The organism is Amycolatopsis rubida, assembly GCF_900115345.1.
GTDB lineage: Bacteria > Actinomycetota > Actinomycetes > Mycobacteriales > Pseudonocardiaceae > Amycolatopsis > Amycolatopsis rubida.
Window position 1 is genome coordinate 511684 of the sequence record NZ_FOWC01000005.1, and the last position, 56584, is coordinate 568267.

The 56584-nt window shown below is 70.7% G+C and carries 53 protein-coding genes and 1 pseudogene (2 of these 54 running past the window's edge); 20 read left to right on the forward strand and 34 right to left on the reverse strand.

The features are described 5' to 3' along the window. On the forward strand, positions 1 to 106 hold the 3' end of the coding sequence (locus tag BM362_RS22870; RefSeq protein WP_067579607.1) for a fatty acid desaturase family protein. 929 nt of this gene lie to the left of the window's left edge; 106 of the gene's 1035 nt are visible here — the last part of the coding sequence; the start codon falls outside the window, past its left edge; it ends in the stop codon at positions 104 to 106. Between the two features lie 10 nt (positions 107 to 116). After that, positions 117 to 1166 carry an MBL fold metallo-hydrolase gene (locus BM362_RS22875; protein ID WP_093574446.1) on the forward strand — a complete coding sequence of 350 codons (1050 nt, stop codon included), beginning with the start codon at positions 117 to 119 and terminating at the stop codon, positions 1164 to 1166. A 138-nt stretch (positions 1167 to 1304) separates the two neighbouring features. Here BM362_RS22875 and BM362_RS22880 read toward each other — a convergent pair whose 3' ends face one another. Further along, positions 1305 to 2483, reverse strand: coding sequence for an FAD-dependent oxidoreductase (locus BM362_RS22880; RefSeq protein WP_067579613.1), 1179 nt, complete (start codon positions 2481 to 2483; stop codon positions 1305 to 1307). Then, positions 2480 to 3073: a PadR family transcriptional regulator gene (locus BM362_RS22885; protein WP_232791586.1), complete on the reverse strand. Its 594-nt coding sequence runs from the start codon at positions 3071 to 3073 to the stop codon at positions 2480 to 2482. The genes BM362_RS22880 and BM362_RS22885 overlap by 4 nt, the downstream gene beginning before the upstream one ends. A gap of 79 nt (positions 3074 to 3152) precedes the next feature. Between BM362_RS22885 and BM362_RS22890 the strand changes: the two genes are divergently transcribed. Continuing rightward, complete coding sequence (locus tag BM362_RS22890; protein WP_009075408.1) at positions 3153 to 3407, forward strand: Smr/MutS family protein; 255 nt, start codon at positions 3153 to 3155, stop codon at positions 3405 to 3407. A 16-nt stretch (positions 3408 to 3423) separates the two neighbouring features. Here the strand turns inward: BM362_RS22890 and hsaB are convergent, their stop codons facing one another. From hsaB to BM362_RS22915, 5 genes are read right to left on the reverse strand one after another with little or no spacing between them, the layout of a single operon-like run. Beyond that, positions 3424 to 3990: a 3-hydroxy-9,10-secoandrosta-1,3,5(10)-triene-9,17-dione monooxygenase reductase subunit gene (gene hsaB, locus BM362_RS22895; RefSeq protein WP_093574448.1), complete on the reverse strand. Its 567-nt coding sequence runs from the start codon at positions 3988 to 3990 to the stop codon at positions 3424 to 3426. Continuing rightward, positions 3987 to 4886: an iron-dependent extradiol dioxygenase HsaC gene (gene hsaC, locus BM362_RS22900; RefSeq protein ID WP_067579622.1), complete on the reverse strand. Its 900-nt coding sequence runs from the start codon at positions 4884 to 4886 to the stop codon at positions 3987 to 3989. Before hsaC ends, hsaB begins: the two co-directional genes overlap by 4 nt. Then, entirely contained in the window at positions 4886 to 5731 is an 846-nt protein-coding gene (hsaD, locus tag BM362_RS22905; protein WP_208865295.1) for a 4,5:9,10-diseco-3-hydroxy-5,9,17-trioxoandrosta-1(10),2-diene-4-oate hydrolase, read from the reverse strand. The genes hsaC and hsaD overlap by 1 nt, the downstream gene beginning before the upstream one ends. Then, positions 5731 to 6900, reverse strand: coding sequence for a 3-hydroxy-9,10-secoandrosta-1,3,5(10)-triene-9,17-dione monooxygenase oxygenase subunit (hsaA, locus tag BM362_RS22910; protein ID WP_093574449.1), 1170 nt, complete (start codon positions 6898 to 6900; stop codon positions 5731 to 5733). Before hsaA ends, hsaD begins: the two co-directional genes overlap by 1 nt. A 32-nt stretch (positions 6901 to 6932) precedes the next feature. Beyond that, positions 6933 to 8519, reverse strand: coding sequence for an FAD-binding protein (locus BM362_RS22915; RefSeq protein ID WP_093574450.1), 1587 nt, complete (start codon positions 8517 to 8519; stop codon positions 6933 to 6935). Positions 8520 to 8619: 100 nt separating this feature from the next. On the opposite strand from BM362_RS22915, the gene kstD reads away from it, so the two are divergent. From kstD to BM362_RS22945, 6 genes are read left to right on the forward strand one after another with little or no spacing between them, the layout of a single operon-like run. Further along, positions 8620 to 10296, forward strand: a complete 1677-nt coding sequence (gene kstD / locus BM362_RS22920; protein ID WP_093574451.1) for a 3-oxosteroid 1-dehydrogenase — start codon at positions 8620 to 8622, stop codon at positions 10294 to 10296. Further along, complete coding sequence (locus BM362_RS22925; protein WP_067579633.1) at positions 10293 to 11456, forward strand: 3-ketosteroid-9-alpha-monooxygenase, oxygenase component; 1164 nt, start codon at positions 10293 to 10295, stop codon at positions 11454 to 11456. Before kstD ends, BM362_RS22925 begins: the two co-directional genes overlap by 4 nt. Then, positions 11453 to 11719 carry a hypothetical protein gene (locus BM362_RS22930; RefSeq protein WP_093574452.1) on the forward strand — a complete coding sequence of 89 codons (267 nt, stop codon included), beginning with the start codon at positions 11453 to 11455 and terminating at the stop codon, positions 11717 to 11719. The genes BM362_RS22925 and BM362_RS22930 overlap by 4 nt, the downstream gene beginning before the upstream one ends. Further along, positions 11712 to 12737, forward strand: coding sequence for a ferredoxin--NADP reductase (locus BM362_RS22935; RefSeq protein WP_067579637.1), 1026 nt, complete (start codon positions 11712 to 11714; stop codon positions 12735 to 12737). Before BM362_RS22930 ends, BM362_RS22935 begins: the two co-directional genes overlap by 8 nt. Before the next feature lie 11 nt (positions 12738 to 12748). After that, positions 12749 to 13609, forward strand: a complete 861-nt coding sequence (locus BM362_RS22940; protein ID WP_067579639.1) for a MaoC/PaaZ C-terminal domain-containing protein — start codon at positions 12749 to 12751, stop codon at positions 13607 to 13609. Positions 13610 to 13636: 27 nt separating this feature from the next. Then, on the forward strand, positions 13637 to 14104 hold the full coding sequence (locus BM362_RS22945; RefSeq protein WP_067579641.1) for a riboflavin kinase: 468 nt from the start codon (positions 13637 to 13639) through the stop codon (positions 14102 to 14104). A 1-nt stretch (position 14105) separates the two neighbouring features. Here the strand turns inward: BM362_RS22945 and BM362_RS22950 are convergent, their stop codons facing one another. The 6 genes from BM362_RS22950 to BM362_RS22975 form a co-directional block, all read right to left on the reverse strand. Next, on the reverse strand, positions 14106 to 14663 hold the full coding sequence (locus tag BM362_RS22950) for a DUF5134 domain-containing protein (RefSeq protein ID WP_093574453.1): 558 nt from the start codon (positions 14661 to 14663) through the stop codon (positions 14106 to 14108). 308 nt (positions 14664 to 14971) lie between these two features. Continuing rightward, positions 14972 to 16144 (reverse strand): lipid-transfer protein, encoded by a 1173-nt coding sequence (locus tag BM362_RS22955; protein ID WP_093574454.1) that lies wholly within the window; start codon positions 16142 to 16144, stop codon positions 14972 to 14974. Continuing rightward, entirely contained in the window at positions 16141 to 16539 is a 399-nt protein-coding gene (locus BM362_RS22960) for a MaoC family dehydratase (RefSeq protein WP_067579646.1), read from the reverse strand. Before BM362_RS22960 ends, BM362_RS22955 begins: the two co-directional genes overlap by 4 nt. Beyond that, entirely contained in the window at positions 16536 to 17444 is a 909-nt protein-coding gene (locus BM362_RS22965; protein WP_067579648.1) for a bifunctional MaoC family dehydratase N-terminal/OB-fold nucleic acid binding domain-containing protein, read from the reverse strand. Before BM362_RS22965 ends, BM362_RS22960 begins: the two co-directional genes overlap by 4 nt. Further along, positions 17441 to 18613, reverse strand: coding sequence for an acyl-CoA dehydrogenase family protein (locus tag BM362_RS22970; RefSeq protein ID WP_093574455.1), 1173 nt, complete (start codon positions 18611 to 18613; stop codon positions 17441 to 17443). The genes BM362_RS22965 and BM362_RS22970 overlap by 4 nt, the downstream gene beginning before the upstream one ends. Before the next feature lie 2 nt (positions 18614 to 18615). Beyond that, complete coding sequence (locus BM362_RS22975; protein WP_093574456.1) at positions 18616 to 19683, reverse strand: acyl-CoA dehydrogenase family protein; 1068 nt, start codon at positions 19681 to 19683, stop codon at positions 18616 to 18618. 126 nt (positions 19684 to 19809) lie between these two features. On the opposite strand from BM362_RS22975, the gene BM362_RS22980 reads away from it, so the two are divergent. After that, positions 19810 to 20748 (forward strand): alpha/beta fold hydrolase, encoded by a 939-nt coding sequence (locus BM362_RS22980; protein ID WP_093574457.1) that lies wholly within the window; start codon positions 19810 to 19812, stop codon positions 20746 to 20748. Between the two features lie 3 nt (positions 20749 to 20751). Here the strand turns inward: BM362_RS22980 and BM362_RS22985 are convergent, their stop codons facing one another. Both BM362_RS22985 and BM362_RS22990 read right to left on the reverse strand, forming a co-directional pair. Next, on the reverse strand, positions 20752 to 21501 hold the full coding sequence (locus BM362_RS22985) for an HAD-IIB family hydrolase (RefSeq protein WP_167545392.1): 750 nt from the start codon (positions 21499 to 21501) through the stop codon (positions 20752 to 20754). Positions 21502 to 21550: 49 nt separating this feature from the next. Continuing rightward, entirely contained in the window at positions 21551 to 22945 is a 1395-nt protein-coding gene (locus tag BM362_RS22990; protein ID WP_067579660.1) for a WS/DGAT/MGAT family O-acyltransferase, read from the reverse strand. Positions 22946 to 23004: 59 nt separating this feature from the next. Between BM362_RS22990 and BM362_RS22995 the strand changes: the two genes are divergently transcribed. Further along, complete coding sequence (locus BM362_RS22995) at positions 23005 to 24243, forward strand: alpha/beta hydrolase (RefSeq protein ID WP_093574459.1); 1239 nt, start codon at positions 23005 to 23007, stop codon at positions 24241 to 24243. Here BM362_RS22995 and folE read toward each other — a convergent pair. Beyond that, complete coding sequence (gene folE, locus BM362_RS23000) at positions 24207 to 24809, reverse strand: GTP cyclohydrolase I FolE (RefSeq protein ID WP_067579662.1); 603 nt, start codon at positions 24807 to 24809, stop codon at positions 24207 to 24209. The genes BM362_RS22995 and folE overlap by 37 nt on opposite strands. A gap of 141 nt (positions 24810 to 24950) precedes the next feature. On the opposite strand from folE, the gene BM362_RS23005 reads away from it, so the two are divergent. After that, positions 24951 to 25661, forward strand: a complete 711-nt coding sequence (locus BM362_RS23005) for a helix-turn-helix transcriptional regulator (protein WP_067579664.1) — start codon at positions 24951 to 24953, stop codon at positions 25659 to 25661. Between the two features lie 224 nt (positions 25662 to 25885). Here the strand turns inward: BM362_RS23005 and BM362_RS23010 are convergent, their stop codons facing one another. From BM362_RS23010 to kstR, 5 genes are all read right to left on the reverse strand, one after another. Further along, complete coding sequence (locus BM362_RS23010) at positions 25886 to 26437, reverse strand: TetR/AcrR family transcriptional regulator (protein WP_093574460.1); 552 nt, start codon at positions 26435 to 26437, stop codon at positions 25886 to 25888. A 1-nt stretch (position 26438) separates the two neighbouring features. Then, complete coding sequence (locus BM362_RS23015) at positions 26439 to 27260, reverse strand: SDR family NAD(P)-dependent oxidoreductase (RefSeq protein WP_093574461.1); 822 nt, start codon at positions 27258 to 27260, stop codon at positions 26439 to 26441. Positions 27261 to 27300: 40 nt separating this feature from the next. Then, entirely contained in the window at positions 27301 to 28473 is a 1173-nt protein-coding gene (locus BM362_RS23020) for an SWIM zinc finger family protein (protein ID WP_093574462.1), read from the reverse strand. Then, entirely contained in the window at positions 28473 to 31208 is a 2736-nt protein-coding gene (locus BM362_RS23025) for a DEAD/DEAH box helicase (RefSeq protein ID WP_093574463.1), read from the reverse strand. Before BM362_RS23025 ends, BM362_RS23020 begins: the two co-directional genes overlap by 1 nt. Before the next feature lie 294 nt (positions 31209 to 31502). Further along, positions 31503 to 32132, reverse strand: a complete 630-nt coding sequence (gene kstR, locus BM362_RS23030; RefSeq protein ID WP_093574464.1) for a cholesterol catabolism transcriptional regulator KstR — start codon at positions 32130 to 32132, stop codon at positions 31503 to 31505. 164 nt (positions 32133 to 32296) lie between these two features. Here kstR and BM362_RS23035 point away from each other — a divergent pair, with 164 nt between their 5' ends. Beyond that, entirely contained in the window at positions 32297 to 34297 is a 2001-nt protein-coding gene (locus tag BM362_RS23035) for an acyl-CoA dehydrogenase family protein (RefSeq protein ID WP_093574465.1), read from the forward strand. A gap of 59 nt (positions 34298 to 34356) precedes the next feature. On the opposite strand, the gene BM362_RS23040 is transcribed toward BM362_RS23035, so the two are convergent. Then, complete coding sequence (locus BM362_RS23040) at positions 34357 to 35193, reverse strand: LLM class F420-dependent oxidoreductase (protein ID WP_093574466.1); 837 nt, start codon at positions 35191 to 35193, stop codon at positions 34357 to 34359. Positions 35194 to 35300: 107 nt separating this feature from the next. On the opposite strand from BM362_RS23040, the gene BM362_RS23045 reads away from it, so the two are divergent. Next, the gene (locus BM362_RS23045) at positions 35301 to 36005 is read left to right on the forward strand and encodes a class I SAM-dependent methyltransferase (RefSeq protein WP_093574467.1); all 705 of its coding nucleotides are present in this window, start codon (positions 35301 to 35303) and stop codon (positions 36003 to 36005) included. A gap of 4 nt (positions 36006 to 36009) precedes the next feature. Here BM362_RS23045 and icmF read toward each other — a convergent pair whose 3' ends face one another. Then, positions 36010 to 39249 (reverse strand): fused isobutyryl-CoA mutase/GTPase IcmF, encoded by a 3240-nt coding sequence (gene icmF / locus BM362_RS23050; RefSeq protein WP_093574468.1) that lies wholly within the window; start codon positions 39247 to 39249, stop codon positions 36010 to 36012. A gap of 380 nt (positions 39250 to 39629) precedes the next feature. On the opposite strand from icmF, the pseudogene BM362_RS50320 reads away from it, so the two are divergent. Further along, a pseudogene (locus BM362_RS50320) lies at positions 39630 to 39905 on the forward strand (dihydrofolate reductase family protein); the annotation flags it as partial. A 164-nt stretch (positions 39906 to 40069) separates the two neighbouring features. Here BM362_RS50320 and BM362_RS23060 read toward each other — a convergent pair. Genes BM362_RS23060 through BM362_RS23075 form a run of 4 tightly spaced genes read right to left on the reverse strand, consistent with a single transcriptional unit; the run spans position 40070 to position 46160 of the window. After that, on the reverse strand, positions 40070 to 40684 hold the full coding sequence (locus BM362_RS23060; protein ID WP_093574469.1) for a GTP-binding protein: 615 nt from the start codon (positions 40682 to 40684) through the stop codon (positions 40070 to 40072). After that, complete coding sequence (locus BM362_RS48315) at positions 40665 to 41435, reverse strand: DUF742 domain-containing protein (protein WP_198545266.1); 771 nt, start codon at positions 41433 to 41435, stop codon at positions 40665 to 40667. Before BM362_RS48315 ends, BM362_RS23060 begins: the two co-directional genes overlap by 20 nt. Before the next feature lie 7 nt (positions 41436 to 41442). After that, positions 41443 to 41895: a roadblock/LC7 domain-containing protein gene (locus tag BM362_RS23070; RefSeq protein ID WP_037809909.1), complete on the reverse strand. Its 453-nt coding sequence runs from the start codon at positions 41893 to 41895 to the stop codon at positions 41443 to 41445. After that, positions 41892 to 46160: a sensor histidine kinase gene (locus BM362_RS23075; RefSeq protein ID WP_425285723.1), complete on the reverse strand. Its 4269-nt coding sequence runs from the start codon at positions 46158 to 46160 to the stop codon at positions 41892 to 41894. Before BM362_RS23075 ends, BM362_RS23070 begins: the two co-directional genes overlap by 4 nt. A 968-nt stretch (positions 46161 to 47128) precedes the next feature. Between BM362_RS23075 and BM362_RS23080 the strand changes: the two genes are divergently transcribed. Continuing rightward, positions 47129 to 47569 (forward strand): DUF485 domain-containing protein, encoded by a 441-nt coding sequence (locus tag BM362_RS23080; RefSeq protein ID WP_067595781.1) that lies wholly within the window; start codon positions 47129 to 47131, stop codon positions 47567 to 47569. Next, complete coding sequence (locus BM362_RS23085; RefSeq protein ID WP_067595783.1) at positions 47566 to 49167, forward strand: solute symporter family protein; 1602 nt, start codon at positions 47566 to 47568, stop codon at positions 49165 to 49167. The genes BM362_RS23080 and BM362_RS23085 overlap by 4 nt, the downstream gene beginning before the upstream one ends. Positions 49168 to 49225: 58 nt before the next feature. On the opposite strand, the gene BM362_RS23090 is transcribed toward BM362_RS23085, so the two are convergent. From BM362_RS23090 to BM362_RS47570, 5 genes are all read right to left on the reverse strand, one after another. Next, complete coding sequence (locus BM362_RS23090) at positions 49226 to 49576, reverse strand: DUF3817 domain-containing protein (protein WP_067595785.1); 351 nt, start codon at positions 49574 to 49576, stop codon at positions 49226 to 49228. 26 nt (positions 49577 to 49602) lie between these two features. Further along, the gene (locus BM362_RS23095) at positions 49603 to 49944 is read right to left on the reverse strand and encodes a hypothetical protein (protein WP_208865306.1); all 342 of its coding nucleotides are present in this window, start codon (positions 49942 to 49944) and stop codon (positions 49603 to 49605) included. A 230-nt stretch (positions 49945 to 50174) separates the two neighbouring features. Further along, positions 50175 to 51107 (reverse strand): lytic transglycosylase domain-containing protein, encoded by a 933-nt coding sequence (locus tag BM362_RS23100; RefSeq protein ID WP_067595097.1) that lies wholly within the window; start codon positions 51105 to 51107, stop codon positions 50175 to 50177. Positions 51108 to 51507: 400 nt separating this feature from the next. Then, positions 51508 to 51990 carry a hypothetical protein gene (locus BM362_RS23105; protein WP_067595099.1) on the reverse strand — a complete coding sequence of 161 codons (483 nt, stop codon included), beginning with the start codon at positions 51988 to 51990 and terminating at the stop codon, positions 51508 to 51510. A 337-nt stretch (positions 51991 to 52327) separates the two neighbouring features. Continuing rightward, positions 52328 to 52495: a hypothetical protein gene (locus BM362_RS47570; RefSeq protein ID WP_162836029.1), complete on the reverse strand. Its 168-nt coding sequence runs from the start codon at positions 52493 to 52495 to the stop codon at positions 52328 to 52330. 196 nt (positions 52496 to 52691) lie between these two features. Here BM362_RS47570 and BM362_RS23110 point away from each other — a divergent pair, with 196 nt between their 5' ends. Further along, a complete protein-coding gene (locus BM362_RS23110) occupies positions 52692 to 53213 on the forward strand; it encodes a GNAT family N-acetyltransferase (protein ID WP_067595102.1) in 522 nt (173 codons plus the stop codon). 15 nt (positions 53214 to 53228) lie between these two features. Here BM362_RS23110 and BM362_RS23115 read toward each other — a convergent pair whose 3' ends face one another. Beyond that, on the reverse strand, positions 53229 to 54383 hold the full coding sequence (locus BM362_RS23115; protein WP_093574471.1) for a CaiB/BaiF CoA transferase family protein: 1155 nt from the start codon (positions 54381 to 54383) through the stop codon (positions 53229 to 53231). Between the two features lie 25 nt (positions 54384 to 54408). Further along, positions 54409 to 55560, reverse strand: coding sequence for an acyl-CoA dehydrogenase family protein (locus tag BM362_RS23120; RefSeq protein ID WP_093574472.1), 1152 nt, complete (start codon positions 55558 to 55560; stop codon positions 54409 to 54411). 98 nt (positions 55561 to 55658) lie between these two features. Between BM362_RS23120 and BM362_RS23125 the strand changes: the two genes are divergently transcribed. Further along, complete coding sequence (locus BM362_RS23125) at positions 55659 to 56267, forward strand: TetR/AcrR family transcriptional regulator (protein ID WP_067595111.1); 609 nt, start codon at positions 55659 to 55661, stop codon at positions 56265 to 56267. 67 nt (positions 56268 to 56334) lie between these two features. Then, positions 56335 to 56584, forward strand: partial view of a succinic semialdehyde dehydrogenase gene (locus BM362_RS23130; RefSeq protein WP_093574473.1) — the beginning only. Its footprint extends 1361 nt past the window's final position; 250 of the gene's 1611 nt are visible here — the first part of the coding sequence; it begins with the start codon at positions 56335 to 56337; its stop codon lies beyond the right edge, outside the window.

Genomic DNA, 56584 nt, shown 5'->3' on the forward strand with positions numbered 1-56584 from the left:
CGCCGAGATCGGCATCCCGTACCTGCGCACCGGGCTGGTGTCCTCGTACCGGCAGACGCTGCGGCACCTGCACGAAGCTGGGGCTCCTCTCAGGAACGCTTCCTAGACTCGGTGGCATGAGCTTCCCAGCATTGATTCCGGCGGCCTTCGGCGCGAAGGCCGCCGGAGCTCGTGCTGAGCGGATGCGCCAGTCTCCGCAGTACGCCGACGGCGTATTCCACAACGCCGCCGCCACTCGTGCGACGCCCTCCTCCCCCGGCGGGCTCGTGCGCGAATTCCTGTTCGGCGAGGACCGCGCCCGCCGGCGGCCGGGCGGCGCGATCCCGCTGGTCTCCTCGCCCGCCGCCTCCTCCGCCGACGGTCTTTTCCTTACCTGGTACGGACATGCGTCCACGTTGGTGGAGATCGACGGCACCCGCGTGCTGTGCGATCCGGTGTGGGGCGACCGGGTTTCGCCCGCCGCGTTCGCCGGGCCGCGGCGGCTGCACGCTCCCCCGGTTTCGCTGCGGGAGCTGGGCAGGCTGGACGCGATCGTGATCTCCCACGACCATTACGACCACCTGGACCTGCCCACCGTCCATACGTTGATTTCGCTGACCGACGCACCCTTCCTCGTCCCGCTCGGCGTCGGCGCGCATCTCGAACGGTGGCACGTCCCGGCCGCGCGGATCATCGAACTCGACTGGCACGAGGACGCTCTCGTGGCCGGGATCCGCTTCGTCGCCACGCCCGCGCAGCACTTCTCCGGCCGCGGCCTCGCGAACGACAGCACGCTGTGGGCGTCGTGGGTGATCGCCGGTCCGGAGCATCGCGTGTACTACAGCGGCGACACCGGATATTTCGCCGGTTTCGCCGAGATCGGCGCGAAGCACGGCCCGTTCGACGCGACGCTGATCCAGGTCGGCGCGTACGCCCCGCAGTGGCCGGACATCCACATGACGCCGGAGGAAGGCGTCGCCGCCCATCTGGACGTGCGCGGCGGACTGTTGATCCCGGTGCACTGGGCGACGTTCACGCTGGCCATGCACGCCTGGTCGGATCCCGCGGACAAGGTGTGGCGGGAGGCCAGGGCCAACGACCTCCCGCTCGCGATCCCGAAACCCGGGCAGCGGATCGACGCGGCCGCCGCGGCGCCGGTGGACGGCTGGTGGCAGACCCTGGGCTGACGGACGGCCGCACCGTCCGCCAGCGCCCGCACCCCGCCGCGCCGGCCCGAGCGGACCCGGCCGGCGCGCTGCTGCGGGCGTCCGAACGGACCCCGCTCCGCGTGACCCGGGCCAGCGGTCCGCGCTCGTGTGGCTCCGCTAGACCGAGGCGCGAGAAGACCCGAACTCGATCCGGTGCCGATGCACGTCCCCGAACATCTTGTCCGGAGTCAGCACCGTCTTCATCATCAGGGGCATCAGCAGATCCCGCATAATTCGCGCCACCGGCCCCGCCGCCTTGTCGTTGTTGATCTTCGCCGCCCGCGCGATGATCCGCTCGACCCATTCCCGCCGGGCCGCCTCGTACTGGGCGAAAGCCGTTGCCGCGTCAGGAGCGTCCCGCAACGCACGAGCCAGTTCGAGAGAGCTCTCGATCGCCTGCGACGCTCCCTGCCCGGAACTCGGCGACGTCGGATGCGCGGCGTCGCCGACCAGGACGATCCGGCCGCGATGCCACGTCCGCACCGTCGGGATGTCCTCCAGGATCCCCGGCTGGGCGACGTCCGCCGGCTTCAGCAGGGAGATGATGTCGCGCGCCGGGACGTCGTCGGCGTGCCGTTCGCGCAGCACCGAGAGCCAGTGCTCCGGCGACGCGGTCTTCGCCTCCGCCGGGTCGGCGGCGGGGACGTTGCTGAACCAGAGAATCTCGTCCGCGTCGACGAAGTAGCCGAAGAACGCCCGTTTGCCGAAGGCGAAATGCTGGTAGTTCCCGGTGACCGGCAGGCCGGGGTTGCGGATCCAGCCGCCGAGGCCGAGCAATCCGGCGTAGCGCGGAGCAGGCGCCGCCGGGTCCACAGCGGACCGGACCGCCGACCGGATGCCGTCCGCGCCGATCAGCACGTCGCCGGTCGCGGAGGAACCGTCGGCGAAATGCGCGACCACCTGGTCCGGCTTGTTCTCGACAGACTTCAGGCGCTTGCCGAATTCGACCGCGATCCCCCGGCTCAGCGCTTCGTCCATCAGCGCGCGGTACAGCCGGTCCCGGCGCAGCAGCAGGCTCGACGGCAGGCCCGGCAGCCCGTCGAATCTGCCGGCTACCCGGCCGTTGTGGTTCTGCATCACCATTCCGGGCACCTCGATGCCGACCGCGGCCACCGCGTCGTCGGCGTCGATCTGCCGCAAAGCGTTGCGGCCGTTGGGAGACAGCGTCAGCGCGCTGCCGACTCCGTCCGCGGCCTTCGGGTAAGCCTCGTAGACAGCGGCTTCGATTCCCGCCCGCTGCAACGCCATCGCGGTCGTCGCGCCGGCGATGCCGCCGCCGATCACCACTACGTTCATGTTCTCCCCTTGAAATAGGTTTCCCACGCCTGCCGGTAGTCCTCCCCGGCGACCGACTCGGCGAGCCGTTCGACGAAGCCGCGCTCCGCCTCGGCCTTCGTCAGCCGGTAGTCCTCCTCGACCAGGAACCACCAGGCGAGCCCCTGCTCCCGCGCGGCGTCGATCGTCGCGCGGATTTCGCCGGCGATCGCGGCGAGCGCGGCCAGCCGCTGCCGCAGCAGCTCGCGCACCTCGTCCGCCGGCAGCACCATGAACAGCGACAACGCCGCCCCGAACAGCGGATACTCGGTGGCCGGCTCGGCGACGAGCTCGCGCATCCAGTCGAACAGCTCAAGCCGTCCGGTGGGGGTGATGGCGTAGACCGTCCGCTCCGGGCGCGCCGAATCGCGCAGCGTCTCCCGCGCCGCGATGAACCCGGCCTTCTCCAGCTGCCCGACCACCATGTACAGCGAGCTGCGGGTGTACTTGAAGTCCCGCTCCTTGCCGTACTCCACGAACCGCCGTGCCATCTCGTAGGGATGCATCGGCTCCTCGAGCAAGCCCGCCAGCACGGCCAGCCCGAGCGGGTTCCCCACCACGCGTCGCTTCACCACAGCTCCTTAGTCAGGATCGACTATACGCATAAGAATGGTCGATGTCGACTATCAGTGCGTGGGGTAGGAAGGACCGATGAAGCTCAAGCTCGATCTTCACGACATCTACAACCGCGGCGGGGAGATCGACCGGGCGCTGCGCGCGGTCATCGACGAGGCGGTCGCGAAGAAGGCGCCGCTCGTGGAGATCATCCCGGGCAAAGGGTCCGGGCAGCTGAAGAAGCACGTGCTGCGGTTCCTGGAGCGCAAGGACGTGAAGGCGCTCTACCACCGCGTCGAGAAGGACAAGGACAACTTCGGGCGGGTGTTCGTGCACTTCCGCTGGAAGTAGGCCTCGTGCGCGGGAGTCAGAGCCAGTCGTCCGGGCGGGGCCAGGGCATCAGGGCGGTGAGCGCGTCCGGCACCGGTTCGGTGACGGTGTACTGGCCGCGGTGGAACAGCAGCGGGCGGGCGTCGGACGTCTCGCCCAGCGCGGTCACGCGGCCGACCACCACGTAGTGGTCCCCGGCCGGGTGGACCGCCTGCACTTCGCAGTCCACCCAGGTCAGGGCTCCCTCCAGCAGCGGCGCGCCCGACGGGGCGGGCCGCCAGGACACTCCGGAGAACTTGTCGCCGCCGCGGCGGCCGAACTCGGCGCAGACCGCCTGCTGGTCTTCGGCGAGCACGTTCACCGCGAACGTGCCCGCCGCGGCCAGCGCGGGCCAGGTGCGCGACGTCCGGGCGACGCAGAACAGCACCAGCGGCGGGTCCAGCGACAACGCGGCGAAGGACTGGCAGGCGAACCCCACCGGTCCGGTCGGCGCGACAGCCGAGGAATCCTCGACGTAGCCGGTCACCACGGTCACCCCGGTGCAGAAGTGGCCCAGCACCTCGCGAAACCGGTCCGGCACGGCGTCGGAGACGGCGGCTGTCATTGCGCGCCCACGGAGAAGTCGTGGCCCCACAACGAAACCGCGGTGCTCTCGCGCGCGATCCAGTCCTCGTCCTCGACCTGCCTGCCCTCGCAGCCGAACTCGACGTCGAAGCCGCCCGGGGTCTTCATGTAGAACGACAGCATCAGGTCGTTCACGTGCCGGCCGAGCGTCGCCGACATCGGGACGTTCTTGCGCTTCGCGCGGTCCAGGCACAACCCGACGTCGTCGGTCTCCTCGACCTCCACCATCAGGTGCACGATCCCGCTCGGCGTCGGCATCGGCAGGAACGCCAGGCTGTGGTGGCGCGGATTGCAGCCGAAGAACCGCAGCCACGCCGGGTCCCCGTCGGCAGGGCGGCCCACCATCTGCGGCGGCAGGCGCATCGAATCGCGGAGCCGGAAGCCCAGTACGTCCCGGTAGAACCGCAGCGCGGCCTCGTCGTCGTGGGTCGACAAAACCACGTGGCCGAGGCCCTGCTCGCCGGTCACGAACCGGTGGCCGTACGGGCTCACCACACGCCGGTGCTGCAGCGCGACCCCGTGGAACACCTCCAGGGTGTTGCCCGACGGATCGGTGAAGCTGACCATTTCCGCGACCCGGCGGTCGGCCAGCTCCTCGGGCGTGCCTTCCTTGTACGGCACCGAAGCCGCGTCGAGGCGGGCGCGGACGTCGTCCAGTTCCGCGGCGTTGGCCGCTTCCCAGCCCGCTACCGCCAAGCGGTCCTTCTCTCCCGGCACGATCACCAATCGCGCCGGGAAATCGTCCATGCGCAGGTAGAGCGCGTCCGGGTCGGTGCCCGAACCCTCCACCATGCCGAGCACCTTCAGCCCGTAGACGCGCCAGGCGTCCATGTCGGTGGCTTCGATGCGCAGATATCCCAGCGAACGGATAGCCATCACGAACTCCCGAGGAAGTCGAGGGCGAGTCGGTTGAACTCGTCGAACTTCTCCAGCTGCGCCCAGTGCCCGCAGCCGCCGAACACGTGCAGTTGCGCACGCGGAATCGTCTTCAACGCCAGCAGGGCGCCGTCGAGCGGGTTGACCCGGTCCTCCCGGCCCCAGACGAGCAAAACCCGTTGGCGCAGGCGGTAAGCCTCGCGCCACAGCATGCCTTCCTCGAAGGAATCCGGCAGGCTGAACGACTTGCCCATCGCCCGCATCGCGGCGAGCGATTCCGGCGAACGCGCGATCTCGAAGCGTTCGTCGATCAGCTCGTCGGTGACCAGAGCCTGGTCGTGCACCATGATCCGGAGGAACGCTTCCATCCGCTCCCGGGTCGGATCCCCGGCGAACTTCGACAGCAGCCGCACGCCTTCGGTCGGGTCCGGGGCGAACAGGTTGACGCTCAACCCGCCCGCGCCCATCAGCACCAGCCGTCCCGCGCGTCCCGGATGGTTCAGCGCGAGCCGCACCGCCGCGCCCGCGCCGAGCGAATTGCCGACGAGGTGCGCTTTTTCGATGCCGAGCCGGTCCATCAGGCCGACGACCGCGTCCGAACTGTGCCGGAAGTACTGCGGGTGCTCGGCCGGCTTGCCGGACCGGCCGAACCCCGGCTGGTCGATCGCCAGCGTCCGGTAAGACTTCCCGAATACCGGCAGGTTGCGGCCGAAGTTGCTCCACGCCGAAGCACCCGGACCGCCGCCGTGCAGCAGCAACACCGTCTCGGCGTTCTCCGCGCCGGATTCGTGGTAGTGCAGGCGGAGACCGCCCGCGGTGTCAGCATAGGAACCTTCGGGCGCCATCAGACCATCGCATTCTCGACGGGCAAGCCGAACTCGCCGGTGCCGAACATGACGTACGCGCGTTCCGCGTCGTTCGCCGCGTGCACCCGGCCCGCGTGCGCGTCGCGCCAGAAGCGCTGGATCGGCGTGCCCCGCTGCAGCGCGCGGCCGCCGGAGTTCTCGAAAAGCCGGTCGATCGCGGAGATCGCCCGCTCGGTGCCGCGCACCTGGTCCCGGCGCACCCGCAACCGCGTGCTGAACGGCAGTTTCTCGCCCTTGCGGGCCAGCTGGTACAGCTCGTCGATGTTGTGCGTCAGCTGCAGCCAGGCCGCGTCGATCTCGCTGCCCGCCTCGGCGATCCGCACCTTCGCGAACGGGTCCTCTTTGGACTGTTCGCCCGCATACGCCGCCCGCACCCGCTTGCCCTGGTGCTCCACATGCGCGTCGTAGGCGCCCTGCGCCATCCCGATGATCGGCGCGGTGATGGTGCTCGGGTGCACGGAACCGTACGGCAGCCGGTACAGCGGACCCGGGTTGACTTCCTGGCCCGGCGTCTTGCACTTCGACGTCGCCATGAAGCTCAGCGCGCGGTGCTTCGGCACGAAAACGTCCTCGACGACGATGTCGTTGGACCCGGTGCCGCGCAGCCCGACCGTGTCCCAGACGTCCACAATGGAGTAGTCCGAGATCGGCACGAGATACGTGCAGAAGTCCACCGGTTTGCCGTCGGCGAACGCGGGCCCGCCCAGCAGCACCCACGTGCAGTGGTCGCTTCCGGAGGAGAAGCTCCATCGCCCGGACAGCCGGTAGCCGCCCTCGACGACAGTCGCCTTGCCCATCGGCGCGTACGACGAAGAAATCCGCACGTCGTGGTCCTCGCCCCACACGTCCGCCTGGGCTTGCGCGTCGAACAACGCGACGTGCCACGGGTGCACGCCGAGAATCGACGCGACCCAGCCGGTGGACCCGCAGGCGCTCGCGATGAGCTTGACCGCGGTGTAGAAGGTGACCGGGTCGGCTTCCATGCCGCCGTACGGTTTCGGTTGCAGCAGGCGGAAAAATCCGGTCTCCTGCAGCGCTTTCACTGATTCGGCGGGGACCCGGCGGGCATCCTCGGTCTCCTGCGCGCGTTCCCGCAGCACGGGAAGCAGGTCGCGCACCCCCTCGATCACGGCAGCCAGCTCGCTCATCGGCCGTCCTCTCTCGCTCGACACGCTCAAGACTAGAACACGTTCTCGTTTTTGTCGACGCGGTCCGCCCCGCGCGCGCCGTGCAACCCCGCCCGGCGACCGGAAAACACGCAGTCAGCCAGCGAAAGGCCGCTCACATACGACCGGGAACAGATTCCCACCGCGGTGCGCCCGGCGGCGTACAAGCCGCGGACGCCCGCCACCGCGCCGGTGTCCTCGTCGACCACCAGACCGCCCAGCGTCAGCATCGGGCACGGGTAGCCGAGGTTGGGTTTCACCGACACGTCGATCAGGGAGTACGGCGGCGTGTCCAGCGGGCGGGCGAAGTCCGCCGGTTTGCCGGCCGGGTCGGGGCCGCGCTGGTACTCGGCATAAGTCGCCGCCAGCCCGGCCGGATCGACTCCGGCTCGCGCGGCGACTTCTTCGATCGTCCCGGCGCTCACCCGGCCCTTGCCGAGCAGATAGCGCAGTTGCAACGTCGCGAACCATTGACCCTGTTTTCGCCCGTCGCGCCGGGCTTCGGCGACGATCGGCTCGTCGACCAGCAGCCAGCCGCGTCCGCCGTGCCCGGCGATCATGCGTTCGCCGATCGCCGCGCCGTACCGGGATTCGTCGATGATCCGGCGGCCGTCCGCGCCCACCAGCAGCCCGCCGAGAAACGCCGACGGCGGCGTCAGGAACCGCCACGCCGACACCCGGTCCAGCTCCGCCGTGCGCCCGCCGGCCTCCACGCCCATCCGGATGCCGGAACCGTCGTCCGCGGAGGTGCCGAGATCCAGCCCGCCGCGATACGCGGGCGCGTGCTCGCGCACCATCGCCCGGTTCACGATGAAGCCGCCCGCCGCCAGCACGACGCCCCGGCGTGCGCTAATCCGAAACTCACGCGCGTGCTTGCGTTCGATCCGCTCCACCCGTTGATGCAGCGACCGGCGCATCGCGGGCACGTAGATGCCCGGCTTCGCCGCCCAGTCCGCGAGCCGCGCGTGTCGCGCCCGCACCCACGAAGGCGCGCCCCGCAAACTGCGCGTGAGCACCCCGGTGACCGTTCCCGAGTCGTCGGCGATCAGGTTCGTCGCCTGCGTCTGCGGCAGCACCCGCACTCCGCGCTCGCGAGCCGCCGCCAGCAACTGCTTCATCAGCAGTTTCCCGGACGTGCCCGGCCCTTTGACCCGGTGTCCGCGCGGCGCGGGTTTCGCCACGTCGCGGAAGCCGCCGGAAAGTTCGCTGCCGGAGTAGTACAGATAGTGCCTATTGCTGGGATAAGACGTCTTGTAGTCGCACATGCTGCCCTCGAACGGCACGCCTTGGCGCTCCAGCCACGCCACCATGTCGACGCTTTCCTCGCAGAACCGCCGCAACGTCCGTTCCGACACGACGTCGCCGGTTTCCATCCGCAGGTACGCGTACATCGCGTCCACGCTGTCGTCTACGCCAGCGGCGCGTTGCTGCGGCGTGCCTCCCCCGGCGTAGACCACGCCGCCGCTCACGCGACTGGCCCCGCCGCCGGAGAACCGGTCGACCAGCAGCACCTCGGCGCCCGCGTCGGCCGCTTCGATGGCCGCGCACACGCCGGCCGCGCCGGCTCCGATGATCACGACGTCCGCCCCGAGCTCGTCCATAGTCCGCCACCCTAGAACTGGAACACGTTCTCGTCTATGGTGACGGAAGTGGCCCCGAGCAGGCCAGCTTTAGCCGATAACACGTTGCATGTGAGGTGGCATGTCGGACGAGTACGACGTGGTGGTGGCCGGCAGCGGCGCCGCCGGGATGACCGCCGCGCTCGCCGCCGCCCATCGCGGGCTCTCCGTGGTGGTGCTGGAAAAGGCAGCCCGCTTCGGCGGTTCGACCGCCCGCTCCGGCGGGGGCGTCTGGCTGCCCGGCAACCACGCCCTGCGAGCCGCGGGCATCGAAGAACCACCCGAACGCGCGAAGCAGTACCTGGAATCGATCGTCGGCGACGTGGTGCCGGAGCACCTGCGCGCGATCTTCCTCGACCACGGCCCCGAGGTGCTGGAGTTCGTCACCCGGAACACGCCGCTGGAGTTCAAGTGGGTCCCGGGGTACAGCGACTACCACCCGGAGGCGCCCGGCGGACGTCCCGGCGGCCGGTCGGTCGAGCCGAAGCCGCTCGACGGCAAGCTGCTCGGCAGCGACCTGGCCAAGCTCGAACCGCCCTACAGCGCGCCGCCGCTCGGCGTGCCGATCACCCAGTCCGACTATCGCTGGCTGAGCCTGATCGCCCGGCATCCGCGCGGAGCCGCCCGGATGCTGTCGCTCGGGATGAAATGGCTGGCCGGGCGCGTCCGCGGGCAGCAGCCGCTGTCCATGGGGCAAGCGCTTGCGGCCGGGCTTCGGAAGGGCCTGCGGGACGCGGGCGTGGAGGTTCTGCTCGACACGCCGCTGGTCGATCTTCAGGTGGAAAACGACGTCGTCACCGGCATCGTGGCCCGGCGCGCCGGCGCGGAGACGCTGTTCCGCGCGCGTCGCGGAGTGGTGCTGGCCTGTGGCGGCTTCGAGCACAACGAAGAGATGCGCACCAAGTACCAGCGCGCGCCGATCGGCACCGAATGGACCGTCGGCGCCGAGGCGAACACCGGCGACGGCATCAACGCCGGGCTCAAGCTCGGCGCGGCGACCGAGTTGATGGACGACGCCTGGTGGGGCCCGTCGTTCCCGCTCACCGGCGGGCCGTGGTTCGCACTCGCCGAGCGCTCGCGGCCCGGCTGCCTGATGGTCGACGCCGCGGGCACGCGGTTCGTGAACGAATCCGCGCCGTATGTCGAGGCCGTGCACGCGATGTACGGCGACGGCGACGGCCCCGGCGAGCACGTCCCCGCCTGGCTGGTGTTCGACCAGCGCTACCGCGACCGCTACCTGTTCACCGGCCTCGGCCCGCGGCAGCCGCTGCCCGGTCGCTGGTACAAGGCCGGGGTCGTCGCGAAGTCCGCGACGCTGGCCGGGCTCGCCGAGAAGATCGACGTGCCCGCTGAGGCGCTGGAGCAGACCGTCACGCGGTTCAACGGCTTCGCGCGCAAGGGCGTCGACGACGACTTCCAGCGCGGGCTCAGCGCCTACGACCACTACTACGGTGACCCCCGCAACCGGCCCAACCCGAGCCTCGGCGAACTCGCCAAGGCCCCGTACTACGCGGTCCGCGTGGTGCCCGGCGACCTGGGCACCAAGGGCGGGCTGCGCATCGACGAAAACGCCCGCGTCCTGCGCGAGGACGGCACGGTCGTGTCCGGCCTCTACGCAGCGGGCAACACCAGCGCGCCGGTGATGGGCCGGACCTACGCCGGGCCGGGCGCGACCATCGGCCCGGCGATGGTGTTCGGCTACCTTGCGGCACAGGCGCTGGCGAACGAAGATCAGACCGGCACGGGAGGCAGGCAGTGACGCCGAAGACCGATGGATCCGAGATCCGCACGATCGACGCCGGGGCGCCCCCGGCGCGGTACGCCCGCGGCTGGCACTGCCTCGGGCTGGCCGACAACTTCCGCGACGGCGAACCGCACGCCGTGCAGGCGTTCGGCACCAAGCTCGTCGTGTTCGCCGACTCCGCCGGGAAGCTGAACGTGCTCGACGGGTACTGCCGGCACATGGGCGGCGACCTGACCCAGGGGTCGGTGAAGGGCGACGAGGTCGCCTGCCCGTTCCACGACTGGCGGTGGGGCGGCAACGGCAAGTGCAAGTCGATCCCGTACGCCAAGCGGGTCCCGCTGCGGGCGCGCACCCGGGCGTGGCAGGTGCTGGAGGAGAACAAGCAGCTGTTCGTCTGGCACGACCCGGAGGGCAACCCGCCGCCGGAGAACGTCGTCATCCCGCGCGTCGAGGGCGCGTTCAGCGCCGAGTGGAGCAACTGGACCTGGGACTCGATCCTGATCGAGAACGCCAACTGCCGCGAGATCATCGACAACGTCGTGGACATGGCGCACTTCTTCTACATCCACTACGCCTTCCCCACCTATTTCAAGAACGTGTTCGAGGGCCACATCGCCACCCAGTACCTCAACACCAAGGGCCGCCCGGACATGGGCATGGCGTCCAATTACGGCGGCGAGGAGAACCTGCTGCGCTCGGAGGCGTCGTATTTCGGCCCCTCCTACATGATCAACTGGCTGGTGAACTCCTTCCAGGGCTTCGAAATCGAGAACGTGCTGATCAACTGCCACTATCCGGTTTCGCCGACGTCGTTCGTGCTGCAGTGGGGCATCATGGTCAAGAAGATGCCCGGCATTTCCGACGAGCACGCGGACAAGATCGCGCAGAAGCTCGCGAAGGGCATCGGCGTCGGGTTCCTCCAGGACGTGGAGATCTGGAAGAACAAGACCAAGATCGACAATCCGCTGCTGTGCGAGGAGGACGGCCCGGTCTACCAGCTGCGCCGCTGGTACGACCAGTTCTACGTGGACGCCGCGGACGTCACCGAGGACATGACCCGCCGGTTCGAGTTCGAAGTGGACACCACGAAGGCGAACGAGGTGTGGGCGGCCGAGGTCCAGGAGAACCTGGCGCGCCAGCGCGCGGAGGCCGAGGCGGAGGAGGCTGGGGTGTGACGGCCGAAGCGACCGAATTCCTCACCTCCGGGCTGCGGCAGCATGAATGCCGCAGCTGCGGAACCTGTGTGCTGGTCAAGAAAAACAGCCTGAAACACACCAGCATCCAGTGGACCACCGACGCCGCGACCAGCTGCCCGGTGTTCGCCGCGCACGCCGCGTCCGGCGGCAACACCGCGTTGCTCGACACCTGCGAGAAACTCGCGGACAGCATCGACAACGCGGTGCGCGACGGCAATTTCGGGCAGGTGCGCGATGACTGACGTCGTCACGCTCACCGTCGCCGAGGTGATCGAGGAAACCGCGGACGCGCGGTCCATCGTGTTCGCTGTCCCGGACGAGCATCTCGACCGGTTCGCCTACGCCCCCGGGCAATTCCTCACGCTGCGGATTCCCAGCGACCGAACGGGTTCCGTCGCACGGTGCTATTCGCTTTCGAGCGCGCCGCACGAGGGCCGGGTGCAGGTCACGGTCAAGCGGACGGCCGAGGGATACGGCTCGAATTGGGTGTGCGACGAGCTGAAGGCGGGCGCGACGATCGACGTGCTGCGGCCGTCCGGCGTGTTCTGCCCGTCCTCTTTGGACTCCGATTTCCTGTTGTTCGCCGCGGGCAGCGGGATCACTCCGGTGATGTCGATCCTCAAGTCCGCACTGGAAAAGGGCGAGGGACAGGTGGTGCTGGTCTACGCCAACCGCGACGAGCAGTCGGTGATTTTCGCCGCCGAACTGCGCGAATTGGCCGAGCGATTCGGCGACCGGCTCACAGTGGTGCATTGGCTGGAAAGCTTGCAGGGCTTGCCAAGCGTCACCGCACTGCGGGCGCTTGCCAATCCTTACAGAGGGCATGAGGCGTTTCTCTGCGGCCCGGCGCCGTTCATGGCCGCCGCGCAGGATGCGTTGCGTGAACTCGGCGCGCCGCGCGAACGCGTGCACGTGGAGAAGTTCCATTCGCTCACCGGGAACCCGTTCGCGGACGAGCCGGAACCTGAGGAGGACACCGGCGGCGAGACGACCGCGCTCACCGTCGACCTCGACGGCGAAACCCGGCAGCTCACCTGGCCGCGCCAGCGAAAGCTGCTCGACCACCTGCTCGCCTCGGGCCTCGACGCGCCGTATTCCTGCCGCGAGGGCCAGTGCAGCGCGTGCGCCTGCCGCATCACCTCCGGCGAGGTGAAAATGCTGAACAACGAGGTGCTGGACGCCGAGGACATCGCCGACGGGATCGTGCTGGCCTGCCAATCGGTACCGTTGACCGACGAGGTGTCCGTCAGCTACGAGTGAGGGGAGAGCCCGTGCCCATCGACCCCGCGGTCGCGATCGGAGCCGATCTCGGCGAGGTCGGCTTCGCCTGGACGCCGTCCGACGTGCTGCTGTACCACCTGGCCGTCGGCGCGGGCGCGGACCCGGTGGACGAGCGCGAACTGCGCTACGCCTACGAACGCGACCTGCGCGTGCTGCCGACCTTCGCCACCGTCGCGGCGAATCTCCGCACGTTCGAGCCGCCCGCGCTGAAGTTCCCCGGCGTCGACGTCGACCTGGCGAAAGTGCTGCACGGCAAGCAGGAAATCGACCTGCACCGGCCGATCCCGGTCGAGGGCAAGGCGGTCGCGCGGACCCGGATCGCCGACGTCTTCGACAAGGGCAAGGCCGCGGTGCTGGTGCAGGAGACCGAGGTCGCCGACGAGTCCGGCGCTCCACTGTGGACAGCCCGGTCCAGCATCTTCGCCCGCGGCGAAGGCGGCTTCGGCGGCGAGCGCGGGCCGTCGGACAAGATCGAGTGGCCGGACCGCGAACCGGACAAAGTCCTCGACGTGCCGACGCTGCCGCAGCAGGCGCTTCTGTACCGGCTGTGCGGCGACCGCAACCCGCTGCACGCCGACCCGGCGTTCGCCAAGGCCGCCGGCTTCGACCGGCCGATCCTGCATGGGCTGTGCACCTACGGCGTGGTCGCGAAAGCCGTGGTCGACGCGTTCCTCGACGGCGATCCCGAGCGTGTCTCGGCATTCGGGACGAAGTTCGCCGGCGTCGTCTTCCCCGGCGAAAACCTGCGCGTGCGCGTGTGGCGCGCGGACGACCGTCTGCTGGTCACGGCCACCGCACCGGAGCGCGACGACACGCCTGTGCTGGCCGACACAGTGCTGAGGTCCCGCTGAGCATCGGGACCGTTATACGGTTGTCCCATGGCGGACGAGCGAGACGGCACCTTCTTCGTGGTGCGCGGGCCAGTCGAGCCGGGCGACAAGCGCGGCCGTGAGCTGGGCTTCCCCACCGCGAACATCGCGCTGCGCGACCAGCGCGGCGAACTCGGCGACGGGGTGTGGGCCGGCTGGGCGGAGCGCGCGGACGGCGCGCGCGTGGCCGCCGCGGTGTCGGTAGGCCGCCGCCCGACCTACTACGGAGCCGACGGCTACCGGCTGGTCGAGGCTTTCCTGCTCGACTTCGAGGGCGACCTGTACGGCGAACGCCTCACCGTCTGGCTCGGCAAGCACCTGCGGGAGCAGCAGGGGTTCGGATCAGCGCAGGAACTGATCGACGCGTTGGGCCGCGACGTCGCCGCAGCTCGCGAATGGGTCGCCGGGCACCCGGCCGACGCGCTGCCGACGCTGGCCGCGCTCCCGCCGGACGGCGAAGTCCAGCGGCTCGGCTGAATCACACGGCCGCGAGCAGCATGACGCCCATGCCCGCGCCCATCGCCGCCCGGCACAGCGTGCGCGACGCGTGTCCCGGTGCCCCCGTGCCGCGCGACTGCACCGCCACCACCCCGGAGCGGACCGCGTCGACCGCGAAGTAGGCTGCCGCCACCAGCGCGACCGCCGGCCACGCCAGCCGGTCATCCATTGTGGACATGTTGAGCCACGGCCCGTGCACCATTCCGCCGTGCGGCATCGCGGTGACCATGTACAGCATCGCCGCCGCCGACAGCGCGTGGTGCCAGCAGCTGTGTCCCTCAGCGCGGCCTCGCCAGGCGGAGAAGGCGAACCAGCCCGCGGTCAGCACCAGCACCGCCTGCCAGCCCGCGGCCGGGATCGGTCCGCCTACCGGGGACAGCATCGCGACCATCGCCACCACCAGCAGCAGTTCGGCGAGGTCGCCGTTGCGCACCCGGTGCCCGAGACTGCCGTAATCGAGCTTCACCAGCCGCAGCACGCACGGCAGCGCCAGCGACGCGAACAGCACGGTGAACAGCCACGCCAGCGGGACAGTCACCTCGGCACCTCACTCCTCCGGACACGCTGCGTCACACGGTCTCACTACCGTGACACGCGCGCCGTGGAGGCACCAGCCAGCAATAAGGTGATCCGCGTCGACCCACAAGGGCTATGCGCACACCGGCAAGCCCAGGTCAGACCGCTGCGTCCCGCCTCGCGCCCCCCGGCCCGCGCACAGCCCCGGCCACGTGCGTGGCAATCCCGGTTCTAACCGACACCAACACTCACGAGGCCCGAGTCAGCCACCACCTCCCGTGCCGCCGCAGCCACGTGCGCGGCAATCCCGGTTCTAACCGGCGCCAACACTCACGAGGCCCGAGTCAGCACCAGCCCGCTCGTCGGGACCCCCGTCCCCGCCGTCACCACCGCCGTGCTGGCGTCGGCGACCTGGTTCGCCGCCGTGCCGCGCAGCTGCCGGACCGCCTCCGCGATGCCGTTCATGCCGTGGATGTACGCCTCGCCGAGCTGGCCGCCGTGCGGATTGAGCGGCAGTTTCCCGTCGAGGGTAAGCGTGTCGCCCGCGATGAAGTCCTTCGCCTCGCCGCGACCGCAGAAACCCAGTTCTTCCAGCTGCATCAGCACGTACGGGGTGAAGTGGTCATACAACACCGCGACGTCCACATCGGACGGTCCGATCCCGGATTGCGCCCACAGCTGCCGCCCGACCACGCCCATTTCCGGCAGCGCGGCGAGATCGTCGCGGTAGTAGCTGGTCATCACGTACTGATCCGGCCCGCTCCCCTGCGCCGCCGCCGAAACCGCCACCGGTTCCTGCCGCAGGTCACGCGCGCGTTCGAGACTGGTGATCACCAGCGCGACGCCGCCGTCGCTTTCCTGGCAGCAATCGAGCAGGTGCAACGGTTCCGCGACCCAGCGCGAAGCCTGGTGCTCCTCCAGGGTGATCGGCCTGCCGTGGAACCAGGCGTTCGGATTGGTCGCCGCGTGCGCCCGGTCGATGACGGCGATCCGGCCGAAATCCTCGCTGGTGGCCCCGTATTCGTGCAGATACCGCTGCGCGACCATGGCCACCGTCGCGGCCGGGGTCGCGATGCCCATCGGGTAGTGGAACGCGTTGTCCACACCGGAGGTGTTCACCTGCTGGGCCGCGGCCGCCGACACGCGCCCGAACCGCGTTCCGGACCGTTCGTTGAACGCCCGGTACGCCACCACGACGTCGGCGATCCCGCTGGCTACCGCCATGGCTGCCTGCTGCACGGTCGCCGCCGCCGCGCCGCCGCCGTAGTGCACGCGGCTGAAGAACGTCAGCTCCGGGATGCCCAGTTCGCGGGCGAGCGCGATCTCCGCGTTGCCGTCCATGGTGAACGACACCATTCCGTCCACATCGGACGGTTTCAGTCCGGCGTCGGCCAGCGCGTGGCTCACGCACTCGGCCGCCAGCCGCAGTTCGCTGCGTCCGGAATCCTTGGAGAACTCCGTCGCGCCGATCCCGGCGATGGCGGTGGTCCCGGTGAACGTCATGCGTCCTCCTCCGGCAGCGTCAGCGAAACTGTGCCGGTCACGTGCGCGCCCAGACTGTCCACAGCGGACACTTCGAGTTCGACGTCGTTGCCGTCGCGCGCGGTGACCCGGCCGGAAAAGGTGAGCGTGTCCCCGGCGTAGCACGGCACGCCGAGCCGGATCTTGATCGAGCGGATGAGCGCCTGCGGGCCGGCCCACTCGCTCACGTACCGCTGCACCAGGCCGGTGTCGGTGAGGATGTTGAGGAAGATGTCCTTCGAACCGCGCGCGACGGCGGCGTCCCGGTCATGGTGCACGTCCTGGAAATCCCGGGTCGCCAGCGCGGTGCTGATCACGAGCGTCGGCGTCGCCTCAAGCACCATCGGCGGCAGTTCGGTCCCGACTGCGGCAGTCATCGCGCCACCTTCCACGCGGGCAGGGTCAATTCGTCGTCGACGCGCACGAACGCGGCGGTCACCGGAAGTCCGACGCGGACCTCGGCCGGGTCGGCGTCCAGCAGTTCGGCCATCACCCGCACGCCTTCCTCCAGCTCCACCAGCGCGACCACGAACGGCAGCCGCTTGCCCGGCACCGCCGGATGGTGGTGCACGACGAAGCTGTAGACCGTTCCGCGGCCGCTGGCAACGACGTAATCCGGTGCCGTGTCGAGCGATCCGTCCGGCGGCATCGGGCCGGGCGGATGCCGCAGCACGTCGCCCCAGCGCTGGATGCGCAGTTCGCCTTCGCGCAGGCCGTCCCAGAAGAACTCGGTGTCGTGGCTGATCACCGGCCGCAGCACCGGCGACGGCGGCGGCTCCGGTTCGCGCGGGCGGAACTTCAGCACGCGGAACACCATGTCCGCCACCAGTTCCCCGTCGACGTACCAATTCGTCCGGGTGGTCACGAACCAGCCCTCGCCGAGCCCGGTGCGCTTCGGGCCGGTGACGTCCTCCAGCACGTTCGTGGTCGAAACGTGCTCGCCGGGCCGCAGGTAGCGGTGATAGGTCTGCTCGGAGTTGGTGGCCACGATGGAGGTGTACCCGGCGTCGTCGAGCACGTTCAGGATCGCGCCGAGCGGATCGTCGTCCCCGCGCACGCCGTGCAGTCCCGGCATCGTCCACACCTGCGCCATCGCCGGCGGCGCGACGAGTCCCTTGTGGACACTCGTCTCGGCGAAGTCCGCGTCGGTGTACACCGGATTGGCGTCGCCGATCGCCTCGACCCAGTTGTGCACCATCGCCTGGTTCACCGGATCGCGCGCGTACCTCGGCGCGCTTTCGCCCTGTGCGGCGATCTTCGCGGCGGCTTCCTCGATCGTCATCGCGGCACCCTCGGCAGGTTCAGTCCGGCGGAGGCGATCAGTTCGCGCTGGATCTCGCTGACGCCTCCGCCGAACGTCAGCACCAGGTTCCGTTTCGCCAGCACGTCGAGCCATTCGGCGAGTTCGGCGGTGTCCGGGTCGGCGAGGTCGCCATGGCGCCCGACCAGCTCCTCCAGCAGCCTCCCGATCCGCTGGATTCGCTCGGAGGCGAACACTTTCGTCGCCGAAGCGTCGGCGATCTCGACCGACCCGTGCGCCGCTGCCGCCGCGACCTGCCAGTTCAGCAGTTCGTTGACCCGCGCGACCGCGAACGTCTCGGCCAGCACCGCGCGCACGTCCGGCAGGTCGAGCAACGCCGTGCCGTCCGGGGTCTTCCGCGCCGCCGCCCACGCCCACACGCGGTCGTGCAGGCCGCCGACGCGCCCGGCCGGGCCGAGCATCACGCGCTCGTGGTTGAGCTGTGCCGTGATCAGCCGCCAGCCGCGGTTTTCCTCCCCCACCAGCATGTTCGCCGGCACCCGGACGTCCTCGTAGAACGTCGCGTTGACGTGGTGCGCGCCGTCGCAGGTGATGATCGGCGTCCACGAATAGCCGGGGTCGCGGGTGTCCACGATCAGGATGGAGATGCCCTTGTGCTTCGGCGCGTCCGGATCCGTGCGCACGGCGAGCCACACGTAGTCCGCGTCGTGCCCGCCGGTGGTGAAGATTTTCTGGCCGTTGATCACGTAATCGTCGCCGTCGCGGACCGCGCGGGTGCGCAGCGAGGCGAGGTCGGTGCCGGCCTCCGGTTCGGTGTAGCCAATGGCGAAGTGCACTTCCCCGGCCAGGATCTTCGGCAGGAACCTCGCTTTCTGTTCCTCGGTGCCGAATGCCTGCAACGTCGGCCCGACCGTCTGCAGCGTGACCGACGGCAGCTGGACGTCCGCGCGGGCGGCTTCGTCGACGAAGATGTGCTGCTCGATCTCGCCGAAACCGCCGCCGCCGTACTCCTTGGGCCAGCCGACGCCGAGCTTCCCGTCGCGGCCCATCCGGCGCACGACGTCGCGGTACACCTGTCCGTGCCGCTCCCGCAGCAAGGCCCGGCGCTCGTCGGCGGTCAGCAGGCCCGCGAAGTACTCGCGCAGCTGCGCCCGCAATTCCTGTTGCGCGGCCGTCAGTTCGATGTGCATGCTCATCCCGCCACTCGTTCACCCAGCCGGCCGAGCCGGTGCGCCGCTCCCCCGACCGTGCGGCCGAGGTCCTTCACTGCCGAGGAATACCGGTGCAGCGGATAGGTGCGGTCGACGCCGACGCCGCCGTGCAGGTGATGGCAGATCGCCAGCGCGGACGGAGCTTCCGCAGTCAGCCAGTACGCGGCGATGTCCAGCTCGGTGTCCGCGTCCAATCCGGACGCCAGCCGCCACACCGCCGACACCGCGGCCAGATGCACGGTGCGGGAAGCGACGTAGACGTCCGCGATCTGCTGTGCCACCGCCTGGAAGGTCGCGAGCGGACGGCCGAATTGCGTGCGCTCGCCGACGTGCTGGGCTGTTAGCGCCAAGGCTCCGGCCAGCAGGCCGTCGCCGAGCGCGAGCGCTCCAGCCAACGCGTAGCGGTGCAGCGTCTGCAACGCATGCCCTGCCGTGCGGTCACGCAACAAGTCCGCTTCGCTCACCCGCGCGCCGTCGAACCGCACGGTGTACTCCGGCGTGCCAGTCGCGTTGTACGCGGGCAGCACTTCGACCCCGTCTGCGCGCGGATCCACCAGCGCGACGCCAGTGCCTCCCGGCAACGCGATCGGCGTGAGAATGCGCGTCGCCTCCGCGGCGTACGGCACGTGCGTCTTGACGCCGGTCACCGCCCAGGAACCGTCCGCCGCCGCACCGCTGGTCCCGGGGATGGAGGTCAGCGGTGCGGACGGCTCGTGCAAGGCGGCAGTGAGAATGGTCTCCCCCGCCGCGGCGGGCGGCAGGAACTCAGCGCGCTGCGCCGGGGTGCCCAGGGCCTCGATCGGCAGGATCCCGAGCGCCAGTACGGCGTACGCGGGCACCGCCGCCGCGGCCCGGCCCACCTCGGTGAGCACCGGGGCGACGTGGTCGACGCCGAGCCCGTCGCCGCCGAGGTCGGCGGGCAGGGGCAGGGCGAGCAGGCCCGCGCCGGCCAGCGCTCGCCACTGGTCGGCGGGCTCGTCGGTCTTCCCGAGCACTTGCGCGGCGAGCGAGGTGATCTCGCCCTGCGTATCGTCGGGGGTGAAGTCCACTCCGGTCTCCCTCCACCTAGGTGGAACACGTTCTATTTTTAGCCGGAATGGGCTGGCTCGGCAACCCCCAGGACCGGGGCCCGGGCGGTAGATCGACAGGACGAGCAGGGAGGGCGGCACGCCGACGTGGGTGCGGAACAAGTTCTCAAATCAGCGCTGGGCGACGTCGGCTGGCAAGCAACGCGCAAGCTCGCGACCATCCCGCCCACCGCGGGTGTCCCCGACCCGGAGCCGCTGTCCCTGCCCGGCCGCGGCCACACCGTCGCGGTGGACGTCGGCCCGCGGCACGCACCCGCGGTGATCCTGCTGCACTCGGTCGCCTGCACCGGCCTGCTCACCTGGTACCCCGTGCTGAAACGGCTGTCGGCGAACCACCGGGTGGTGGTGTTCGACCAGCGCTGGCACGGCCAGGGCATCCGCTCGCACGACTTCAGCCTCGAAGACTGCGCGGACGACGTGGTCGCGGTCGCGGATGCGCTGGGCATCGACCAGTTCATGGTCGCGGGCTACTCGATGGGCGGCATGGTCGGCCAGCTGACCGCCCGCCGCTGTCCGGACCGCGTCACCGGCCTGGTGCTGTGCTCGACGGCGAGCAACTTCCGCCGCGGCGTCCGGCAACGCGTGGCCCTCGACCTGTTCGGCCGCACCCTGCACCTGCTGCGCGACCAGGCCCGCATCGGCCTGGTCCCCGGCGAACCCCGCCGCGAACGCCTCGCCCGGCTGGAGGACCACCGGTGGGCGCTGGAGGAGTTCCGCTCGACCAGCCCGTGGGCGATCGCGGTCGCGCTGGACGAGATCGGCCGCTTCGACTCGACGCCGTGGCTGCACACGCTCGACCTGCCCGCCGCGGTGGTGGTGACTTCCCGGGACGGGTTCATCGCGCCCGCGCACCAGCGGAGCCTGGCGCGGCGGATCGCCGGGGCGGCGACGTACGAGATTCCGGCGGGGCATACCGCGTGCGTGTTCGCGGCGGACCAGTTCGTCGCGGCGTTGACGGCGGCGTGCACTTCGGTGCAAGCCGCACTCGCCGACAGTGCGCCGCCGCCGGCCAGCGCGGCGTCCTGACGGCTACGCGGCCGAGTCTCGCTCCGGCTCCAGCAGATCCCGGATCGCCCGGGGAACGGCCTCCGGAGCGAGATGACGGTCGGCGAAGGCCAGCGCCGGATGCCGGCCGACGCAGTAACTCGTCGTCGCCTCCCGCAGCATCCGCTCGTCGTTGGCGTCGTTCCCGAACGCCGTGTACCCGGATTCGGCGATCCCCAGCCGGACGAGCGCGTGATGTTTGGTGATCCCGCTGGGCGCCACGTCGACGATGCCTTCCTCGGGATGCACGCTGATCGAAAGCCCGGTCTCCCGAAGCCGGCGCAGCACGTCCGGGCGGGAGGTGAAGAGGACGACCTTGGAATACCGTTCGATCTGCTCCCGGCTGACGTTCGAGGCGAGTTTCCCGGCGTCCAGCTGCCGGAAGATCTTGTGCGCTTCGTCGCCGGTGTAGGCGTAGTCCCAGTCGCCGTCGATCAGCACCTTGAGATCGTGCTCGTCGATGATCCGGTCGAGCACCCGGCGGTCCTCCCGGGCGATGCCGAGAACCTGGAGTTCGCCGTCGCTGCGGGAGAAGGCGCCGTTGCCGCCGACGAGCGTCTCGTCGTGGAATTCGGCGGGCAGCACCGGCAGCAGATCCCGGATCGGGCGCGCGGAGGCGAACACCAGCCGGACCCGGCCCCGGAGCGCACTCAACGCCTCGGCGATCGCCGGCGCTATCGAGACACCGTCGAAGCAGATCGTCCCGTCGACATCGAACACCACCGTCTTCCCCACGGACCGCAAGTTACCACCGTCGCCGGGCGGGCAGCACGCTCGCGAGGAGTCACACCGGCGCGGCCTTGCTCAACTCGTCCATCGCCTCCGGCAGCGCGTCCGCCAGCGGCCACAGGTCCTTCACCAATTCCTTGGCCCCCAGCAACCCGACCCCGACCTTGCCGTCAGTGGACAGCACCGTGATGTTGAGCCCCGCGCCGTGAAACACCGGCCCGAGCGGGTACAGCCCGGTGATCCGCGCCCCCAGCAAATACAACGGCATCGGCGGCCCGGGAACATTCGAAATGATCAGGTTGTGCACCACCGGATGCCGTTCGGCCAGCCGCAGCGCCGAATACGCGCGCACGCCGAGCCCGAAGACCGACGCCGGGGAGAACTGGGCCCAGTCGGCGAGCATGTCGGCGTCGATGTCGTAATGGTGGTCCTTCGCCCGCCGGTTCGCCTCGGCCAGGAAGAACACGCGCGCCGCCGGGTCGGGCAGATGCGTTGGCAGCGAAGCGAAAAAGGCCGAGACCTGGTTGCTGCCGTGATCGCGTTCCGTGCGTTCGTGCACCGACACCGGGACCGTCGCCACCAGCGGGTCGCCCGGCAGCTCGCCGCGACCGAGCAGGAATTGCCGCAGGGCACCGGAAACCAGCGCCAGCACCACGTCGTTCACGGTGACGCCGAAAGCGTCCTTCACCTGCTTCACCGCATCGAGGTCCAGCTGCGCGAACGCGACCGAGCGATGACCGGTGATGGTGCCGTTCAGCGAGGTCCGCGGCGCGGTGAAGGGCACCGGCATTCCCTTGCCGCGCAAAGTTTTCATCGCCCACTTCGGCACCAGCCCCAGCAGCTCCGGCAGCAGCCGGGCGACCTCGAACGGCCGGTGCAGCAGCGAATCGGCGCTCTCGCGCAGCAGCCGAAGCCGGGTGGGGAGACCGTCGTTGTGGCGCTCGCCGGCGGGCAGCTCCGGCAGCGGCGCGTCGGGTTCGAGCCCGGCGAGGTAGCCGATCAGGCTGGCCCCGCCGACGCCGTCGACGCTCGCGTGGTGCATTTTCAGCAGCACCGCCAGCCGTCCGTCCGGCAGGCCCTCGATCACGTAGCACTGCCACAGCGGATGCGCGCGGTCGAGCCGCTGTCCGGCGATGTGCGCGCACATCTCGGCGAGTTCGCGGTCGTCGCCCGGCGCGGGCAGGCCGATCCGGTGCACGTGGTTGTCGAGGTCGAAATCCTCGTCCTCCACCCACACCGGATGGTTCAGGTTCCAGAGCGGATTGTGGAGTTTGCGGCGGAACGCCGGGAGCACCGCGACGCGTTCGGCGAGGCGGCGCTTGAACTCGGGGAACGCGTAGCCGCCGGGCATGGTCGAACCGTCGAGGGTGAGCAGGCCGCAGACGTGCAGGACCTGCGAGGGCGTCTCCAGATAGAGGAAGCTCGCGTCCAGCCCGCTCAGTCGCTGCATGTCTGCCAGCGTAAGGCAGAACCCTGGCCGGGGCGCTCGGCGGAGGTAGCATCGGGCAGGTGAAACCGGACTTCGTGACCCGCCGGGCGGCGCAGCTCGGGCTCGCCGCGCTCGCCGTGGCGCCGCCGAAACCGCGGCCGACCTCGATCCCGGTGTTCTTCGCCGGCTGGCTCACCGGCGAACTCGCGCCGCACCTGCTCGCGCTCACCGCGGCCGACACCGTGCAGCACGTCGCGCGCCACGGGGTGCGCCGCCCCGGCGACCGGGTCGGGCTGGCGCTGGCCGGGCTGTCCGCGGCCGGTTTCGCGTCGCTCATCGGGACCTCGCTGAAGGCGCGCCTCGAGGTCGAGGCCGCGCTCGTCGAAGCGCTCGGCGAGGACTACCGGGACCGGCTGGAGAACCCTTCGGACTTCTCGACTCCGTGGGGACGCCTGCTGATGCCGTTCCGGATGCACGAGCCGGACGTCGTGCGCGACCGGAATGTCGCTTACGCCCCTGGCGGCAAACGGTTCCTGCTGGACGTCTACCGTCCGCGCGAGACAGTCCGCGACGCACCGGTGCTGCTGCAGATCCACGGCGGCGCGTGGACGATCGGCAACAAGGAACAGCAGGGCCTGCCGCTGATGCGCCACCTCGCCCGCCGCGGCTGGGTCTGCGTCGCGATCAACTACCCGCTCTCCCCCGCCTCGCGCTGGCCTGCGCACATCGTGGCGGCCAAGCAAGCGCTCGCCTGGATCCGCGAGCACATCGCCGAGTACGGCGGCGACCCGCGATTCGTCGCGGTGACCGGCGGTTCGGCGGGCGGGCACCTGGCCGCGCTGCTCGCGCTGAGCCAGAACGACCCGGCGCTGCAGCCGGGGTTCGAGGAGGCGGACACGAGCGTGCAGGCCTGCGTGCCGCACTACGGCGTGTACGACATCGCCGCGTCGACCGGCGAGGAGGAAAGCCGGTACCGCCTGGAAAGCCTGATGGCGCGCCGGGTGTTCGCGCCGGAGCACCGGCTGGACGACTACCTCGCCGCGTCCCCGATGGACCGGGTCGCCGAGGACGCGCCGCCGTTCTTCGTGATCCACGGCAAGCACGATTCGCTCGTGCCGGTCGCGGAGGCGCGGGAGTTCGTCGCCCGGTTGCGCGCCAAATCCGCCCACCCGGTCGCGTACGCGGAACTCGCCGGAGCACAGCACGCGTTCGACGTGTTCCCGTCAATCCGCAGCACCCACGTCGTCCGCGGCGTCGAACACTTCCTCGACTGGGCCCGCGCTCAGGCGTTGACCCCGGTCAACGAGAAAAACTCCTGACGCGACCGGGCGTCCTCGCGCAGCGTGCCCATCAGTGTGGACGTCACCGTGGACGAGCCGGTCGCCCGCACGCCGCGCAGAGTCATGCAGGTGTGCTCGGCCTCGATCACCACGCCGACGCCCTTCGGGGACAGCTGGTCGCCGAGCCAGCCCGCGATCTGCTTCGTCAGCCGTTCCTGCACCTGCGGGCGGCACGCGAAATGCTCGACGACCCGCGCCAGCTTCGACAGCCCGAGGATCCGCTCGCCCGGCAGATACCCGACGTGCGCGACGCCGATGAACGGCAGCAGGTGGTGTTCGCAGACCGACCGGACCGGGATGCCGCGGGCCAGCACCAGCTCGTCGTAGCCCTCGTCGTTGGGGAACGTGGTGAGGTCGAACGCGCGCGGCGTGAACAGCTCCGCGTACGCGCGGGCCATCCGGCCGGGGGTGCCGCGCAGGCTCTCCGAGTCGAGGCTGATGCCGAGCGCGCGCAGGAAATCCCCCGCCGCGTGTTCGGCCGCGGCCAGGTCGAAGCCGGGGACGGGCTCGTGGACGACGCGGAGGGCGGTTCCGGACGACTGCATGGGCGATCCTCGGGCTTCGGGGCTGGCAGGGCAGGGTTTCGCCTACAAATCTTGGTCTTATCGCCTGACGGAGTCAATGTGACCAGGTGAACAAGCCAGGTAGCGGGTTCGGGGAACCTCGCTGGGCGTTATCGTGGAGATGTGACGAGTGACCTGGCGACCATCCGCGCGGTAGCGGCGCTGGAGGAGGACCTGCGCCGGGGGATGTACGCCTTCATCCGCGACGCCGGCCGCCCGGTGACGCGCGAGGAGGCGGCCGCGGCCGTCGGCATCTCGCGCAAGCTGGCCGCGTTCCACCTGGACAAACTCGTGACAGCCGGCCTCCTGCGCGCCCGCTACGAAACCGTCGGCGGCGTCCGCAAGGTGGGCCGCGCTCCGAAGGTCTACGAACCCGCCGCGACCGACTTCGCGATCACCATCCCGCCCCGGCACCCGGACGTCCTGGCCGCGATCCTGGTGGACGCGGTCGCGTCGGCGGCCCCCAGCGAACCGGCCCGCGACGCTGCCCTGCGCGAGGCCGGACGGCACGGCTCCGCGGCCGGTGCCGCCGAGCGCGAACGTTCCCGGCCAGGCCGGCTGGGCACGGAACGCGGGCTGACGCTGACGAGCACAGTGCTGGCCCGGCACGGTTTCGAGCCGAACCGCGAGACGCCGGTGTGCCTGCGGCTGCGCAACTGCCCGTTCCAGCCGCTGGCCGGACGCGCGCCGGACCTGGTGTGCGGGATGACGGACCGGTTCTTGCGCGGGGTCGTGGAAGGACTCCAGGTCCCGGGGGTGGCGACGGCCCGGGTCGCGCCGCGCGACGGCGGGTGTTGCGTGGAGCTTCGGGGAACCGAGTCAGGCGGTAGTTGACCTGGCCGGCCTCGGCCTGCGGGCGAGGATGTCCCGGATTTCGGCACCGTCGATCTCGACGGCGAGGAACCAGTTCCCCGCTTGGCCGGAGCCGACTCCGGGCGCACCCGAAGAGGAGCCCTCGCTCCGGGGACGCGGCTTTCCAGGCTCGGCGAAGGTCGAGCATGAGCGGGCGCTGCCGTGCCCAGGTGCCGGAGCCGGGTCCCGTTGCCGCGCTCGCCGAGCTAGCCGCCGGACGACACCGCGCGCAGCACCCGGTCCACGTGGGCGGCGGGCCAGTCCTCCGGGAACGGCCGGGTGCGCAGCAGCCAGCGGTGGAAAACCGGGCCCAGCAACAGTTCCGCGCCGTCCTCCGGGCAGGCGGCCTCGGCGCGGGCCAGGCGGTCGGCGATGGCGCGCAGTTGCGGGCCCAGCAGCCGGTCCAGGACTTCGGCGCCGATGGCCGGATCGGTTTGCAGTTCGGCGGTCACTGCGCGGAGCAGGCGGTCTGTCGCCGGATCGGTCAGTTCGGCGATCATGCCGTGGACCAGGGTTTCCAGATCCGCGCGAAGATCGCCGGTGTCCGGGATGGCGACTTCGCCGGAAGCGTCGAGGCTTTGCCCCAGCAGCGCGTCCAGCAGGACCGCGGCGGGCGAGGACCACGTGCGGTACAGCGTTTGCTTCCCGGCGCCCGCGCGGGCCGCGATGCCCTCCATGGTCAGGCCGCCGAAACCGGATTCGGCGGCCAGGGAGAGCACCGCGGCGTGCACCCGGGCTCGGGTGCTGGCGCGCGCCACGTCAGATCTCCGCGTCGGAGAAACGCTTGTCCTGCCGGTAATCCGTCAGCCGTCCGGACAGTGCGGTCGCGACCATTCCGGGGGCGTCGGCACCGGCCAGGACGCGCAGCCGCCGGTCGGCGGGGTCGTCGACGTGCCGCAGGATCTCAGCGGCGATCTCCGCGGGCGGGGTGCCACCGCCGGTGCCGGCGGCGGCCCACGGGACGCTCGCCGTGCCGAACATCCGCTCGCGCAACCCGTCGTACGCCGGGTCCGGGGCGGCGAACCGCATGCTGCCGGTCGCCCATTCGGTGTCCATTCCGCCCGGTTCGACGATGCTCACGCGCACGCCGAACTCCGCGACCTCCTGCGCGATCGCCTCGCTCATGCCCTCCAGCCCCCATTTGCTCGCGCTGTACAGCCCGAATCCCGGCACCGAACCGGCGCCGCCGACCGAAGAAATCTGCACGACGTGCCCCGACCGCTGCTCGCGCAACACCGGCAACGCGGCTTGGGTCAGCCACAACGCGCCCAGCAGGTTCGTCTCCAGGATGTCCCGCGCTTCGTCCTCGCTTGCCTCCTCGGCCATGCCGACCAGTCCGTACCCGGCGTTGTTCACCACCACGTCCAGCCTGCCGAACTCGGCCACTGCCCGCCGCACGGTTTCCCGCGCGGCGGCCCGGTCCCGCACGTCGAGCACGTGCTCCACGACGTTCCGGTGGTCCGGCGCGCTGCCCGGCGTGCGGACGGTCGCCAGCACTCGGCCGCCCGCTTCCGCCGCGGCCACCGTCAGCGCCTGCCCCAGGCCGCGGCTCGCTCCGGTGATCACCCATGTTCTCGTCATGCCGCAGACGCTAGCACGAAACGAGACGGACCGTCTCGTTTCACTCCGCGTCAGTGAGCCGGCTCTCCGCCGGGTAGGCGAGATCGACCGGCTGCCCGGCCGGAGGTCCGTCCGGCCACCACTGCCCCGCGACGCGCACGAACCGGTACCACCGGCTGTCCCGTCCGTACCGCAGCTGCACCGGCCCGGCCGTCACCCGGTTGCGCCACACCCTCACCTCCCCCGGCAATTCCGCGAGTTCCGCACGAGCCACCGCCAAGGGCCCGGATCCGGGACTCCAGACCTCCCGCAGCGCCGCCAGCCCGCTCCGGCCCGCTTCTCGCCACGCCTGCGCCGACACGATCAGCTCCGACGGCGCGACCTCGGCGGCAGCGGCGAGCCCGAACACGTCCGCGCCCGGCCGGGCGGCCCGACGGGCCAGGTCCTCGGCGAAAGTCAAGTCCGCCACGGCATCCCGGGTGTGCAGCAGGTCGAGCGCAAGCGAGGCGGCGTCGGCGGCCAGCGCGGCGAGGCCAGCGGAGGTCAGGCCGGAGCGAGCGGGCGGGTCCAGGTCGAGCACGGCGGGCGGACCGGGTTCGCCGGGGATCGCGGGCAGCGGCGGCAGCGGCGCGATCCGCCGCGCGTACGCCTTCTTCGGCGTCAGCCCGACCTCCGGCGCGCGAGCCGGACGAGCAGCGCCGGTGCTCCGCGATTCGCGCAGCTGAGCCAAAACCTCGTCCCGGCCCCGGCCGCGCAGGGTGAACAGCACGAACGGATCGGCGTCCACCTCGTCGGCGACCAGGTAGTACACCGCCGCCACGTGTTTGCACGGATTCGCGCGGTCCGGACAGGAACACCGCGGCCGCAGATCGCCGGGACCAGGCAGCAGGTCCGCCCCGGCCTCGCGCGAGCCGACGGCCAGTTCCTCCGGCAGTTCGCCGTCGAGCAAGGCCGCGGCGTGCCCGAGGCGGCGACCGGCGACGTCGAGCAGCTTGTCCCATTCCGACGCGCTGAACTCGCGCATCCGGATCGCGACGCGGTACGGGTCCGGGCGGCTTCCCCGCACCCACGCGGTGATCTCGCCCGCGCTGATCGCCAGCTGGTCGACGACGCCCTTGCGCGCGTACGTCCGCCCGCGCGGCAGCCGGTTCGGATCCAGTTCGGCGCGCTGCTCCAGCGCCTCCACCCACGCCCGGCCCCACCACCGGCGCCCGAACGTCCGCCGCGGCGGCATCAGCCGCTCCCGAGCCGGACGAGGTCGGCGAGCTGGTCGTCGGACAGTTCGGTGATCCAGTCCTCCCCCGCACCGACGACCGCGTCGGCCAGCCCGCGCTTGGTGTCCAGCACCGCGGCGACGCGTTCCTCCAGCGTGCCCTCGGCGATCAGCCGGTGCACCTGGACCGGCCGGTCCTGGCCGATCCGGTACGCGCGGTCGGTGGCCTGGTCCTCCACCGCCGGGTTCCACCAGCGGTCGTAGTGGATCACGTGCGTGGCCTGGGTGAGGTTGAGCCCGACGCCGCCCGCCTTGAGGGACAACAGGAACACCGGCACCTCGCCGGACTGGAACGCGGCCACCATCTCGTCGCGCTGCTTGGGCCCGGCCTCGCCGGACAGCAGCGCGGCCGGCAGCCCGCGTTCGGCGAGCCGACGCTCCAGCAACCGGCACAACCGCACGTACTGGCTGAACACCAGCACACTCTCGCCCTCGTCGAGGATGACGTCCAGCAGTTCCTCGAACGCGGCGAGCTTGCCCGACCGCCCGCTCAGCGCGCCCGTGCTTTCCTTGAGGTAGTGCGCCGGGTGATTGCAGATCTGCTTGAGTTCGGTGAGCAGCTTCAGCACCTGGCCGCGGCGCTGGACCCCTTGTGCTTCCCGGATCTGCGCGAGGTTCTCCCGGACCACCGCCTCGTACAGCGTGGTCTGCTCGGCGGTGAGCGGGACGTACCGGTCGGTCTCGGTTTTCCGCGGCAGTTCCGGCGCGATGTCCGGATCGGTTTTGCGGCGGCGCAACAGAAACGGCCGGACTGTCGCAGCCAGCCTTCCGGTGGCCGTCTCGTCCCGGTCCCGTTCGATCGGCCGCGCCACGGTGCGCCGGAACTTCTCCAGCGGACCGAGCAGCCCCGGCGTGGTCCAGTCGAGCAGCGCCCACAGTTCGGTGAGCCGGTTCTCCACCGGTGTTCCGGTGAGCGCCACGCGGGCCGCCGCGGGCACCTGCCGCAGTTCTTTCGCCGTGGCGGACAACGGGTTCTTGACGTGCTGCGCCTCGTCCGCGGCGACCATGCCCCAGTCCACTTCGGACAGCAGCTCCCGGTCGCGGCGCAGCACCCCGTACGTGGCGAGCACGACCTCGTCCGGAGCCAGATCGTCGAGGTGCCGTCCGCCGCCGTGGAACCGGCGCACCGGCACGTCCGGCGCGAACTTGCCGAACTCGCGTTCCCAGTTGCCCAGCAACGACGTCGGGCACAGCACGAGCGTCGGACCCGCGGCCCGCGCGCGGCGGTGCAGGTGCAGGGCGATGAGCTGGATTGTCTTGCCCAGCCCCATGTCGTCGGCGAGGCAGGCGCCCAGACCGAGTTCGGTCATGGCGATGAGCCAGCCCAGCCCAGCGCGTTGATACGGCCGCAGAGTGGCGATCAGCCCCGCCGGTTCCCCGACCGGCGCGGGTTCCCTTTCCCGCAGCCGTTCGGCGAGCCCGGCCAACGCCGGTCGCGGGGCGAACTCGACTCGTTCGCCGTCGACCTCCAGCTCGCCGGTGAGCGCCGCGGCCAGCGCTTCGGCACCGGTCAGCCGCGAGCGCCGGGCCCGCATCCGCGCCAGCAGAGCGGGATCGAGCTTCACCCACTGCCCGCGCAACCGGACCAGCGGACGTTTGGCCTCGGCGAGCACCGAGACCTCCTCGTCGGTGAGGTCGCTGCCGCCGAGACTGAGCCGCCAGCGGAACTCCAGCAGGCCGTTGAGCGGGAACGCGGGACCGGATTCGCTCGCCGGAGCCTGCGTGACGCTCGCCTTCGCCCGCACCTCTCCGGAGAAGAGATCCTTGGGCCACAGGACTTCGATGCCCGCGCCGCCCAGGTCACGCGCACCGGTGCCGAGCAGGTCGAGGACCTCGTCGTCGGACAGCGGGAGCGTGGCGGGCGCCGGTTCGGACAGGATCCGCCCCAGCGGCGGCCAGGCCCGCGCACCTCGCCGCAGCCCCAGCAGAAGCTGCGTTTCCACCTGGTCGCCCAGCCGGTGCAACACCGCTTCGGGAGCGTCCCACAACGTGGCCGCTTCGACGACCAGACTCGGTTCAAGGGACGAGCGGACGGCCAGTACTCCGGAGAATTCCTCCTCGGCCGCTTCGATCCGCAGCAGCAGTCGCGCGCCGTCCGGGCTGCGGGCTTCCAGCTCGGCGAGCCAGGCCGCACCGTCCGGATCCAGCAGCGTGGGCCGCGCTTCGGCGAACGCTGCCCCACCGGACCCGACCGCGGCCGCCGGACTGCGCACGAGCACGTCCGCCGCGGCGTCCCACACCGCGCGAACCAGTGATTCCGGCGAGTGCAGGCGGATTCGTTTCACGCCGGACAGCGGCAGCGCGTGCGCTTCGGGCGGCAACGCGGCGGCGAGTCCGCGCAGGAGTTCTTCGTCGGCCGCGTCCAGCGGGCCCACTCGCCAGGTGCCCAGGCCGCTCGGGGTCGACGCCGGACGCAAGCGGCCGCGCGCCACGAGATTCACTCCGGCGTTGACCACCGCTGACCACGCTGACAGCGCCGGGCTGGTTTCGTCCGGTACGACGAGCAGCCGCGGGATGGCCTGCGCGAGCGGCACGAGCCGCGCCACCACCTCGGTGCGGGCGAATTTCCCGCCGCCGGGCAGGACGAGCTGGATCGGGGTGTCCCCCTCGATCTCGTCGCCCCACAGTGCCAGAACTCCCTCTCGCGGGGGATCCGAGGGGAGGTAGGTGGCTTGGGTGGTCTGGTCGAACTCCACCCGCGCACGGTAACGCGTGGGTCCGACAGTTCCGCTCGTCGCCTGGCGGCGACATTGTTTTTTGAGGGGTTGCGCGGGGCACCCCGAAGCTTATTGTGCTGACGGTCTGCAGGGAAGCTTCGTATCGGGGTGCGGGGGTGGTGTGGCTGCACCGTTCGCTGAGTGCATCGGCGGCGGTCTCGCAGGCGGCGGGGGCTAGCGCTCCCACGCATCCCGGGCGGCGGTGGCGAGCGAGCGGGTCGTGAGGGGAACCCTCAGGGAATCAGGGTCTGTGAGGGTGGCCCGCACCGACGGCTATTTGTCCAGGAGCAGGTGGACGGAGAGTTCCAGGCGGCTGGCCACATCGGCGGCGGAGGCGCGGCGGGTCACCCAGGCGACCAGGTTCGCCATCCACACGTCGGCGACCACGTGGAAGATGTCGCGGTCCGCCTCGGTGGGGTCGTCGATGCCCATCGCGCTCGCGAACATGTCCTCCATCAGGCGGCCGACCAGTTCGACCTCGGCGGCCGCGGACGTGTCGGCGAACATGAACGCGCGCACCATCGCCTCGGTGAGGTGCGGATCGCGCTGCATCAGGCGGGTGTTGCGGCCCAGCACGAACATCAGCCGCTCGGCGGGGGTTTCGCCGGGGATCGTGCTGCGCTGGATTTTCTCGTGCGCGGCCTCGAACTGCTGCGCCAGACCCGACACGAGCAGGTGAATCTTCGACGGGAAATACCGGTACAGCGTGCCCAGCGCGACGTCGGCCTTCTCGGCGACCGCGCGCATCTGCACCGCGTCGTAGCCGCCCTTGGAGGCCAGCGAGAGCGTCGCGTCGATGATGCGGCGGCGGCGGTCCCGCTGGGCCGCGGAGCCCAGTTCCTCGCCCATCGCGCCGAGGCCGTTCGCCCGCGTTTTCGCCGGCGTCTTCGCCTTCCCCGGCATCGTCTTCCCCTCTGTCGGCACGCAAGCAGTCTTGCGGAACTCGTTCCAGTTTCCGGCTCAGCGTACCCGCCCTGGAGAAAGGTTCAACTCTCGACCACCTGGCGGAAAAACTGTAACACGTTCTACACTCACCAGTAGCTCTGTACCCCGCGAGGAGGAGACCGATGCCGGTCGCGCTCACCGAGGAACAAACCGCGCTCGCCGCCGCCGTGCGGGATTGGGCGGCGGCGCACGATCCGGTCGCCGCTGTGCGCGCGGCCGAAACCGCTGGGGCCGGCCTGCCGGACGGGTTCGCCGCGCTCGGCCTCACCGGCGTCGCGCTGCCCGCGTCGGTGAACGGCGCGGACGGGACTGTCGCGGATCTCGCGGCCGGGCTCGCCGCCGCGGCGGAAGCGCTGGTGCCGGGGCCGCTGCTGAGCACCGCGCTGGCCGGGCTGCTGCTCGCGGAGCATTCGAAGCAACTCGCCGCCGAAATCGCCGACGGCACCGCGCAGGTCGCGGTGCAGTTGGCAGAATCGGCGACCGTGCCCGGCGCGGACGACGGGACGTGGCTGCTCGTGCCGCGCGGCAATCGGTCCGTCTTGGTTCCGCCCGGAACAGCGGTGGAACCGTTGGCTCCCTTCGACTTTTCCCGGACGCTGGGGCGGGTCGGGGCCGACGTGCCAGGCGAGGTGCTGGACCTGCCGGACGTCCGCGATCTCGCGGCGACGCTCGCGGTCGCGGAAGCGGCGGGCGTGGCGCGCTGGTGCCTGACGACGGCCGTCGAGTACGCCAAGGTCCGGGAGCAATTCGGCCAGGTGATCGGCGCTTTCCAGGCAGTGAAACACCTGTGCGCGGAGATGTTGTGCCGCACCGAAGCGGCCGAGGCGCTGGCGTGGGACGCGGCTTCGTCGGCCGGCGATCCGCTGGCCGTCGCGAGCGCTGCGGCGGTGGCGTTGGACGCCGCCGTCGAGAACGCGAAGGACTGCATTCAGGTGCTCGGCGGAATCGGGTTCACCTGGGAGCACGAGGCGCATCTGTACCTGCGGCGCGCGTTGGCGTTGCGGCAGTGGCTCGGCGGTTCCCAGAAGTGGCGTCAGCGGGCCGCGGACCTGGCGTTGGCCGGGAAGCGCCGGACGCTCGGAGTAAACGTCGGCGAAGACGCCGAAGTGACCCGCCTGGTCGCGGAAATCGCTGCCCTGCCGGAAGAAAAGCGCCGCACCGCACTCGCGGACTCGGGACTGCTGGCCCCGCATTGGCCCCAGCCCTACGGCATGGGTGCGGACGCGGCGGCACAGCTGCGGATCGACGCCGCACTGACCGCGGCGGACATTCGGCGGCCGGACATGGTGATCGGCGGCTGGGCAGTGCCGACGATTCTCGCGCACGGCACCGACGACCAGCGCGAACGCTTCGCCAAGCCGACACTCCGCGGGGAAGTGACCTGGTGTCAGCTGTTCAGCGAGCCCGGCGCCGGCTCGGACCTGGCGTCGCTGCGCACCGTGGCGCGCCGGACCGGCGGCGGCTGGCTGCTGACCGGGCAGAAGGTGTGGACGTCGCTGGCCCACGAAGCGGATTGGGCGATCTGTCTCGCTCGCACCGACCCGGAGGTGCCGAAGCACAAGGGAATCACGTACTTCCTGGTCGACATGCGCGCCGAGGGCATCACCACGCGACCGCTGCGCGAGATCACCGGGCGGAGCGTGTTCAACGAGGTTTTCCTGGACGACGTCTTCGTTCCGGACGCCGATGTCGTCGGCGAACCCGGTGCGGGCTGGAAGCTCGCGCGCACGACGCTGGCGAACGAACGCGTCGCACTGGGCCGCGGTTCGGCGGTCGGCGAGAACGTGGAGGCGCTGCTGGAATCCGCGCCCGAGGACGTGGATCGCGACCGGCTCGGCGGGTTGATCGGACAGGGCAGCGCGTGCTCGGTGCTCGACCTGCGGGCGACGCTGCGACAGCTGGACGGCCTCGGACCGGGTGCGGAATCGTCGGTCGCGAAGCTGCTCGGGGTCCGGCATCGGCAGGAAACGGCCGAGTTCGCCCTCGACCTCGCGCCGGAGCTGGTCGCGGAAACCCCGGCGGCGCAAGAGTTCCTGCTCACCCGCTGCCTGTCCATCGCGGGCGGCACCACGCAGGTCCTGCGGTCCGCCGCCGCCGAACGCGTGCTCGGCCTCCCCCGCTGAACGTCCGTGAAGGACTCCTCGCGGGAATCTGATTCCCGTGAGGAGTCCTTCACGGCACGTCACTCGGCCCGGAAAGCGGCGGCGAGGCGGGCGTATTCGTCCAGCAGCGCCAGCGTTTCCGCCTCCGGCAGCGTCGGCAGCATGAACCCGTAGTGGTCCAGCCCGGCGTCGGCGTATTGCTTGATCGCGTCCGCGTCGGCCGGTCCGCCGAAGAGTTGCGACGGCAGGTCCCCGCGTCCCGCGTCGGCGAGCTGCCGACGCACGCGGCGCACGTCGTCCGGCGACACCGCGGGGTTCGGGATCCAGCCGTCGCCGTGCTCGATCAGCCGCTTCAGCGCCGCGTCGCTCGCGCCGCCGACCAGGATCGGCGGATGCGGCTTCCGCACCGGCTTCGGCCACGCGAAGATCGGGTCGAAGTCGATGTGCTTGCCGTGGAACTCCGCCTGCTCCTGGGTCCAGATCGCCTTCAGCGCGGCGATCTGCTCGTTCAGCAGCGCACCCCGCGTCTTCGGGTCGGTGCCGTGGTTGGCCATTTCCTCGCGGTTCCACCCGGCTCCGACGCCGAAGGCGAACCGGCCGCGCGAGACCAGGTCGAGCGACGCCGCCTCCTTCGCGGTGTGGATGATGTCGCGCTGGATCAGCAGCACCACGCCGGTGCCCAGCACCAGGCCGGAAGTGTTCACCGCGGCCGCGGTCAGCGCCACGAACGGGTCGAGCGTGCGGTAGTAGATGCGCGGCAGCTCGTCCCCGCCGGGGTACGGCGTTTCGCGGCTCGCCGGGATGTGCGAGTGCTCCGCGAGGAAGAGCGAGGCGAACCCGCGCTCCTCCGCTGCCTCGCCCAGCACGTCGGGCCGGATGCCTTCGTCGGTCACGAACGTCGAGATCCCGAAATCCATGCCTCCTTCTACTCCGCGGATCGGGCAGGTATTCCCGCGGGCTGTTGACAGATCACCGGCCCGGTCCGCTAGCGTTAAATCATCAACCGTTGAATAGGAGGCTCCGGATGGACGTGACGGACGTCGACTTCGAGGACATGTACCAGGGCAATACCCCGATCGGGGAGAAGGTCCCGTGGGACATCGCCGGCCCGCAGCCCGCGGTGGTCGCGCTTGAGGCGGACGGCGGATTCCGCGGCGAAGTGCTCGACATAGGCTGCGGCCTAGGCGAAAACGCGATGTACCTCGCGTCTCGCGGACACCGCGTGACCGGTCTCGACGGTGCGCCGACCGCGCTCGCACGGGCCCGCGAAACCGCCGCGAAGCGCGGCCTGGACGTCACCTTCGACCAGGCCGACGCAACCCGGCTCGACGGGCACGAAGGCCGCTTCGACGCGGTTCTCGACAGCGCGCTCTACCACTGTCTCGATGAAGAACAGCGCCACGCGTACGTGGCGGCGCTCGTGCGAGCGACCAAGCCCGGCGCGCGGCTGAACATCTTTTGCTTCTCCGACGCAGTACCGGCGAACTTCCCGGTGCCATACCGGATCACCGAGCAGAATCTGCGCGAAACGGTCGGCAACGGCTGGACGATCAGCGTGCTCGAACCAGCCGTCTACACCACCGCGATGAGCCGCGAGGGCCTGGTCGCCGCGGTCTCCGCCGTCTCGGAAGACGAAAAACCGGACCCGGCCGCGCTCGACGCGTTGGACGTCGACGAGCAGGGCCGGGTCCTCGTCCCGATGTGGCGGCTGGCCGCCGACCGGGCGTGACAGCTCAGACGTTGCGCCGATACTGGCCGCCGACCTCGAAGAACGTCTCAGTGATCTGACCGAGCGAGCACACCCGCGCGGCATCCATCAGCACGTCGAACAGGTTGCCGCCGCGGGTGGCCGCGTCGCGCAGCGCCTTGAGCGCCTGCTGGGCCTCCTCGCGGTGCCCCTGCTGGAAATCGGCGAGCCTGCGCAGCTGGGACTGCTTCTCGTCCTCGGTCGCGCGGGCCAGCTCCACCTCGACGTCGTCCTCGCCCGCCTTCGGGTTGCGGAAGGTGTTGACACCGATGATCGGCAGCGAGCCGTCGTGCTTCTTGCGTTCGTACAGCAGCGATTCGTCCTGGATCCGGCCGCGCTGGTAGCCGGTCTCCATCGCGCCGAGCACGCCGCCGCGTTCGGAGATCCGGTCGAACTCGGTGAGCACGGCCTCCTCGACCAGGTCGGTCAGCTCGTCGATGACGAACGAGCCCTGCAGCGGGTTCTCGTTCTTCGACAGGCCCCACTCCTTGTTGATGATCATCTGGATGGCCATCGCGCGGCGCACCGACGACTCCGAAGGCGTGGTGATCGCCTCGTCGAACGCGTTGGTGTGCAAGGAGTTCGCATTGTCGTACAGCGCGCACAGCGCCTGCAGAGTGGTGCGGATGTCGTTGAAGCTCATCTCCTGCGCGTGCAGCGACCGGCCGGAAGTCTGCACGTGGTACTTGAGCTTCTGCGACCGGTCGTTCGCGCCGTAGCGCTCGCGCATCGCCACGGCCCAGATCCGCCGTGCGACCCGGCCGAGCACCGAGTACTCCGCGTCCATCCCGTTGGAGAAGAAGAACGACAGGTTCGGCGCGAAATCGTCGATGTCCATGCCGCGCGCCAGGTACGACTCCACGTAGGTGAACCCGTTGGCGAGCGTGAAGGCCAGCTGCGAGATCGGGTTCGCCCCGGCCTCGGCGATGTGATAGCCGGAGATCGACACCGAGTAGAAGTTGCGCACCCCGTGCTGGATGAACCACTCCTGCACGTCGGCCATCATCCGCAGGCTGAACTCGGTGGAGAAGATGCAGGTGTTCTGGCCCTGGTCTTCCTTGAGAATGTCCGCCTGCACGGTGCCGCGGACGTTCCGCAGCGCCCATTCGCGCAGTTCGGCGGCCTCGGTCCCGGACGGCTCGCGCCCGTGCTCCTCGCGGAACGCGGCGAACTTCTGGTCGATCGCGGTGTTGAGGAAGAACGCGAGGATCGTCGGCGCGGGACCGTTGATCGTCATCGACACCGAGGTGTTCGGCGCGGTCAGGTCGAAACCGTCGTAGAGCGCCTTCATGTCCTCCAGCGTCGCGATGGAGACGCCGGAGGTGCCGACCTTGCCGTAGATGTCCGGGCGGGTGTCCGGGTCGTGCCCGTAGAGGGTGACCGAGTCGAACGCCGTCGACAGCCGCTTGGCCTCGGAATCGGCCGACAGCAGCTTGAACCGGCGGTTGGTGCGGAACGCGTCGCCCTCGCCGGCGAACATCCGCGCCGGGTCCTCGCCCTCGCGCTTGAACGGGAACACGCCCGCGGTGTACGGGAAGTAACCGGGCAGGTTTTCCCGGCGCAGGAAGGAAAGCAGCTCGCCGGACTCGGTGTAGCGCGGCAGCGCGACGCGCGGGATCCGGTTGCCGGACAGGGTTTCCCGCCACAGCTGGGTGCGCAGTTCCTTGTCGCGGATCTTCACCACCAGCTCGTCCTGCCGGTATTCGGCGGCGAGCGCCCGGAACCGCTCAAGCAGGTTGGCGGTTTCGCCGGCCACATCCGACTCCGCGGCGGCGAGCAGGCCGTCCAGCGCGTCGGTGCTCGCGTCCACTTCGGACAGCGCGGCCTTGGCCTCGGCGAGGTGCTCGCGTTTGCGGACCGCGGCGACCTGCTTCTCAGTCTGTTCGTGGTATCCGCGCACCGTTTCGGAAATGTCGGCGAGATAGCGCGCCCGGTTGCCCGGGATGATCGTGCTGGCGTCCGTCGAGACCTTGCCCGAAACCTCCGGCAGCGTACCGGCCGACACTGACAGCCCGCGCTCGGCGAGCAGGTCGCGCAGGTGCTGGTACAACGCGGTCACGCCGTCGTCGTTGAACTTCGCCGCACTCGTGCCGTACACCGGCATCTCTTCGGGCGCGGAGCCGAACGCCTCGCGGTTGCGCACCAGCTGACGCGCGACATCACGAAGCGCGTCCTCGGCGCCGCGGCGCTCGAACTTGTTGATCGCGACCACGTCGGCGAAGTCGAGCATGTCGATCTTTTCCAGCTGTGACGCGGCGCCGAACTCCGGCGTCATCACGTACAGCGACTCGTCCACGTAGTCGACGATGCCCGCGTCGCCCTGGCCGATGCCCGGCGTCTCCACGATCACCAGGTCGAACCCGGCCGCCTTGCAGGCGAGGATCGACTCGCTCAGCCCGGCCGGAATCTCGCCGCTGGTGGTGCGGGTGGCCAGCGAACGGAAGTACACCGGCGAGCCGTCGAGGCAGTTCATCCGGATCCGGTCGCCGAGCAGCGCGCCGCCGCCCTTGCGCCGCGACGGGTCCACCGCGAGCACGGCGATGCGCAGCTTGTCCTCCTGGTCGAGGCGGAAACGGCGGATCAGCTCGTCGGTCAGCGAGGACTTGCCCGAACCGCCGGTGCCGGTGATGCCCAGGACCGGCACGTGCTTCCGCCCGGCGGCTTCGGTGATCGCCGAGAGCCATTCCGCGGGCAGGTTTTCGCGCTGCAGCTGGGTGATCACCCGCGCGAGCGCCGGCACGTCGCCGGACAGCAGCTTGTCGACCGAGGCGGGCGGCTGCGCGGACAGGTCGCTGTCGCAGGCCTTGATCATCAGGTTGATCATGCCCGGCAGGCCCATCTCGTAGCCGTCTTCGGGCGAGAAGATCCGCGCCACGCCGCGCGAATGCAGCAGGTCGATCTCCTCGCGCACGATGACGCCACCGCCGCCGCCGAACACCTTGATGTGCCCCGCGCCGCGCTCGTTCAGCAGCTCCACGAGGTAGCTGAAGTACTCGACGTGCCCACCCTGATAGGCGGAGATGGCGATGCCCTGGACGTCCTCGGCGATCGCGGCCGTGGCCACCTCGTCGACCGAGCGGTTGTGGCCGAGGTGCACCACCTCCGCGCCCTGGGACTGCAGGATCCGGCGCATGATGTTGATCGAGGCGTCGTGGCCGTCGAACAAGCTGGACGCCGTGACGAACCGGACCGGGTTCGCGGGACGGTACAGGTCGCTGCCGCTCATCCTCCCAATTTACTAGGACTTCCTACTATTGGAAACCCAAGCCCGAGTGACCCGGCTCTCAAAGGGCCTCGTCCCTGCTCGTGGACACCATGAGCCACCTCGCGCATCTGCGCGCCTACGACCCCCGCAGCTGGTGGCATCGCCAAGAGGAGTACTGAGAACCTTCTCGCGCGACGATGTCCAGGCGGCCGTCGCGGCTCCGACCCCTGATGACCGGCACCCGCTAGGGAAGCGAGCCCGCCATGGCCGACCACGGCTGCGTCGAAGGCCCCGCCGGAGAGTTCGACTGGCCCCTCATGGGCCAGGAGCTTTCGGACTACTCGAACGAACTGTCCGAACGCGCCGCGCTGTTCGCCTACGGCCGCCGCGGCTGGGAAATGATGTCGGGCTACCGGCCCGACCCGGAGTCCATTTCGGACCACCCGCACGACCTTGCCTTCGCCCCGCGGTGGCGGAAGAAGCCGAAACCGGTCTCCCGCACCCTGACCTCGGCAGCCGGGAACACCGAGATCGCCAGCGGCGACCTGGCCGAAGAAGTCGCCGAGCACAGAGCGGCCGCGGACAGCGACCTCGTCCTGATGGGCGGGTACGCCCTCGCCGCCGAACTGGGCCGCCGCGGGCTCATCGACGAGTACCTGGTCTGCGTCCGCCCGGTAGTCCTGGGCGGAGACAACCGCCCCGTCGCCGAAGGCGCCGGCCGCGCGGAACTGCACCTGTCGAAACCCGCGCTTTCCACAACACGGGCGTCCTGCTGCGGCACCGCGTCACGCGCCGAAGGCAGGGAAAAACCGGGTCACCCAAGCGTGACCCGGGTTTTCGCTTACTGGTGCGCCTTGGCCGCGCGCAAGGCGATCCACTGCCGCATCGCGTATTCGACCAGCGTGATCAGCGTCTGCTTCGTCGATTCCCGCTCCCGGGCGTCGCACCGGACGATCGGGATGCTCGAATCGATCGACAGCGCCTCGCGCACATCATTGATGTCGTGTTCCAGCACGCCGTCGAACGTGTTCACGCCGACGATGTAGGGCAGGCCGCGGTCCTCGAAGAAGTCGATCGGCGCGAACGAGTCCGCGAGGCGGCGGGTGTCGGCGAGCACGACCGCTCCGATGGCGCCGCGCACCAGGTCGTCCCACATGAACCAGAACCGCTGCTGGCCGGGCGTGCCGAACAGGTAGAGGATCAGGTCCGCGTCGAGCGAGACGCGGCCGAAGTCCATGGCGACCGTGGTGGTCGTCTTGTACGGGGTCTGATCGAGGTTGTCGATGCCGCGGCTGGCGTCGGTCATCATCGCCTCGGTGGTGAGCGGAACGATTTCCGACACCGAGCCCACGAAGGTCGTCTTGCCCGCTCCGAAGCCGCCCGCCACCACGATCTTCGCCGATGTCATGGTCGGGGGCGCGGTTTCCCGCGGTGCCTTAAAGCCGACGGAGTCCACTCAAAACCCTTTCCATCAACATCAAGTGTGCTTCGGCGCCGTCCTGGCCCGAGATCGTCCGGTGCACGGTGACCAGGCCGGCGTCGGCCGCGTCGCTGATCAGCACCCTCGCCACCCCCAGCGGCACCGACAGCACCGCGGCGATCTCCGCCACCGAACGCGGGGTCCGGCACGCTTCCATGATCGAGATGCTCTCGATCTGCTCCGCCGCCGCCTGGGGGAAGCCCCCCGCGGCGACATGGTCCTTGGTGGAGATCAGCGTCTCCAGTTCGAGCGCGTAGTTCGCCCGGGTGCGCCCGCCGGTGAGAGCGTACGGGCGCACGATCGAAGTCTCCTCGGCCGGGTCCACCCGATCGTGGCGCTCGGGCCGGACGATCGCCGACGGCATCGAGAACTCGCCGCTCGGCGGTCCCGGGTCGAAGAGCCCGCCTGGTCTGGGGCCGTCGGAGTCCGTACTGCCCGGTGGAGAGACGAGAGAGGTCACACCATCTCCTTGGTCGGCCTGCGGCACGGGTGCCGCAGGCGGGTCCGCTGCCGCGTGCGCTCCCGCGGCGGGCGGCACTGGGGACTGGGATTCCTTCTTTTCTTTGCCGCTCTTCTTCCGTTTTCTGCGCGAGCGGCCCGAATCCAGGCTGAACCCGTTGAGGACGTCGGCGAACGTGCCGTCGTCCCCGGCGGCGGGCTCCTCCCCGCGCGGGGGTTCGCCGCCGGTACCGGGCTCATCGCCGAACAATCCGGACCCCTGGCTCATCGCGCCATCATCCCACCGGTTCGCCGATCAGCGAGCCCCCGGCACCCTGGAGCTGCGCGCGCAGCTCGGGGGTCAGGATCTGGCCGACGCGGTCGACGAGCATCGTCATCTCGTAGGCGACCTGCCCGATGTCGCAGTTGGGCGCGGCGAGGATCGCCAGGCAGGAGCCGTCGCTGATGGACATCAGCACCATGATGCCGAGTTCCATCTCGACCACGGTCTCGCGCACCGAGCCCGCCTCGAAACAACGGGCGGCGCCCTGGGTGAGGCTGACGAGCCCGGACGCCACGGCGGCGAGCTGGTCGGCGCGGTCGAGCGGCAGCCGGTTGGAGGCCGTCAGCAGGAGACCGTCGGCCGACACGACGACCGCGTGCGCGACGCCCGGGACGCGGTCGGCGAAGTCGTTCACCAGCCAGCCGAACTGGTTCTGCTGCGGCTGGGCCGCATTCGGCGAGGTCATTCACCCTCCAATGTTTCGTGGTTCTTCTCAGCGGCCTGCGCGGTGCGGTGCCTGCCGCGCTGGATCCCCTGCTGGAAACTGCTCAGGCGACCGCGCACGTCGTGCGCATCGCGGGACGGACGGGGGCTCGCCGACCCGGCGGGCGGCGGTGCGCTGCCGGGAAGAAGCTGTTCTCCCCGGCGGCGCCGGGGCAATCCTGCCGAAGTGAAGGAAGCGGGTGCCGACTGGGACACCGACTGGACCGTCCGCCACCCTTCGTCGGAACCGAAGTTCCACTCAGCGGTAGCTTCGGCAGGATCTGGGGCGGGGCTCGCCGAACCGTCGGAGCCGGCGGGCACCGGCGGGGCCTGCGGGCCGTCCTGCCCGGCGGAGGACTGCCACGACGGAGCCTGTCCCGGCACCAGCGGCTGACCCGGCAACCCGGACTGGCCCGGTGCCGCCGACTGGCCCGGTGCCGCGGACTGGCCCGGCACGTTCTGCCCGGGCACCCGGGTCTGGCCCAGTCCCCCGGCCAGCCCCTGCGCCGAAGCCGCCGAAGCCGAGGCCGGGTCCGCCGTCGTGCCGGACTGCTCTGTGTTCTCCGCGGGCTGACCCGGCGCGGCGGCCGGAGCCTGCGCGGCACGCCACGTCGTCAACGGCGCAGCCTGGCCCGGGTTCTCGGCGGGCTTGCCCCACAAGGAGGTCTGCTCCGTGCCCTGGGACTCGGCCGGCGCGGAAGCCGGACGGTTCGCCGGAGCCGGGCTGCCGGTCTTCTCCGGCGCCGCGGTCTGGCCGTTGGCCGAAGCCTGTGCCGCCTGCGACGCGGGAGTCTGCCCGGTGCCGGAGACCGCGGCCTCGAGCCCGGCCACGGCAGCCGGGACCTGGTTCGGGTCGGCGGTCGGCGGAGCGGGCGGAAGGCTGCTCGCACCCTTGCGGCGGGTCGGCAGGCTGTCGGGCTTGTCCGGCCGGACAGTCCGGTTCGGTTGCGGCGCGGGCAGTTCCGTGCGCGCGGCGGGCTCCTGGCGCGGCCAGCCGCCGTCCGGGTCGAACGCCGGGGGCACCGCCGGGACGGGAGCCGTCTCGTCCGTCGAATCCGCGTCCGCGGGCCGTCCGCCGAACCCGGCGGGCGCGTCCGGCGCGCCAGCACCGGGCGGAGTGCTCGACCCCGGGGTGCGTTGCGGCATCCCGCCGGGGCGGTTCTGCTCCGCGGGAACGCCGAACGCACCCGCGACCGTCTGCCGCCGCCGGGTCGCCGCGTCGTGGGCGCGAGCCCGCTCCGGCGACGGCACCGCCGGCGCCGCGGCGCCCGAGGCTTCCGCGGCCGGGGAATCGGCTGTGGTGTCCGGGGTTTCCGGCGTGGTCCCGCGGACTTCCTGACGTCCGCGCGTGACGCCGCGCTGGAAGCTGTTCAGCCGTCCCCGCACGTCCGCGGGGTCGCGGACCGGCAGATCGCTGCTCGGCGTTTCGGCCGCGGGAGCCGCCGGTTCCGGCGCGGCGCTGCCCGGCATGAGCTGTTCGCCGCGACGGCGCCGGGGCAGGCCCGACTTGGTGAACGCGGTCGGCTCCACCTGGGACAGCGCCTGCACCGTCCGCCAGTTTTCGTCGCTCGCGAAATCCCAGTTGCGCTGCTGCTGCTCGGAGTCCGCCGCCGGCTCCGCGGCGGCTGTGCCGGACGCGGGCGGAACCGCCGGGGAGGCGGCCGCGGGCGGCGGCTGCGCGGGCGAACGGAACCAGGCCGACAGCATCTCGTCGAAGATCGGCGTGTTCTCGATCGTCGTCTCGGCCGCGGACGGCGGCGGGACCTCCGGCACCTGCTGCGCGGCCTGGTTCCACCAGTCGCTCAGCGTCGTCGCGTTGGCCGCGGAGAACAGGTCCTTGCCCGAGGGCAGTTCGCCGTCGCGCTCGTCGCGGGTGTCCGCGGCAGGCTCCGGCTCGGGCTCCGGACGCGGCGGCGGGACATCGACGGTCTGCGGCAGCTTCGGCGCGGGCGGCGGCGAGGCGGGCGGGTCGTCGTCGCGCGGGATCGGGCTGAACAGCGCGGTCCCGGACACCTCGAGGTCGGACGGCGGACGCGCGATCTTGTCCCCGGAGAAACCGGCGAGGTCGCCCGCCGAGGGCCACCGCTGCGTCTCCTCGGAGTTGCTGCCCTGCTGCGGAACGAGACCCGGCACGGCCGAACCGTTGGCGGCCGGACGCTGGCGCCGCGGCAGTCCGCCGGGAGCGGCGGGCGGGGCGGCGAGGCTCGCCTGGGGCCCGGGCAGCTGCCCGGGTTCGGCCCGGTCGCCCGGCACGGCGGCCAGTCCGGTCATCACCAGCTCCGGCGGCACCACCACGGTGGCCCGCACGCCGACGATGTCCTTGCCGCCGTGCAGCGAAACGCCGATGCGGTGGCGGCCGGCGAGGCGGCCGACCACGAACAGGCCCATCCGGCGCGAGGTCGCGAGGTCGACCGAGCCCGAGTCGGTGAGCCGGCCGTTGGCCTCCACCACCTCGTACTCGTTCATGCCGATGCCCTTGTCGAGGATGTCGACGTTGAGCGAACCGTCCTCGGCGAGCCGCGTCGCGACCGTCACCTGCGTTTCCGGCGCGGAGAACGCGGTCGCGTTGTCCAGCAGCTCCGCGATGAGCCGCTGGACGTCGCTCGCGGCGAACCCGACGATCTTCACCGCGGGCGGGTGCTGCACCGAAACCCGCTGGTACTGCTCGATTTCCGACACCGCGGCGCGCAGCACGTCGTGCGTGGCGACCGGCTGGCCGGAACGACGGCCGGGCTCGGCGCCGGAGAGGACCATCAGGTTCTCGTTGTTGCGCCGCATCCGGGTGGCGAGGTGGTCGAGCTGGAACAGCGTGGCGAGCTGGTCGGCGTCCTCCTCGTCGCGCTCCAGCCGCTCGATCAGCTGCAGCTGGCGCTGCACGAGGCTCTGGCTGCGCCGCGACAGGTTGACGAACACGCTGGAGTAGCCCGCGCGCATGGCGGCCTGTTCGGTCGCCAGCTTCAGCGCCTGGCTGTGCACCTTCTCGAACGCCCGCGCGACCTCGCCGACCTCGTCCTGCACCTGGACCGGCACCGGTTCGACCTCGACGCTCTGCGCGCGGCCCTCCTGGATGTTGCGGACCGCCTCGGGCAGGTCCTTCTCCGCGACGTCCAGCGCGGACCGCCGCAGGATCTTCAGCGAGCGCAGCAGCTGGCGGGCGATGACGAACACGACCGCGGCGGCCGCGGCGAGCGCCGCGAACAGCAGCACGGCCAGCAGGCCCGCGCTGCTGCCCGCGTCCTCGACCAGCTGGGACGACGCGGCGGTGAGGTCGGTGCTCATCCGGCCGGAGACCTCGGTCAGCTGCGAGGTCACCGCGTTCGAGGCGGTGTTCCACTCCTGCGCCGAAGTCCGCTTGAGCGCGTCGTCGGTGGAGATGCCCTGTCCGCCGAGCACGGTGCCGAGCATCCGCTTGCGGTCGTAGGAGGTGTCCGGCTTGATCGTGCTCTCGAAGTCGAGGCGCTGCGGCGCGGTGGCGGCCGCGTTGAAGTCGGCGACCCGGTCGTCGAACCGCAGTTCCGCGTCGCGCACGTCGCTCAGCTGCTGCGGGGTCAGCGTGCCCGCGGAAATGCCGTAGCCCACCAGGGACTGGGTGACCGACACCTGTTCCTTGGCCGCTTCGAGATCGTGCAGCGCGCTCGGGGTGCTGCCGAGCGCGTCGGCGCTCGCGCCCGCCGACACCGCGGTGTCGGCCCCGATCAGCGCGCTGGTGACGGCGTTGTAGTCGCCGACCGCCTCGGCCGCGTTCAGCAGGCCTGCCCCGACCTGCTGGCGGATCACCGCGATCTCGTTGACCTGCGCGGTCGCCGAGTTCACCGCGCCGGACACGCTCGACCCGTCGGCCCCGACCCGGGCGGCCGCCTCGGTGAACGGCGCGACCGCGGCGTCGGTGGCCGCGCGGGCGGACTTCAGTTCCGGGGTGACGCCCGAGGTGCCCGCGATGAGCTGGGCGGCGGTCTGGGTGCGTTCGCGCTGCAGCCCGTCGGTGAGCGCGCGCAGCTGGGTGCTCAGCGCGACGAGCCGGTCGATCCGCTGGTAGTCGCTCGACCGCGAGACCTGGCCCGCGATGGCGGTGATGCCGAGGACGAGCGCGAGCACGATGGGCACGATCGTGACCGCGGACAGCTTGACCGGCAGGCTCCAGTCCCGCCAGCGCAACGCCGCCCGCCAGCCCGACGACCAGCGCGGCCGCCGGGGCGGGCGGCCGAGCAGCTTCTCCACAGGCACTTGGCCTTCTCCTGCAACGGTCACGAAAGTGACTCCCTGTCCGGCGTCGTGGCGGCCCGTCGGCGGTTCCCGCGGCTGCGTCCGCTCCCGGTGCGCAGCGCGCTCCCGGCGCGGAGTCCCGCGGTCCGCCTGCCCGCGCGTCCGACCGGGGGCGGGCACGACCGGGTCGATCCTTCACCGGTCCGGGAGACGATCGGCTTCCCGGGACTATGCACGTGCACGACGCAACTTGCGGACTGCACGGCGGTGGTCGAGATCAACTTGTCTGCGCCTTATCGATCGCTGCGGGCGGCTGGGGCCAAAGAATCGTACACCAATCGCCGCCTGCGTTATTGCGTTCCGCATCGGAGGGCTGACCTGGGAAAATAGTCGGAACACGGGAACGCGGAGCCGCGGATTCGCACCCGGCCGCCCGACCCGGGAATTCCGGTTACCCGGCGCTCTCGGCCCCGGCGTCCGGCCGTCACCCGATTAGCCCACACAGGGTAAGCGACACCCTCGATGGGACTACGCTCCGTGCCCCCATCGGGTGGGTGCACGCGGAAGTTGAACCCGATGTTGTGGAGATGCAGCGACGCGCCGCCCGACCCGGTGATTTTTGCCCGCCTCCCTTCCCTGCCTGGGAATCCCCGCCCGGACCGCGACCCGCCCGCCGAAGCGGAGCGGCCGCCCCGCCCGGCGGCTACGACCGGTCACCGTAGTGGATCTTGACCGGCCCGTCACTCCGCCGTCTGCCGCAACCCGGACCGGTCCCGGCGACTCCCCGTGACATCGATCCTCACTATTCCGAGTGATCAGCCTGTGATCTGCCCGGACGCGCCGTTTCGCGCTATTTCCCGGGCGAAAAGGAATTTCCGGTGCCCTCGCGAACCGGCTTTTTCCGCGTTCCGGCGGCGTCGTTACTATGGCCGCCTCCCCGTCCGCAAGGGCGATCCGGGCGCTTTCCCGAACGAGCCCGGCGCCATCCACCGCGCAAGTTGCCGGAGGCAGCCATGCACAACGTCGCGCGCACCACCGGACCGGCCGCCGCGGCCGAGGACACCGGCCAGATGCCCGCGCTGTTCGACCGCGCAGAAGGCGACGCCGCCCCGCGCGGCAGGCGCCGCACAAGCGGCCCGGACTACGAGCAGATCCAGCGCAGCCCCCAGTTCCGCTCGCTGCGCAGCCGCTTCCGCCGGTTCGTGTTCCCGATGAGCATCGGGTTCTTCGTCTGGTACCTCGCCTACGTCGTGCTCGCCGCCTACGCGGGCGAGTTCATGAGCACGCCGGTCTTCGGACTGGTCAACGTCGGCATGCTGCTCGGCCTCGGCCAGTTCGTCACCACCGCGGTCATCACCGCGCTGTACGTCCGCTTCGCCGACCGCGAGATGGACCCGCGCGCCGCCGAGATCCGAGCGCAGGCCACCCCTGTCACGGAAGGAACACCCCAGTGACCACCGTTTCGCTCGCCGAAGGAGCTTCGGAGAGCAACCCGCTGATCAACACCGGGGTGTTCGCGCTGTTCGTCGCGATCACCCTCTACGTGGTCTACCGCGCGGGCAACCGCCGCTCGTCGACGTCGGGCTACTACACCGCGGACAGCGCTTTCACCGGAAGGCAGAACGGCGTCGCGCTGTCCGGCGACTTCCTGTCCGCGGCGTCGTTCCTCGGCATCGCGGGCGCGATCGCGATGAACGGCTACGACGGCTTCCTCTACTCCATCGGCTTCCTCGTCGCGTGGCTCGTCGACCTGCTGCTGCTCGCGGAACTGCTGCGCAACACCGGCCGCTTCACCATGGGCGACGTGCTCAGCTTCCGGATGAAGCAGCGTCCGGTGCGCGCCGCGTCGGCCACGTCGACGCTGGTGATCTCCTTCTTCTACATGCTCGCGCAGATGGCGGGCGCGGGCGGCCTGGTCGCGCTGCTGCTGGACGTCCACTCCAAGTGGGGCCAGGCGCTGGTGATCACCGTGGTCGGGCTGGTGATGATCTCCTACGTGCTGCTCGGCGGCATGAAGGGCACCACCTGGGTGCAGATCATCAAGGCCACCATCCTGCTCACCGCGGCCTCGCTGATCACGGTGTTCCTGATGGGCAAGTACGGCTTCAACTTCTCCAGCCTGCTGCGCGCGGCCGCCGACCGCAGCCCGATGGGCAAGGACCTGCTCTCCCCCGGCGGCTCCTACGGCAAGAACGGGACCACGAAGCTCGACTTCGTGTCGCTGTCGCTGGCACTGGTGCTCGGCGTCGCCTCGCTGCCGCACGTACTGATGCGCTTCTACACCGTGCCGAACGCCCGCGAAGCGCGCCGCTCGGTGGTGTGGGCGACCGCGTGCATGTTCGTGTTCTACCTGTGCACGCTGGTGATCGGCTTCGGCGCGGCGGCGATCGTCGGCCCGGACGAGATCAAGGCCGCGCCCGGCGGCGAGAACTCGGCCGCGCCGCTGCTGGCCCTGCACGTCGGCGGGACGGTGCTGCTCGGTGTCATCTCGGCGGTCGCGTTCGCGACGATCCTGGCCGTGGTGGCCGGGCTGACGCTGACCGCGTCCGCCTCGTTCGCCCATGACGTCTACGCCAACATAGTGAAACGCGGCAAGGCGGAGCCGGAGGACGAGGTCCGGGTCGCCCGGCTGACCGCGGTCGTGATCGGCGTGCTCGCCATCCTCGGCGGCATCCTCGCCAACGGCCAGAACATCGCGTTCCTCGTGGCGCTCGCGCTGGCGGTGGCGGCGTCGGCGAACCTGTCGACCCTGCTGTACTCGCTGTTCTGGAAACGGTTCAACACCACCGGGACGCTGTGGAGCATCTACGGCGGGCTGATCGCCTGCGTCGTGCTGGTGCTGTTCTCGCCGGTGGTGTCGGGAGCCGCGGACTCGATCTTCCCGAGCGTCGACTTCCACTGGTTCCCGCTGAAGAACCCGGGCCTGGTGTCGATCCCGGTGTCGTTCCTGTGCGGCGCGATCGGCACCTTCGCCGGCCGCTCGAAGGGCGATCCGGCCAAGCACGCGGAGATGGAGGTCCGGTCGCTGACCGGCATCGGCTTCGGCTCCTGACCCTGACACGAAAAAACCGCGGCGCCCGGAAGTCCGGGTGCCGCGGTTTTTTCGGTGCTCAGAAGACGTCGCGCCCGGCCTGCACGCGGTGCGTCACCCGCCGCTCGACGACGAACGACACGAACGGGACGCATCCGGCCAGCAGCACCAGGACGGTGCTCTTGATCGACCAGCGGGCCTTGATCGCGAGGTCGATGGTGAGCACCAGGTAGATCATGTAGAGCACGCCGTGGATCGGCGAGTACACCTGCGCGGGCGCGGCGTTGCCGAAGCCGTACTCGATGATCATGGTGGCGCAGAGGGCGAGCAGGCCGACACCGGTCACGTACGCGCTGGTCCGGAACCGGGTCAGCGAGCCGGACACCTTCGACTGGCGGGCAGGGGCGGCACCGTCGGTGCTGGTCGTCATGGGAGCGTCCTCACTTCCGCGGGCGTTCAGGACTGCTGGTCGCGGGCGTTGAGCTCGCGCAGGTAGCGGTTGTAGGCGGCGAGTTCGTCGTCTTCTTCGACGGGAGCCGCGGCCGGTCGCGGCGCGGGCACGCGGACCGGAGCCGGAGCCGGAGCCGGCTGTCCGGGTTGCCCGGCGGCTTCCTCCTCGCGTTCGCGCAGCTTCTTGATGCGCCAGAACATGAACGCGGGGAAGAGCCCGAAAAGCGGCCATTGCAGCACGTAGCCGAGGTTCTGGAAGGTGCCGGTGGCGGACGTGAACCGGTCCCACTGCCACCAGGCCAGCCCGCAGCACAACGCCAGGCTCACGACGCTCGTGGCGGCGATCATGAGCCGGCGCCCGAGCGGGGACGCGGCCGGGCCGGGATCTGCGGGCACGGCATCGACGCTAGCACTGGCCGGGAACGACGTTGCGGAGAGGCGGCGAGGTCGTGACCTGGGCCCCACGGCCCTGGTAGCCGCAGCGGAAGTACGTGAGGGGGACTCTGACGGAATCTGATTCCCTCAGAGTCCCCCTCACGTACCAGCGGCCGGGGCGAGCAGCGCGGCGACCGGGAGCGTCAGCCCGCCTGCACCTTCTGCGCCGCCTTCGCGTAGCCGTCGGCCAGGCCGAAGACCTTCTGCGCGTACTCCGTCGAGTTGTTGTACGACAGGATCCCCGCCCACCAGCCCGCCGGGCTGGCCATGTCGCGGCCGCCCGCGCACAGGTAGCGGGCGGCGGTGAGGGCGGCGTCGTCGATCTGCTGCGGATCGGCGCGGCCGTCGCCGGTGGCGTCCGACGCCCATTTCCGCCAGGTGCCCGGAATGAACTGCATCGGGCCGACCGCGCGGTCGGCGACCGGGTCGCCGTCGAGCTGGCCGCCGTCGGTGTCGCCGATCGCGCGGACTCCGGAGGAGCCGTCGAGCGGCACGCCGATGATCGGCTTCGACGGGCGGCCGTCCGCGCCGAGGACCGCTCCGCCGTACTGGCCGTGGTTGGACTCGATGCGGCCGATGCCGGCGAGCGTCGCCCAGGAGATGTGGCAGCCGCGGTCGACCTCGCGCATCGCGAGTTCCGCGTTGCCGTACGCGCGCACCGCCCTCGCCGGGATGCCGGTGACCGGCGCGACCTTGTCCGCCCAGGCCTGCAGCGGGTCGCCGCCGGTCGGGCGCGCCGACTGCGGTGCGGTGCCCTGGTCCGCCGCCCCGCCCGCGGCGACGGCGTTGACCGGCGCGATCGAACCGGGTTTGACGTCGACCGCCTTGACGCTCAGCGCCGGGATGTCCGTCGTGGTCGGGCTGGCCTCCGGGGCGGCCGCCCTGGTGACGATCCAGACCCCGCCGCCCGCGACCGCGAGCACCGCGACGACGACGGCGAGCCGCACCGCGAGCGCGGCGCCATGACCGCGACGGGCGGGCGAGGGGGCGGCAGCGGGAGCCGCGGTCTCGTCCCCGGTCCGCGCGGTGTCGGGGGTCTGTCCGGTGGCGGGCACGAAACTCCGGTCCTCCAGCATGGCTTGGGGTTCGCAACACACAACGAGCCCGCGCAGGTTAGCGTTACGCACGCATCGCCATGGTCGCCGCCACGCCGGTTCACCCGGCCGGGTAGTCCGGTTCCGTCAGGTGGACGGTTGACGCCGCACAAACACCGCCAGCCCCAGGCCGAGGCGGGTGTGATCGAAGCGGCCTCCGGCGCGGTTCGCCGACCGGCCGCGCCAAGCGCTTCGACCGCTGGTGGGTGGCGGCACCGCCGAAGAGAACGTCCGCCGCATGCGGCTTCGGGCACTCCCGATCAAGAAATGCCTTCCGCCGCACCGCGACGGGCGCTTCGCCGTGGTGCCTGGCCGATTCGCCGGCCAGGCACCACAGCTGTCAACCAGGCTTCTTCCCGCGCGAGCCGCGCGGGACGAACGATCAGGCAGGCTTCTGCTGCCGCGCCAAGCGCGCGACGCACCACGCGGGCGCGCTGCCCCGGCGGAGATGCTGCAGCACCGTCATCGGGCCGAGCCGCCGAGCGAGGTCGGACGGCGCGAGACCGGCCGCCCGGTAGTCGAGGGCACGCTGGTCCAGCGGGCTGATCCCGGCGTCCCACCACTGCTGCGCTTCGGCGACGTCGCCGACCATCTGCCACCAGCCCGCGGCGGCGACGAGCAGGTCTTCCGGGACCTCCGGCAGCCGGGCGCGCATCGCGTCGAGGTAGCCGGGGTCGGCGGCCTCGACCGGGGCCCAGCGGGCGGGTCCGGACCGGGCGCGCTGGCCGGGGATGCCGGGCGGAGCGGCCGGCGCGTCGGCCAGCCAGGCCGAGGCGATGCGGTCGACCTCCTGCTCCTCAGGGGTCTTCTCGCGCTCGGCCGACCACTGCCGGATCAACGCGTCCACTCCGGGATCTCCGGTCATCCCTGCCTCCTCATCGGTCCCCGACGGGCAGGCATTGCGATCGCCTGCCCCGTTGCGCGTCCACGATTGGCTCCCCACGCGTGACCGGGCCGAAAACCCGCCGTGACCCGGTTCCCGGGGGATCGGAGAACCGGCTGATCACGCAATGTGAGCACCGTAGGGCGGCACCCGCTTTCTCCGCCATACCCCGGACCCCGGAAATTCCGTGACCAGGCGGTTTCACGGGCCAATCCACCCGGATGGTCGAGCGAAGTGCCCGAATCCCGGGATCCGGTGACAAAGCGTGACTAGTTGGCCGGACGGCGCTCGAAAGCGGTCCGGCGAGGGGAAACCGGGGTCAGGCGAAGAGGCTCTTGAAGAAGGTGACGATCGCTTCGGCGCCGTCCTTGAGCCAGCCGAGCACGCGGTGCACGAAGGCCGCGGAGTTGGTGGGCTGCGTGATCAGGAAGAACAGCACGAGCGCGACCACTCCGACGACGACGATCTTCTTCAGGCCGCTCGACATGGTTTCGTTCCCCTCCGCTCCCCCGGCGCCCGGACCGGCGCCGGCCCCGCCTCGGCAGAGTCGGCTCCCACTGTAGTGACGGCACGCCGGATTGGCCCGTCGCAGGCCCCGATCCAGCCAGAAAGCTCACGGCCGGGTGACCCTGGTCACCATCGGGTGAGCCGGGCCAGGAGGCCGCCCCCGGTACGCTCCGGCGATGGACGACGGCCCAGTGACTCTCCGCCCGGTGCGCGAGTCCGACCTCGGTCTGCTGGAGGCCCTGACCAACGACCCGGAGACGGTCGGCGAGCACCAGTGGTTCGGCTGGCACGACCCCGGCTACGTCCGGCGGCTCTGGCGCGAAAACGGCATGCTGACCACCGACAACGGCATGCTCGTCCCCACGCTCGGCGAACGCCCGCTCGGGCTCGTGTCGTGGCATCGCACGCGGACCGGCCCGCACACCTACTGCTGGAACATCGGCATGGTCCTGCTGCCGGAGGCGCGCGGGCACGGCCTCGGCGCGCAGGCGCAGCGGCAGCTCGCGCGCTACCTGTTCGCGCACACGCAGTTCAACCGCGTCGAGGCCAGCACCGAGGTCGGCAACCGGGCCGGGCAGCGTTCGCTGGAGAAGGCCGGGTTCACCCGCGAGGGCGTCCTGCGCGGGTTCGACTTCCGCGACGGGCAGTGGCGCGATCACATCCTTTACTCGGTGATCCGGTCCGATCTGCCCTCGTGAGTGTTGATCGCGGTTCTAACCGTGATCAGCACTCACGACACCCGCCTCCCTCAACCCCGCCACGCCCTCGCTGTCGTACCCCAGCTCCGCCAGCACCTCCGCGGTGTCCGAGCCCTTCTCGTGCGGTGCTTCCGGCGTGGCCGCGGGCGTCCGGTCGAACCGCGGCGCCGGAGCGGGCTGCACCGTGCCGCCGATGTCCACGAACGTCCCGCGCGCCGCGTTCTGCGGATGCTCGGCGGCTTCCCACGGCGACAGCACCGCGGTGAGGCACGCGTCGGTGCCTTCCGCCCGCGCGACCAGTTCGTCGCGCGTGAACCGGCCGACCGCGCCGGCCAGGATCTCGCGCAGCCGCGGCCATTGGCTCTGGTCGACGTGCGCCGGCAGGTCTTCGTTCTCCAGCCCGAGCACCTTGACCAGGTCGGCCCAGAACCGCATCTCGATCGCGCCGATGGCGACGTACTTGCCGTCCGCGGTCTCGTAGGTGTCGTAGAACGGGGCTCCGCCGTCGAGGAGGTTCTCGCCGCGTTCCCCCGGCCACACGCCCGCCGCGCGCATCCCGTGCAGGCTCGTGGTCAGCAGCGCCGCGCCTTCCACCATCGACGCGTCCACGACCTGGCCGCGTCCGGACGTCGTGCGCTCGTGCAGCGCGGCCAGCACGCCCATGGCGAGCATCAGGCCGCCTCCGCCGAAGTCGCCGACCAGGTTGAGCGGCGGCACCGGGCGTTCGCCTGCCCGGCCGATCGGGTCGAGCGCGCCGGCCACGCCGATGTAGTTGATGTCGTGCCCGGCCGCCGACGCGAGCGGACCGTCCTGGCCCCAGCCGGTCATCCGGCCGTAGACGAGCCGCGGGTTGCGTGCGTGCACCTGCTCCGGGCCGATGCCCATCCGTTCCGCGACGCCCGGCCGGAAGCCTTCGATCAGCACGTCGGCGCGTTCGGCCAGCTTCAGCACCAACTCGACGCCCTCGGGCGTTTTCGTGTTCACCCCGACCGAGCGCCTGCCGCGGGCGAGCGGGTCGTTCGGGATGCCGAGCACGTCGGAGCCCGGGGTGGCGCGGTCGACGCGGATCACGTCGGCGCCGAGGTCGGCCAGGACCATGCAGGCGAACGGAGCAGGCGCGAGCCCGGCCAGCTCCACCACCCGCAGCCCGGCGAGCGGACCTTGCTTCACGGGGAATCCTTTCGCAGCAACGAGTTCAGAGCGTGCGGGAGATGATTTCCTTCATGATCTCGCTGGTGCCGCCGAAGATCCGCGAGATCCGCACGTCCGCCCAGGCCCGCGCGATCGGGTACTCGGTCATGTAGCCGTAGCCGCCGAACAGCTGCAGGCAGTCGTCCACGACCTTGTTCACCCGCTCGGTGGTCCACAGTTTCGCCATGGCCGCGCCCTGCACGTCGAGTTCGCCGCGCAGGTGCCGTTCGATGCACTGGTCGAGGAACGCGCGCGACACCGCGGCTTCCGTCGCCGCCTCGGCGAGCTTGAACTTCGTGTTCTGGAAGGTGAAGATCGGGCGGCCGAACGCCGTGCGTTCCTTGGTGTAGTCGATGGTCAGGTTCACCGCGGCTTCCAGGCCTGCCACCGCGGTCACCGCGATGATCAGCCGTTCCTGCGGGAGCTGCAGCATCAGCTGGATGAAGCCCTGGCCCTCGGCGTCGCCGAGCAGGTTCGCCGCGGGCACGCGGACGTCGTCGAAGAACAGCTCGGCGGTGTCCTGTCCCTTGAGCCCGACCTTGTCGAGCACGCGGCCGCGGCGGAAGCCCGGGGTGTCGGTCTCGACCACGATCAGCGAGACGCCCTGCGCGCCGGCGTCCGGGTCGGTCTTGCACGCGACCACGACGAGGTCGGAGTGGAAACCGTTGGTGATGAACGTTTTCGCGCCGTTGATCACGTAGTGGTCGCCGTCGCGGACCGCGCGCGTCTTGATGTTCTGAAGGTCTGAACCAGTGCCCGGCTCGGTCATCGCGACCGCGCCGACCATCTCGCCGGTGGCCATCTTCGGCAGCCACTCGCGCTTGCGCTCCTCCGACGCGTACGCCAGGATGTAGTGCGCGACGATTCCACTGTGGACAGTGACGCCCCACGCACTGTCCCCGGCGCGGGCCTGCTCCTCGTACAGCACGGCTTCGTGCGCGAAGGTGCCGCCGCCCCCGCCGTACCCCTCCGGGATCGACAGGCACAGCAGGCCGAGTTCGCCCGCCTTGGTCCAGATTTCCCGGTCGAGCTTCTTCTCCGCCGCCCAGCGCTCCTGGTTCGGCACGAATTCCTTCTGCAGGAACGACCGGGCGAGCTCCCGGAGGTCTTCGAGTTCGGTGCTGCTCCACGAGCTCTTCTGGGTCTGCAACGGCACGGCTGGGCCTCCCGCGAACTGGAAAACATGACGCTTGGCAGGTAAGTTCTAGCCGGAATGTACATCCCATCCGTCCGGTAGGTAAAGCAGGAGCCGCGATGACCGAGGTCGCCCGGGGACACCGCACCCAGGCCGAACGCCGCGAGCAGACGCGCACCGCCCTGCTGGACGCGACGATCGACTGCCTGGTCGACATCGGGTACTCGCGGGCGTCGGTGCAGGAGATCTGCACCCGCGCGGGAGTCTCGAAGGGCGCGGTGCAGCACTACTTCGCCACGAAGGCGGAGCTGATGGCAGCCGCGGTCGAGCACCTCACCACGAAGCTGCGCACCCAGCTCGCCGCCTCGCTCGGTTCGCTGCCGGGCGGCGCGTCCGGCGTCGCAGCGGCGATCGACCTGCTGTGGGAGGGCTATTCAGGCACGCTGTCCACCGCGGTCACCGAGCTGTGGGTCGCCGCCCGCACCGACCCGGAACTGCGCGCCGCGATCCGGCCGGTCGACCGCGCGCTGGGCCGGGCGACGCTGGAGCACATCAGCGAGGTCGCCGGCGACCTGCCGAAAGAGCGTGCCGAGATGCTGTTCTGGCTCACCGTGAACCTCACCCGGGGCCTCGCCCTGGACGCCGAGCTGGGCGGCGACCCGCGTCGGCGCCGTCAGCTGCTGGAGGAGTGGAAGCGGATCGCCGTGCTGCTGTACTCGGGCGACTAGTGTCCATACCGCCGGTATGGTGTACTCGTCGGTAACACCCGGCCCCGCACGGAAGAAGGTGCGCTCGATGACGAGTACGACCCCGGCGAACCTCACCGGCCAGCCCCTGCCCGCAACCGTCGGCGGCGTAGCAGGCGCCCCGTCCGCGTCCCGCGCGGCCGCACTCGCGTCCCGCGCGACCGGCGGTGCCGACAACGCACCGGTGCAGATGACCGCGCCTTTCACCGGCCAGCCGATCACCTCTCTCCCCCAGGCCGACGACGCCGAAGTGCGCGCCGCTTTCGCCTCCGCCCGCGACGCGCAACGCGAGTGGGCAG

Bases quoted from the DNA above. Each gene is read 5' to 3' on its own strand.
- kstD (WP_093574451.1), top strand. From the start codon at position 8,620: ATGTCGGACGAGTACGACGTGGTGGTGGCCGGCAGCGGCGCCGCCGGG.
- BM362_RS23100 (WP_067595097.1), bottom strand. From the start codon at position 51,107: ATGCTGGAGGACCGGAGTTTCGTGCCCGCCACCGGACAGACCCCCGAC.
- hsaB (WP_093574448.1), bottom strand. From the start codon at position 3,990: ATGACAGCCGCCGTCTCCGACGCCGTGCCGGACCGGTTTCGCGAGGTG.
- hsaD (WP_208865295.1), bottom strand. From the start codon at position 5,731: ATGGCGCCCGAAGGTTCCTATGCTGACACCGCGGGCGGTCTCCGCCTG.
- BM362_RS22875 (WP_093574446.1), top strand. From the start codon at position 117: ATGAGCTTCCCAGCATTGATTCCGGCGGCCTTCGGCGCGAAGGCCGCC.
- BM362_RS23015 (WP_093574461.1), bottom strand. From the start codon at position 27,260: ATGACGAGAACATGGGTGATCACCGGAGCGAGCCGCGGCCTGGGGCAG.
- BM362_RS23080 (WP_067595781.1), top strand. From the start codon at position 47,129: ATGCACAACGTCGCGCGCACCACCGGACCGGCCGCCGCGGCCGAGGAC.
- BM362_RS23125 (WP_067595111.1), top strand. From the start codon at position 55,659: ATGACCGAGGTCGCCCGGGGACACCGCACCCAGGCCGAACGCCGCGAG.
- BM362_RS22935 (WP_067579637.1), top strand. From the start codon at position 11,712: ATGACTGACGTCGTCACGCTCACCGTCGCCGAGGTGATCGAGGAAACC.
- BM362_RS23020 (WP_093574462.1), bottom strand. From the start codon at position 28,473: ATGCCGCCGCGGCGGACGTTCGGGCGCCGGTGGTGGGGCCGGGCGTGG.
- folE (WP_067579662.1), bottom strand. From the start codon at position 24,809: ATGCAGTCGTCCGGAACCGCCCTCCGCGTCGTCCACGAGCCCGTCCCC.
- BM362_RS23070 (WP_037809909.1), bottom strand. From the start codon at position 41,895: ATGACCTCGCCGAATGCGGCCCAGCCGCAGCAGAACCAGTTCGGCTGG.
- BM362_RS22955 (WP_093574454.1), bottom strand. From the start codon at position 16,144: ATGACGTTCACCGGGACCACCGCCATCGCCGGGATCGGCGCGACGGAG.
- BM362_RS23040 (WP_093574466.1), bottom strand. From the start codon at position 35,193: ATGGATTTCGGGATCTCGACGTTCGTGACCGACGAAGGCATCCGGCCC.
- BM362_RS22965 (WP_067579648.1), bottom strand. From the start codon at position 17,444: ATGACGATCGAGGAAGCCGCCGCGAAGATCGCCGCACAGGGCGAAAGC.
- BM362_RS22945 (WP_067579641.1), top strand. From the start codon at position 13,637: ATGGCGGACGAGCGAGACGGCACCTTCTTCGTGGTGCGCGGGCCAGTC.
- BM362_RS23045 (WP_093574467.1), top strand. From the start codon at position 35,301: ATGGACGTGACGGACGTCGACTTCGAGGACATGTACCAGGGCAATACC.
- BM362_RS23095 (WP_208865306.1), bottom strand. From the start codon at position 49,944: ATGATCGCCGCCACGAGCGTCGTGAGCCTGGCGTTGTGCTGCGGGCTG.
- BM362_RS23105 (WP_067595099.1), bottom strand. From the start codon at position 51,990: ATGACCGGAGATCCCGGAGTGGACGCGTTGATCCGGCAGTGGTCGGCC.
- kstR (WP_093574464.1), bottom strand. From the start codon at position 32,132: ATGCCGGGGAAGGCGAAGACGCCGGCGAAAACGCGGGCGAACGGCCTC.
- BM362_RS23110 (WP_067595102.1), top strand. From the start codon at position 52,692: ATGGACGACGGCCCAGTGACTCTCCGCCCGGTGCGCGAGTCCGACCTC.
- icmF (WP_093574468.1), bottom strand. From the start codon at position 39,249: ATGAGCGGCAGCGACCTGTACCGTCCCGCGAACCCGGTCCGGTTCGTC.
- BM362_RS22990 (WP_067579660.1), bottom strand. From the start codon at position 22,945: ATGCAGCGACTGAGCGGGCTGGACGCGAGCTTCCTCTATCTGGAGACG.
- BM362_RS22880 (WP_067579613.1), bottom strand. From the start codon at position 2,483: ATGAACGTAGTGGTGATCGGCGGCGGCATCGCCGGCGCGACGACCGCG.
- BM362_RS22970 (WP_093574455.1), bottom strand. From the start codon at position 18,613: ATGCACATCGAACTGACGGCCGCGCAACAGGAATTGCGGGCGCAGCTG.
- BM362_RS23035 (WP_093574465.1), top strand. From the start codon at position 32,297: ATGCCGGTCGCGCTCACCGAGGAACAAACCGCGCTCGCCGCCGCCGTG.
- BM362_RS23090 (WP_067595785.1), bottom strand. From the start codon at position 49,576: ATGACGACCAGCACCGACGGTGCCGCCCCTGCCCGCCAGTCGAAGGTG.
- BM362_RS22915 (WP_093574450.1), bottom strand. From the start codon at position 8,519: ATGGACGAGCTCGGGGCGGACGTCGTGATCATCGGAGCCGGCGCGGCC.
- BM362_RS22960 (WP_067579646.1), bottom strand. From the start codon at position 16,539: ATGACTGCCGCAGTCGGGACCGAACTGCCGCCGATGGTGCTTGAGGCG.
- BM362_RS47570 (WP_162836029.1), bottom strand. From the start codon at position 52,495: ATGTCGAGCGGCCTGAAGAAGATCGTCGTCGTCGGAGTGGTCGCGCTC.
- hsaA (WP_093574449.1), bottom strand. From the start codon at position 6,900: ATGAGCGAGCTGGCTGCCGTGATCGAGGGGGTGCGCGACCTGCTTCCC.
- BM362_RS48315 (WP_198545266.1), bottom strand. From the start codon at position 41,435: ATGAGCCAGGGGTCCGGATTGTTCGGCGATGAGCCCGGTACCGGCGGC.
- BM362_RS22890 (WP_009075408.1), top strand. From the start codon at position 3,153: ATGAAGCTCAAGCTCGATCTTCACGACATCTACAACCGCGGCGGGGAG.
- hsaC (WP_067579622.1), bottom strand. From the start codon at position 4,886: ATGGCTATCCGTTCGCTGGGATATCTGCGCATCGAAGCCACCGACATG.